Origin of the sequence: Pseudomonas tensinigenes (assembly GCF_014268445.2) — a bacterium.
GTDB lineage: Bacteria > Pseudomonadota > Gammaproteobacteria > Pseudomonadales > Pseudomonadaceae > Aquipseudomonas > Aquipseudomonas tensinigenes.
In genome coordinates, this window is the sequence record NZ_CP077089.1 from 55,992 (window position 1) to 113,662 (window position 57,671).

Sequence of the window (57,671 nt, forward strand, 5' to 3'; positions counted from 1 at the left end):
AAATCTTGGACGCCGTCGAAATTGAAATCGTCGAACTGCAGATAGAGTTCGTTTTCGGCTTCAAAATCGATTGTTCGCGACTCGCTGTGCGTTTCGCTTTTAACCGCGATGTTCAGCTTGGAGCCTTCGAGAACCAGCGTCGCGTCGACGCCTTTGGTTGGACTGAACGTGGTGGTTTGGGCTAACGCTGGGATCGTCCACATCAGGCCGAGCAGTGATACCGCAAGAGTTTTGAATTGCATGTACTGCCCTACTCCCACTTGCATCCGGACTCCGGAGAGGAGTCAACACTGGTGCTAATTCCGAAGCTGTAAGCCTTACCGTTGGACTGCTTTGTGTAAGACATCGAGACGATCTGCGAGCCTTGCGTCATCAACTCATAAGTCCCCGTGACCTTGCCGTTGACGACTTCGGACCAAGTTCTGGTGTGCTGCCAAGGCGCATCCGGATCGAGGATTTCATTCTGGGAATCCGTCAACACAATGGAAATGGGCTCATTGGATTTGGCGTACTTCACGAAACCACCGGACCATTTGCTGGCTTCGTCGTAGTAGGTCCGGAGTTCGAACTTTACCGGGCTCGATTGGGATATTTCGAAGCAAAGTGATTCGGTGGTGACTGCGCTTTGAGCGCCTAAAGGAAATAGCGCAAAGAAGAGAAAGAAAAGTTTGTTCATGCTCATCCAAGTCGGCGCTTTCGCGCGAATGCTCTGGTTTGTCCGTCTCAACGTCTGCTCTTGTCCGGTGCCAAAGCCAATTGGCGAGCACGCTCTATCGTCGCGCGAATCAGGCAGGCATCGGACCACTCACCGAAAACTGATTTATGCAATTTCGGGTCGGCCTGGCACTCCGCATCTCGAAATTTCATCCAAGCTCTTTGAGTTTCCCTCAGTGCTTTCTGACCGCTTTCGTCCAGCCGACTCATACGATCCCGATATACAGAATTCAGCAATGCATCCGCGTCAGGAACCATCAGATCAAGAACACCATTTCCCGAGGGAAACCACTCAACGTCCGCCAATGCCTGTTCGCTCTCATTGTTCCAATTGTAGAGGCCGTTTTCTTCGATCTTCAGTGTGGCGGATCGCTGATGGTGATTCGTCGGATCGCTCTCGCTGACCTCCGAGCGATAAACAATTTCCAAATAGATAGGGTCGGTTGTGCGCTGAGGATCATTCAATAGCGCTTGCCGAACAATGGCCCGTTGCTTTTTGCTCTCAGTGATCTCTATCGAAAAGCACGGATCCGGCCCAGGACGTTCTGCGGACGCCTTCCTCTCCAGGCATTGATTACGAACCGCCATGGAAGGGGTATCCGAACCACCACCCACATCAACCACTCTGACAAGCAACCGGACTTCCGGGTCTTTGGAAAAGTCGGCCTGAAGGATGGTGGCAATCATCGTGCCCTCAGCCATGACCACAGGCGACAGTATTGAAACTAAAAAAATGAGGCTGAATCGGAAAATCTGCATTCCTTGGCGTCCGTAAAAAAATTCAGTGATCCGTTCAATTCTGAACGGGCTCGCGACAGAAGACAGAGTCAGAACCGACAAACGGGCCAGATCTATTTAAGTTCTCAACCAAATTCAAAGCGGTCGAGCGCAACAAATAAATCCGTATCCTTTACCATTGACTAACCTCCCTCTGCATATCAGCATTCCTTAACAAATATATTCTCATGAATTGAAAAGCAATGAATTCACGAGGAGCGCTCAAAAAAACCGCTCCATGTTATCTCAACCTATCCGTGGATAAAGTTGCCACCATCGATATCAGAATAATTTTTCTACGGCGCCACGATCGTATCTGACAAACTTTTTCGCTAAGCCATCAATTGAAACATCTAGATAAACGGGAGCCGTCAGCGTACCTACATTATAAACAGAAAATACAAGACTTGAACCAAACGAGTATTTCCCAGTCCCACTTCTTAGAATCACCTTCGGAACTAAAGTACTCAAATCTTTTTTGTCTTTATAAATGCGAAACAACTCCGCACTGCCGATTTCCGCTTCTTTTACCTCTAGCGACATTGGGGGTATTTTCAAAACCGGCGCTATAGAAACACTGGCAGTCTCACTTTTCCACTGATCTGAAAATTCATACACTGTATCTTCATACCCCTCTACCAGAGGGCGACTCAATCCACACACAGCCTTATTAATCAGAATTCCGTTTTGCTCATTTCTAATACTTGCATAAATGCAATCTACTAAAATCTGATTTTCGTTCCTGCTCAAAGTGAAATATGCTTCAAAAGGCGAGCGCGATGCCAAATTTTCATAATGCAGCGCCTTACCACCGTTAAAATCTACAAGTTCTCTAACGTTTTCTCCCTCACTACCAACGACACCTTCAATTTTTTTGCTACCATTTGCCCAGGTTACATTTAAAAACTTATTCTTCGAATCAGCAAAGTAAACATCATCTTGATTTGCCAACACCATATCAGTCATTACTAAAGCAACGACAGCCATGACAGCCCGAATTTTAAGCGTCATATTTATTTCGTCTCCGGCGCATTGGAAGTGGCTCTTAATATAGCTTCAAATTTTACAGCATAACTTGCAATTAAAACTTTCTGGTCAGACCCATTTATTATCCTACGAGCACCCTCATAATCTTTTGTGGTATTATTGATATAATCACCAAGCTTCTTACCTGTAAATATACCTTCTTTCATCCCCCAAATCATAATTGGAATCGAGTTCTCAAAACCGGCGGCCTCATCGGGATTGCCAACAAAGTCAATACCAAAATAGTCCTTCGCTTTCTGGTAATTTTTCTTCCAAGTCAGATGGACAAGACCACGACCACGATACTTGAAACCATCACCCTGTACCGTATTGCCATTTTCTACCGCAGTTTGTCTGCGTACAGGTGTATCCGCAAGCACCGGATCATATTTATCAAAATATGAAGCATCGCCATATTCCGGAGCAGCACTGAAGTACTCAGGAATCATAAATTGATAAGCTTCGTGACGAGCAGTTGCAAACATATAAGACCATTCATATATCGTATAAACATCTTTCGTCTTATCTATATATTTATTAATATTTTCAACTATCAGACGAAGATTAGACTTAGATGCAGGAGAGAGATCTGGCGCCCCAGGTTGAAATGAAGCGTGCTGCTCGGCATACATAGCAACAAACCGATCGACATCAATAAGATTAGAACGACTCATGAAATTACTCAGCATCTCAATTGGATGAAAATGCCAAATCAAATCCGTACTCACACTAGCCTTGCCAATCAGATCATCCCAAAAAACATACTTTGTGATCCTTTCCTTTTCGTGCTTTAACGTTTTTGGAGCGTCTTCTAGCAGTTCATCAAGTCGGCTCCATTTAGCAGCATCTGCTTTGCTTTTCCATTCTGTAGGATGATGAGCAATGAGCTTCGCCCAACTTTCTCTTGTCTCTGCATTTTTCAATGCTTCAGCAAGCTCCCCCGGATCAACATCTCCATCATGGTTGGTATCCATTTTAGCGAAGAGATCTTTGAAAAATTGCGGCATGGCATCAGGATCGAGGAATCCATCCGCAGTGGAATTCAACTCTTCGACAACATGAAACCCTAACTTCCTCCAGTCATGCTGAGTGATTATTTCTGCCCCTATTTTTTTTATTAATCCTGCCACCAGCAGTCCATCTTCCACTACGCTAACTTGATAGTAATCCTCCCCACCTTCTTTTATCAGTGGTGCCTTTGTCAATTCGATCGCATGCTCTTTTTTTAGCTGCGTGGAACCTGTCGCCGGAGCTCTTTTCTTGAGCTCTGCCCCTGCCAATAGATGCAGATACTTTTTCCCGATTTTCAGGCCAGCGGTGTTTTCCAAAAACTCTATTACATTAGATTCTGCGGTGAATATCTCGACGTGAACCTGATATTTGCTTGAAACACCGCCATCCTCTCCGGTAAGATTTTGCGTCTGTCCAAGATATCCGATCGGATCACCAGCCTTAATTCCTATACTGGCGGGCACGACCGCTTCAAAATTAGTAGGGATTACATCCCAAGCAACATACTCATTTTCTACGATTGCCCAAAAACTAGGAGGAAGGTTTCCGTTCCCAGCAACGCTACCGCTGCTCGTGCATTTCGCCATTCGACGAATTGTCCCCGAGACGTTGAGATTCAAAACGTCCTTACTCTCAAACTCCAAGACACTTTGCGGGGTAAGTTGTAATGTCCCCATTTTGGCCCCTGAAGGTTGCCCATTTTGGGCTGAGACTGGATCTTGATAAATATCCAATCTCTTCAATGCAGTACCCTTAACTTTGCCTTGCCAATACTTTGGCTTTAGGCGCTCCGGGATCGGGTCTGCCAACCATATCCGGGCAGGTTTGGAGTTCTTGTAGGGCTCACCATCTTTCAAATAAGCGAACCAGACCTCTTTGCCAGCTTGGCGAACTTTGTGACCATTTTTTTTCACGCTACCGGACAGGATTTTCCCTTTCGCATAGGTAACGTTGACTACATCCTTCTGATCCAATATCTCAAGCTTAGTCCCAGCAACAAGCTTGCCAACATTCTGAATACTGTTGGTTTCGGGGAAATCATCGTAAGCGTTGAAGTCACTTACTTTCATGGTCACTTGCGGCTTCGGAGTTTCTTCTTCCGTTAGGGGATAACGCTTGAAGGGCAGAAGATGCATGTACAAGCTATAAAAATTCAGCTTGTTTTGCTTACCTTTATTCGTACCTTCTTCTGGGTTTGGCGCAGTGCAGTACTCATGTCGCACCAGACAGAAGGAATTGGAATACTTCAGTTTTTTCTCGTTTTCGCCGAACGTAGACTCTAGATAGTCTTCGTTAAGTCGATAGGCCACCACCTCGCCGTCGGCCATGCAGCGGATCGGTTCGTTCAAGATGCACTGGGGAGCGCTGGCATTGCTGATGTGTATACCACCGTGCCAGAACTTGTTGCTGCCCAGCAGGTAGTTGCCAGCAGTTTCGCCCTCGAGAGCTTTGTAAACCTCCTCCGCGTCGGTGAACTGCTTACCGTCACCTTTTCTGAACGGATATTGAAAGTTCATCAAGGGCGCAGGTCCTGCCGGGGCAGGGGCAGCCGCTGGGGCCGGGGCTGGCGCGGCACCTGTCCGATACTCCTCCTTAGCCCTTAAAAACTTTGTTGGAACAGGCCAGTAGTATGCAGGTGGGTTCCGCCCAAAGAACGCTTCCGAAGGTCCGTTAGTGGTCTGAGCACCAAAAATTTTTCCCTGGCCCGTCTCTGCGTTGTACTCCATGACAATGCCGGTATGAAACAGGCGACGATTGCCTCCCGTTAGAGGAAGGATGTCAATCCAAAGAGCAATGTCCCCTTTCTTGACCTCTGTCGGTGGCACCACGGTGTAAAAGCGAGAGGAGGCATTCATAGCTCTCGTCTCCTCATACTCAATCTCGTAGCCCGCGCCAGTGAGCAGAAGATTCACCATATGGGAGCAATCGATCAGTTTTTTCCCCGCAGCATTGGTTTGGGTGCCATTGCCCCCCATCAGGTAGACGTAATCACCGCCGGTGTACTGATTTCTTAAATCGAGTGGTTCGGACATTTGTGCATCCTGCAAATTAATAGCAATAGCTGGTCTTGATAGAAGCAGCGTTTTGCGCGTTTAAACGTTTCAAATTTCCGGCAGCGGTGTCGTTACCCTTGTCAGCGGCGAGGCGATAGCAGGCAAGCGCTCTGGAAATGTCTTTAGTAACGAGCTGCCCTTTTTCAAACGAGTAACCCAAGTAATTCATCGCATCGACCGAACCCATTGAGGCGGCGCGAATAAGCTCCTTTTCGGCTTGTTCTGGGTGTTGGCAACGTCCTTCAGGTACAGGGTTGTTCCCATAGCAATAAAAAGTCGAAAGCGAGGCTGCACCGTCGGCAAGCGTTGTCGCGGCAGCCTTGAAAAACGCCTCAACTTTTTCCGTTTCCAACTGTGGTGCCATGCCGGAAAGACTCAGGCCCGCAGCACTCAAACTTGCTTGTGGGTCTCCAGAAGCAGCAGCGCACACATAGTTTTCCAGCGCGGCCACAAACAGCTCGCCGGTCAGCCGATACTGCTCCAGCCCACCTAGCCCAGCGAAGGCTTGCGCGCGCTGATAACAAAAATTCTCGGCCGTGTTCATGGTCGGGGTACTTGCCACAACAAGATTTTTCTCACTAATCGACCAGTCCTCAACTCCCTCTAGAACCCAACACGCTTGGCGAGAAAAGTTAAAGATTTTGATGTTGCTGTTACCTGCACGCTTATCAACAACGTTGAAATGACTGTCGTCAACCGCTTCGACTTCGACACCTTCGGTCTTTTCTGTGGCTACGGGTGCCATCAGTGGAAATGCCAACGTCGAGCTCTTAACCCCGGTCGTTTGCGGATCAAAATTTCCGCTCTCCCCGGTAGGTTTCAAAACCAGCGACTTCACCGTCATCGCAGTCAACCGCTGCTGAGTTTCAGCATTCGCAGAAAACGCCGGCAGAAACTGGGAAAAGTCCTCGGACGGACATTCATCCGCATAAACGCTGCCATGAAACAGGCTCAACAGCGACGCGGTGAAAACCGCTATCGCGATGCCATTGCTCTTCTTCAAAACACGATTCATGTCGATCACTCGGAAAACACAAAAAAAGCCTTCGGTTTAACTTTCTCAGGCGGCGCATTCAACAACGCCTGATCCATCAAACTCCCCGCCTTATCCTTATCCGCCGCCCCCGGCAGCACCGGCGGTTTAATCCCGATCCCGGTGCCGGAACCAGCCGACCCACCCGCATTGATCTTGATCACCGGCCCAACCACCGTAACCCCACCGCCATCGAGCTTGATAAAGCTCCCACCCCCAAGAATGGTCAGCTCCGTCCCCGCCTCAATAACGATCTTGTCCCCAGCCTTGAGGTGAATCTCTTTCCCCACGCTGGTAAGCTGCGCAGTCCCCAGCTTCACATGCTGGTTCTGCCCAACCGTCAGGTGATCATCCAGCTTCGCTTCAACCTTGCGATCGGAAATCGTGGTGCGGTGTTCTTCAGCCTTCAGCTCGGTGTAGGTGTTCTTAACCACCGTGTCGTGACGTTCATTGCCGACCCGAATCTTCTGGTCATGCTCAACGTTCTCATCCCAATCGCGCTGGGCATGAATGTAGATCTGCTCGGCACCTTTCTTGTCTTCAATGCGCAGTTCGTTGTAGCCGCCACCACCCGGTGAGCTGAGCGTTTTAAACACGCTGCGAGTCTTGTTCGCCGGCAAGGCGTACGGCACCGGGTTTTCCTTGTGGTACAGGCAACCGGTCACCAGCGGTTGGTCGGGGTCGCCTTCGAGGAAGGTGACGAGGACTTCCATGCCGATGCGCGGGATGGAGATGGCGCCGTAGCGGTCGCCGGCCCAGGAGCTGGAGACGCGCAGCCAGCAGCTGGTTTTGTCGTCGGCGAGGCCTTCGCGGTCCCAGTGGAACTGCACTTTGATGCGGCCGTATTGGTCGCAGTGGATTTCTTCGCCTTTGGGGCCGGTGACCATCGCGGTCTGGCTGCCGAGGACGCGTGGTTTCGGGTGTTCGAGGGCCGGGCGATAGAACACGTCCCACGGGGTGGCGAGGAAGGTGTTGCGGTAGCCCTGGTGGAAGTCGTCCTTGTTGTCGGTGGTGTCGCTGGTCACGCCTTCTTCGAGGACTTGCGGCTGTTTGCCTTCGTGGAAGATTTCGGTGAGCAGCCACAGGTCGTTCCACTCGCTGCGCGGGTGGTCGGACATGGCCATGAAGTGGCCGCTGACCAGTTTGGTCTGGTCGCCGCGACCTTCGGCCTGGCGGTAGTCGGCGCGGTGGCGTTCGAGGGCGCGCTGGCTGAGGAACTTGCCACGGGCGCGATCGATGAAGCGGCCGGGGTAGTCGTAGTCTTCGAGATCTGGCTCGGTGCTCTCGCCTTCGGGTTTGTAGGCGGCTTCCATTTGCAGGCGCGATTTTTCGAAGTCGTAGTCGCGGCGCGTGGTGCGGCTGGTGCGGGTTTCCAGGCGCAGTTTGAAGCCTTTGATCACCGGTTCCTCGGCGACCATGCCGCTGCCCTGCACGTACGCAGTCGGCTGGCCGAGATCGGGGAACACGGTCTGGTCGTCGCCGAACACCAGCAGGTGGCCTTTGTCGCTGTGCTGGAAGTGGTAGTGAATGCCTTCCTCTTCGCACAGGCGCTGAACGAAATGCAGGTCGGTTTCGTCGTACTGCACGCAGTAGTCGCGATCCGGGCACGGCTGGCTGAGCTGGAAGCTGTAGGCGTTGCCCTTGATGCCGTGTTCTTCGAGGATCAGCGCGATGATTTTCGGCGCCGACATCTGCTGGTAGATGCGCTGGTTGGTGCGGTGATGCAGGTATTGCAGTTGCGGCACCATCGACACTTTGTAGCGGGTCAGGCGCTTGCCGGCATCGCCTTGGGCGACGCGGTAGATCTGCCCGTGAATGCCCGAGCCTTGTGGATCTAATGCGAGGAAGGCCTGCTTGTGCAGCAGTTGTTCGAGGTCCAGATCAGGGTTTTCGCTGACCAGTTCGAGGTCGAAACGAAACGGTTGGCTGATGCCTTCGGTGCCGGTGAACGACAGCACTTGCAGGTCGCCGACGTAGTCTTCGACCTTGAGGCTGAAGTGGGTTTCGTTAGCTGGGTTGAACATAAAGTGCTCCCTGTTCGAATGTCATCCGTTACGCCCGAAGTCGCAGACGTTGCAGCCAGGACGAAGTGGCGCCCAAGGCGTCACGCAATTGTTGGGCAGTGATGGTGCGTTCTGCCGGGTCGAAGCTCAGCGCGGTTCGCAGCGCTGGCCAGCCGTGTTTCGGTAAATTCGCCGGTGCTTGCAGTTCGCGCTCCAGGTGCTCGTCGCGGGCCTGGGTCGAGGGCAAGCGGCGGAACGGGTGTTTGCCGCCCGCCAGTTCATAGATCACGCAGGCCACGCCGTATACGTCCGCGCTGGCCGACAACGGTTGGCCCTCAAGCAGTTCGGGGGCGGCGTAGCCTGGGGTCCAGGCGTTGAAGCGTTCGCGGCTCAGGTGCGGCAGGCCGGGCATCACGCCCTCCTCTGCCTGACCGAGGCCGAAGTCGAAGAGGCGCAAGCCGTCTTCGCTGAGCATGACGTTGCTCGGTTTCATGTCACCGTGCAGCACGCCGCGACCGTGGGCGTAGGCCAGCGTGTCGAGCAGCGGCAGGACGATGTCGCGCAGTTCTTGCCACGGCAGGCCGAGGGGCCGCTCGCAGAGCAATTTGTCCAGGGTCAGGCCACGCATGTATTCCATGGTGATGAAGGCCCGCTGGCAGTCGGTGTCGACTTCAAAGGTGTGCGCACGCACGACGTTGTCGTGGCGCAGGCGTCGGGTCAGGGCAAACTCGCTGTAGAGCAAGGCACTGGCGTCCGGCGATTCGGCAAATTCTTCGCTGAGGATTTTCAGCGCAATGTAAGGATCGGGATCACCGAACTGTTCGTGCAGCAGATCCCGCGCCCGGTAAACGGCGCCCATGCCACCGGCCCCGAGCAGACGCTCGAGGTGGTAGCGACCGGCGAGTACGTCCGGCAGTGCACCGATGCTGGCCTTGGTCGGCGCCAGCAAAGGCTCTGCCTTGTTTTCCTTGGCGAAGGCGAAGTAGGTCAGGTTGCTGGCCTGTTCTTCGCTCATCAGCAAGTCATCGACTGAGGATTCGATTTCAGTCATTGGCGGATCACCACGGCTGTCAGGTTGTCGCGCGCGGCGCCACGCAGGGCGCCGTCGAACAAACGTTCCAGCGCCACGTGCGGCGCGCTGAGGCTGAGGGCGTTGCCGAGGGCATCGCTGCTCAGGCCCTGATACAAACCATCGCTGCAGAGCAAAAACGCGTCACCCGGATAGACCTCGAGTTCCAGCACATCCAGGGTCAGTGTTTCGGCCGCGCCAACAGCTCGGGTCAATGCCTGAGCCGCCGGATGCGCCGCCGCTTGTTCGACGCTCATTTGCTGCTCGTCGATCAATTGCTGTTGCAGCGAATGGTCCTTGGACAGCTGATACAGCCGCTGTCCGCGCCACATGTAACAACGGCTGTCGCCGGCCCAGATGCAGGCCGCGCGATTGCCTTCCACCAGCAGCGCGACGACGGTGCTGCCCATGATGCTGTCGTGGCGTCCGGCGGTGACCGTCAACTCCTGCCCCAAGCGCCGGTTCAGCCAGTGCAGGCACTGGCGGATGGCTTTGAGGCGTTCGTCGAAGTCCTCGTGTTGCGGCAGTTCAGCCAGGCTGGCGACGATCAACTGGCTGGCGATGTCGCCACCCTGATGACCGCCCATGCCGTCCGCGACCACCCACAGCCCCTGCTGCGGCGAGTCGAGGAAGGCATCTTCGTTGCGCGCCCGCACCTTGCCCGGGTCGGTACGCGCCGCGCTGCGCCAGGCACTGGCCACCAGCATCAGAGCTGCACCGGCATACGGAAGGTGCGCAGTACGCCCATGTCGAACGGGTTCGGCGTGCGCTGGCTGGTCAGCAGGTAGTTGGCGCGCAGGCCACCTACATCGGCTTTCAGCACCAGCACGTCGCGACCGGTCAGGTACTCGGTCTGCATCAGGTCGAACAGACGGAACAGCGACCATGGGCCGGAGTTCTTCTCGATGCCGATCGGGCGCCCGGCCATTTTGTCCATGACCAGACTGGTGCGACCGTCTTCAGCATCGGTCGGCCATTTGAACGACATTGGCAGGATCGGACCGTGGCGGTATTCCATGGTCTTGTCGCCGAACTTGAACTCGGAACGGCTGACCGCCGGATCGAGGGTGTACGGCTCCAGTTTGAACTGCACGGTCGGCTCGGCCGGGTTGATCGAGAAGAAGCTCTGACGAATCGTCAGTGCCGCCGCCATCTGGTCGAGATACATCTTCGATACCGGCAGGCTATGACCGTCGACGCTGCGCATGCGGTAGTTGCCCGGATCGCCGCTGACAAACGGACGCAAGTAGCTGTCGAAGAAGCGGTCGACGGTACCTTGAGCCCGGAAGAACTCACGGAAATCGCTGATCGCTACGTCGCTGGTGCTGCTGGCGCTGAACGGATAACGCTTGCTGATGGTTTTGCCATACACGCTGTACAGCTCGTTCTGATAACGGCCGTTCAGGTATTGGTAAGCATCGTTAAGCACCAGACGCCACGAGTCTTCGGCCAGCACGTTGAACCACACGCTGAGCGGACGCGGCAAACGACCGGAGGCATTGCGCAGGTTGGTCAGCGCATCACGCTGGCCGCTCATGCGGGTTTTTGCCATTTCGAACGCGGCTTGTTCCGGCGTGCTGGAACGGGCCAGACCGGCCAGTTGCAGTTGCAGGTCGTTGAGCGCGCTCAGTGCCGGAGTCAGGTCCGCCGCTGGGCCGTTGTTGTCATCGAGCAAACGATGCAGCGGTTCGAAGCGGCGTTGCAGCGACTTCTTCGCGGTGTCCGGCAGGGTCTTCGCCACGTTCAGGGCCGAAGCCTTGTCCGCTGCGGCGGCGGCAAGTTTGCCAACCTTACCCAGTTTGCCTTTCTGCCCGGCCAGCGCATCAGCAGCGTCGCCAGCTTCTTCGACAGGATCTGCAGCGGCTTGGAAGCGGGTGTTCTCACGCACTTCGGTGAGCAATGCCAGCACCGGCGAATTCGCCGAGGTCAGGCCCGCCAGTTGTTCGGCGCCTTCACCGGCGTCGCTGATCGGCGGCAGGGCTACCTGGCCAACCGCTTCGCTCCAGTAGTTGGCGTAGTCGCGGAAGTACAGTTGCTCCAGCTCGACCATCAGGCGACGCAAGTCCATGTCGCTGATGCCCGCGCCTTCGCCGAGTACCCAGTTGTCACGCAGGATGTCGGTGACCAGCGCCGAACCCTGTACCGAGAAATACTGCTGATAACCGGTTTGCGTGTAGAAACCCGGGATCACGTATTCGGTGCCGATAAACAGCGAGCCTTGTGGACCGAGGTGTTGGCTGAAGCGATAGTCCGGCAGATTGCGCGCCTGCTCGCGGAGCATGCGGTAAACCACCGTCGCCAGCGATTCGCTGCGCAAGACCTGACGCGCCTGAGTGACCAATTGGTCGTTCAGCGGGTAGATAAACGGCTGCTTCAGCAGACGCTCCAGATGCGTGCTCAGACCGTTCTGTACGGCGGTGTTGCCGGTGTAGCGCGTCGACCAGTCAGTGGCGACCCAGTCCTTGAGCCACGCGGCATCGCGACGGTCTTTCATGTTCAACATCAGGTACGCGCGCAGGCTGTTGAGCAGACGGTCGCGGTCCTTCATGTTGGCGCGGATCTGCCCTTCGAGCATGGTCGCAACCCGTGGCAGCAGCTGCTTTTCAAGCTCGCGCTCGTAAGCCTCTTTGACCACTGGATTGACGTCTTCACCCTGATACAGACCACCACGTTCGTGATACGAAACGTCGCCCTTCTTCGGGAACACCTGGGTCGCGGCGTAGCTGCTGTCGAGGGTTTTCAGCACGCCCATGGCGTCATCACGCGGCGACAATGCCGTGCGCTGCTGCGTCCAGTTCTGCGCCAGATTGCGCAGGTTTTCCAGACGCTCGTAGTTGGCCGAGAACCCGCCCGCCCAGAGCATGCCGAACAGTGCCAGTGCCGCCAGTGCGCCGACGTACAACGCACGCTGGCCCCAATGAATACGGCTGCGTTCGCGCTTGTCCAGACCGGCCAGATCGGACTCAGGGAAAATCACCTGGCTGAACAAGTGGTGGATGAACCGCGAACGACCGCTGCGCAGGGTCGGCAGCACACCGGCATTCAAGCCGAGGCTGGCACCGATGCCGGCGGTGGTCGAGTCCATCTCTTGAGTCAGGTGCGGTGCGCTAGTCAGGTAGAAACCACGCAGCTGCGTGGCACGCTGATAACGGTTGCCAGTGAACGCCATGTCGACGAACAGGCACAGACGCTCGCCGATCTGCCCGAGTTGATGCGGGAAGTCGAGGATGCGGCCACGGCGCTGAGTATCGCGCTCGGAGTGCATGCGCATGATCACTTGGCTGTTGAGGCGACGAAGCAGTTCTTCGAACTCGTTGCGCAGCACAGCGACGTCGGTGCCGACCTGATCCTTGCGGAAACTGGTGCCGAGCACCTGATCGCTTTCTTCGCGGGTCAGTTGATCGAAGAACTCGTCGAAGCCGAGCAGCTTGTCAGCCTTGCTCAGGACCAGATAGACCGGCACGTCGACGTGCAGTTTCTGATGCACGTCTTGCAGACGGCCGCGAATCTGGCGCGCGAGGGTGTCGATGTCCTGCTCACTGCCACCGAGCAGGGTTTCCACCGGAATGGTCACCAGCACGCCGTTCAAAGGACGCCCGCGACGACGCTTGCGCAGTAGCTCCAGCAACGTCGTCCAGGCACCGCCGTCGACTTCCACATCCGGTTGCGTGGTGTAACGCCCGGCGGTGTCGATCAACACACCGTGGTCGGCGAAGTACCAGTCGCAATGACGCGTGCCGAGGGTGTCGCGGGTCAGCTTGCGGTCGATCTTGTTGATCGGAAATTCCAGACCGGAAAAATCCAGCAGGCTGGTCTTGCCGGAAGCCTGCGGACCGATCAGCAGGTACCACGGCAAGTCACTGCGCCAGCGCTCGCTGCGGCCGCGATACAGGCTCGACGTCTTCAGGGTTTTCAGCGCGTCTTTGAAGCGCGCCTTCAACTCTTTCTGTTCTTCGTCGATCAGCTCTTCGCGGCGAATGCGGTCCTGGCCGTCCTCGCTTTCTTCCTCGGCTTTCTTGCGGATACCGCTGCGCCAGCTGACGAAGACCATGGTCAGGCCCCAGATCAGGAACAGCACAGCGATGGTCAGCAAGCGCGCGGTTGCGCTCTCCCAGAACTTGTAATCATCCACCGCCAACAACGGGCCGACGAACCACACCAGCAGCGCCACGAACAGCACCAGCAGCAAGGTCCAGACCCAGGTCTGGCGCAGGAAGGCGCCGACTTTCTTGAAAAACTTTTTCATCACACGTCCCTGTTTACGGCTGCGACTGCGGTTGCACCGCGGCCGGATCAAGCGGCTGATAAGGTTGCAGAACGGTGTCGCGCTGCTCGCCCAAGACCCAGGCGAAGCCCGAATACATCACCACCAGACAGACGAAAGTGAACAACACCACCATCCACGCCGGCACGATGCGCACGAGGTTGCGACGCTGATCGTTCAAGCCTTCCCAGTGCGGCGACAACTCGCGCGGCACGTCGCCACGCAACTGACGAATCTGCCGGTACAGAGCATCGCGGATGCCTTCAAGTTCGAGCATGCCGCGTGCCTGTACACGGTACTTGCCCTCGAAACCGAGGGACAGGCACAGGTACATCAACTCGAGCATCGGCAAGTGCTTGACCGGGTTTTTCGACAGTCGATCGAGCAACTGGAAGAACTTCTCGCCACCGAAGGTTTCGTTGTGGAAGCTGCTCAGCAGGCTCATCTGCGACCATTCGCTTTCGTTGCCCCACGGTGTGGTCACGACAGCTTCGTCGACCACGGTGCAGAGCACGTAACGCGCGGCCATCACCTGGCTGCTTTCGGCGCCGTTGTGCAGGGCACGTACTTCAAACAGCTTGAGCCCGGCAGTCAGACGCTCGTTGAGTGCGTACAAGTCTTCGCGGGTTTCGCTGTGCTTGAGGCGCACCACTTCCGAGAGCAGCTCGGACGAGGCCGCCACCAGCGAATTGAGGCTGATGTTGAACGCTTCTGCCGGGCGCAGGCGCGCGGCGTAGATCATGCGTTCTTCCAGTTGCTCGAAACGCGGCGGCGCGGCGAAGTCGGTCAGCGGACTCGATGCCGGTCCGTGGCCCTGACGATCGAGCAGGACGGTTTTGTCGTCCTGGTTGTAATCCGTTTCCTTGATCATGTCGGTCAGTTCCTGATGGCCCAGAATTTCAGTTCAAGCTCGGCGAATTCGCCGGACACGTGGAACGCGAAACCGCCGGAGCGCTCGAGTTGTGCCAGGTCTTCGGAACTGAGTTCGAGGATGAAATAGGTTTTGTTCGAGTGGAACGCGATCTGCCGCGGGGCCACCGGCAACGGTTTGACCTTGATCCCCGGCAAGTGCAGGTTGACCAGTTGGCGGATACGCTCCACCGGGCCGACCTTGAGGTGCGCCGGCAAGCGGTGGCGCAGTTCTTCGGAGTCGCAGTTGGCACTGGCTGCCAGCACGAACGACGCCGAGCCGAGCAGTTTGTGGTCGTGCAACGGCGAGACGATGATGCCGTACTGACGCGCTTGCAGGATCAGTTCGATGGCGTGCTGTTCGAGCACCATCGACAGCACCTGACGAATCGCTTCCATCAGCTTGCGGAAGCTCCCACCCTGATCGGCGTGGGAGTAGCGGCTGTCCAGACGCGGACGTTTGCTTTCGCCGGAGAAGGTCGCCAGATCGCCGAGCATGGTCAGCAGCGTGCGGTACAACTCTTCCGGGTGCACCTGCTCCAGGCCGAGGTAGTGGCGCAGCAGCAGTTCGGTGCGGTTGATCAGTTGCAGCATCATGAAGTCGCCGACCTCAGCACCGCCGACCTTGCCGTTGGAGCGAATCCGCTCGGCAATCGTGTCGCCACGGTGGTTGAGCATGCTGATGACTTCTTTCAGGCACGACAGCAAGTAGCTGGAAGCGTGGGCCTGAATGTAGGTCGGCACGAAGTCCGGATCGAGGCTGATCACGCCGTCCGGCGTGGTGTCGAGCACGTCGCAGATCTTCAGCTTCACGTAGGCCTGATCGCTCTGCTGCTCGCCGAGCAACAGTTTGAAGTCCGGGCGACCGCAGCTGACCTGGCTGGCGGAATCATCGCCGGCGTTGGAGTCGGCGACTTCGGCGTCATACGCGGTGTAACGCGCGAGCACGTCGGATTGCTCCGGACGGCGCGACTCGATGTGGTTGCCGGTGACCAGCGGCAGCGCCAGGTAGATCGGCGTGTTGCCAGTGTTCGGCGGTACGTCCAGCGCCAGCGGCTCGGTGTTGCCACCGAGTTCGAACAGGCTGCCGTCCGGCAGAATCCCCGAGGCTTCACTGATCACCAGTTTGCCCATGTTGAGGAACTGCAGGTCGATCTCCAGATTGAGGAAACCCCAGGTGTAACCACCCAACAATTGCGTGCGGGTTTTCATCTGGTGATCGTAATAACGATCGTTGTGCTGGAAGTGCTGCGGACGCAGCAGCATGCCTTCCTGCCAAATGACTTTATGGGTATTCATGATCAGTCATCCGCCTTGGCGAGCACTTGATTGGTGTTGCGGATGCCGGTCTGATCCAGAGTCAAATCGACTTCGGTAACTTCCAGCGGAGTGATCTGAACGGTGTGGCGCCATTGGGTGTCCGGCAAGTCGCGGTAAGCGGCGAGAACGCCGACATAAAGGCTGCCCTCTTCCACCTTGAGCTTCATCTCCACGGTTTCCCCCGGGCGCAGTTCGAGTTCTTCGCTGGCCACCAGATCCGGGTTGAGGGATTCCTTGGCGCGCTCGTAAAGGCTGAAGAAATCAGCGTTCTCGAAGGTCACCGGGTGCTTGAGTTCGAACAGGCGCACCACGATCGGCGACGGGCGGCCATTGAGGTCCGGGTTGAGCTGATCGCTGCCGGTCAGTTTCAGGTTGATCTTGGTCACTTTCGAGTACGGCGACAGCGACGAGCAACCGGCGAGCAGCACCAGCATGGTGAGCGCAGTCAGCGTCTTGAAAAAAGCGGTCGAGCGGCGAGACATGCGCATCATCCTTGGTGGTCGGTGTGGAGGGTGGAGATCAGGCGAATCTGTTCTTCGTAGGCCTGGGCGAAGTCGCGGGCCAGCAAACGCTCGCTCCAGTCATCGTCCTGACGCAGCGCCTGGTGGTAACGGCCGAACGCTCTCCAGCGCCCGCCGGATGTGGCGATCAGCGGCTTGTTGTCGCGTTCGAAACGCAGGGTCAATTGCTCTGGCGAGAAGTGCTCCAGCGTGCCGCGTACGGCGGCGCGGCTGGCGGTCAGCAAGGCCACCTGATGCGCCTGCAAATCGCGGAATGCACGGGAGATGGCTTGTTCGGCCGGCAGATGCCCGGGCTTGCTCGGCTGCAACAGAATCTGCAGTGCTTCGCTCGGATCAACGGCGAATTTCAGCGGGTTCTTGTTGGTGCCTTGCACGGTGGTCTGGGCCAGACGCAGTTCGTTTTTAAGCTCCGAACGGGTGCGCAGGCTCTGCTGCAAACCGCCGACGCTCTGCCGCAACAGACGCGCGGCGTTCAGCGCCAGCGCTTCACGTTCGTCATGGCTGAGGCCTTTGACATCGACACCCAGCGCAGCACCGAAGTGATCCCAGAAACCTTCGCTCTGACGCTCGACGGCTTTAGGCGCCGGAGCAGGCTCAGGTTCGACGGGCGCGGCGATCAGTTCCGGCACCATCAGGCTTTCCATGTCGATGCGCGCGTAGTCGGCACGCTGACGGGAGTCTTCAGGTTTGGTGTTCGGCGCCAGCAGTTCGTCGATTTCCGAGTAGACGCGCTCTTGCTGTTCGAGGGCGTTGAGCGGGTCGAGATCGAGAAACGCGTCGTCAGGGATGATGCTGCCAGCGGCGCGCGGACGGCCGACTTCACCATCGAAGGTCGCCGGGTCACGCACCAGTCGCGCGCGAATCTCGAAGTCGCCGAGCACGTAAGTGCTGCCGTGTTCGATGCGCACCGGTTCGCCTTTGTGCAGACGTGCGCCGCTTTCGCCGTCCTGCACACCGTTGCTGCTGGTGTCGGTCAGGAAAAACGTGCCTTCGCGGTAGCTGACAATCGCGTGGTGATTGGACAGATGACGCTTGCGGTCAGGGATGATCCAGTCGCAGTCCTCGCCCCGCCCGATGACGCCGCCGGCCTGTTTGAAGGTCTTCTGGCACAACTCGGTGGGCACGAACTGCTTGGTGTTCAGCATTTCGAAAACCAATTCCATGTTTGATGCTCCTTGCGGTCACTTGCCGCGATTGACCGCTTGCGGATCACCCAACGGGCGATAGTCGTTGTCGTTGAATTTGTAATTGCCGCTACAGCCGCCAAGGCCGCATAGAACGACGAGGGTCAGCAGGACAGCGTGCCAGTGACGAACAGACATCAGAGGGTCTCCAGGGGTAGACAAAGCACAAAGCGCCGACCCTTGCGGGCGGCGCTGAAATTGGTTTTTGCGAGGATTTCGATGACGTTTTGCCTACCCATCGAAATCTCCCAGATTGATGTTCAGACGGCCAAGCCGATACAGCAGCGTGCGTCGCGGCAGGCCCAGTTCGCGGGCGGCGAGGGTCTGGTTGCCGTCGTTCTTGCGCAAGCAGTCGAGCAATAAAGTGCGTTCGACCTGCTCCAGACGTTCGCGCAGATTCAGGTGGCTGTTGTCTTCCAGCATCGGCTCCATGCGCAGGGAGAAATGCTCGGCGAGCAACTCACCGCCCTCGCACAGCAGCACCGCACGCTCGACCAAGGCCTTGAGTTCACGCACGTTGCCGGGGAAGTTGTAGCCGGACAGGTGTTCCAGCGCAGCACTCGACCAACGCACCGGATCGCGCTGCAAATACGTGCAGGTCTTCTCGGCGAAGTGCTGGGCCAGTTCAAGGATGTCGCCGTCGCGCTGACGCAGCGCCGGCAACTCGATCGGGAATTGCGCGAGGCGGTAGTACAAGTCCTCGCGGAATTTGCCCTCACTGACCAGCGTCGACAGATCGCGGTGGGTCGCGGCGATGATGCGTACGTCGATCTTGTGCGTGTCGTTGGAACCCAGCGGACGAATCTCGCCTTCCTGCAACACGCGCAGAATCTTCGCCTGCAACGACAGCGGCATGTCGCCGATCTCGTCGAGCAGCAGCGTGCCGCCATTGGCCGCATCGAACAGACCGGCACGATCACGATCGGCACCGGTGAAGGCGCCTTTGCGATAGCCGAACAGTTCACTTTCCAGCAGATTCTCCGGAACCGCCGCGCAGTTCTGCACGATGAACGCCTGCGACCGACGCGGGCCGCAATCGTGAATCGCCCGCGCCACGACTTCCTTGCCGGTGCCGGTTTCGCCACGCAACAGAACCGTGTACGGACTGTGCAGGACTTTGCTGATCAGCGAATGGGTCTGGCGCATCGCCGCGCTTTTACCGATCAAGCCATAGCCACTGATGCTCGGCACGCTGCGCGCCACCGTGGTCGATTCCGCCAACGGCTGACGCAGGCGTTGCAACAAATGCAATTGGCCAAGCACGAACGAGCCGAGCTGGCCAAGGGAATCAGCGAAGCCTTGCAGGTTCGTACGTCGGCGGCTGGCGCACAGCAGCAGGCCTTCAACAGCTTTGTGCTGATTGACCAGTGGTACGCACAGCAGCGACTGCCACGGCGAGGTTGCCGCCGGCAGAAAACTGGTTTCGTGCAGGCTGCCGCTCAAGTCGTCGAGGCACACCACGCGGTTCTGGCACAGGGCAAATTGCAGCAGTTGCTCACCGTTGTAATCCGCCGGCAGGCTCGCCGCTTCACGCGGTTGCAGGGCGCCGTCGAGGCATTCGGCGTTCATCCCCAGGCACGTGTGGGTGGCGTCGAGCAGATACAGCTGCGTCAACTCGCAACCGCTCAGCTCGGCCAGACCACGCACGAAGTCACCCAGCAACGCAGCACCGTCCGCCGCCCGCGACAGACTGGCGAACTGCGCCAGCAACGCTTCGGCATAGACCAGTGGCTGCGGCACCTGAGTGAACATCACGCCCACCTCAGGCGAACTCGCACGTCACGCTGGCTTCACCGTCGAGCGTGGCATGCACACGCTTGAGGCTTTCACCGGTGGCCATGGCGTCGAGCAGACGATCCGCAACCAGCGGCAAAACGTGCTGGTCGAGCAGATGGTCGATCAGGCGCGCGCCGCTGTCGCTTTGCGTGCAACGCTCGGACAGGTGATCGACGAGGTTCTGGCACCAGCTGAAATCCAGCTGACGACGATTCAGGCGCTCGCCGAGACGACCGAGTTTGATCTCGATCAGCTCGCGCAACACCGGGCCGCCGACCGGGTAGTACGGCACGACTTTCATCCGCGCCAGCAGCGCCGGTTTGAAGTGTTTGCTCAGCACCGGGCGAATGGTTTCTTCGAGGACTTCGGCGGTCGGGCGTGCGCCGTTCTCGCAAAGGTCGCTGATCTTGTCGCTGCCGAGGTTCGAGGTCATCAGGATCAACGTGTTGCGGAAGTCGATCTCGCGACCTTCGCCATCGTTGGCCACGCCTTTGTCGAAGATTTGGTAGAACAGGTTGAGCACGTCCGGGTCAGCCTTTTCGACTTCATCGAGCAATACCACCGAGTACGGTTTCTGCCGCACGGCTTCGGTGAGCATGCCGCCCTCGCCGTAACCGACGTAACCCGGTGGCGCGCCGATCAGGCGGGAAACGGTGTGCTTCTCCTGGAATTCGGACATGTTGATGGTGGTGATGAAACGATCACCGCCGTACAGCAAGTCAGCGAGGGCCAGTGCGGTTTCGGTTTTACCGACGCCGCTCGGGCCGACCAGCAGGAACACACCGACCGGTGCGTCCGGTTTGTTCAGGCCGGCAGCGGTGGCGCGCATCGAGCGATCCAGTGCGTGCACGGCTTGTTCCTGACCACGAATGCGCGTGCGCAGGTCGGTGGCGAAACTGGCGACTTTGGCGTTGTGCTCGCGGGCCAGTTGCGCCAACGGCACGCCGGTCCAGGCGCTGATCACTTCGGCGACCAGACGCGGGCACACTTCGAAGCTGACCAGACGTTCTTTGACTTGGGCGGCAGTCAGTGCACTGTGGGTTTCGTTGAGCTGGGCTTCCAGCGCTTCGACGCTCTGGCCTTCTTCGACTTCGGCAGCGACGGTTTCGATCACGGTGCCTTCGGCGTCTTCTTCAACGGTCACCACTGGCTCGACCGCAGCAGCTTCGCGGGCCTTGGCCAGTTGCTGACGCAGTTCCAGCAGGCGCTCGGCCAGTTGTTTCTGTTCAGTCCACAGGGTTTCCAACGCGACCATTTCGTCTTCGGCTTCGTCCAGACGCGCTTCCAGCGCATCCAGCGCTTCGTGGTCGATCAGCAGACCGGCTTCGGCATCGCGGCGCAGGGCCTGACGCTGACGGCCACCTTCGGCCAGTTCGCCACGTAGACGCTCAAGGCTTTCCGGGGCGGCGGCGAGGCTGATGCGTACGCGGGCGCAAGCGGTGTCAAGAACGTCGACGGCTTTGTCCGGCAGTTGTCGACCGGCCAGATAACGTGCGGACAATTCCGCCGCCGAGACCACCGCGTCATCACGCAGATAGATGCCGTGGCTCTTCTCGTAAACCTGGGCCAGACCACGGAGGATGGTCACCGCTTCGCTGACGGTCGGTTCGTGCAGTTGTACTGGCTGGAAACGACGGGCCAGCGCCGGGTCTTTCTCGAAGTATTTCTTGTACTCAGCCCAGGTGGTTGCAGCGATGGTACGCAGTTCGCCACGGGCCAGTGCCGGCTTCAGCAGGTTGGCCGCGTCGGAACCGCCCGCGTTGCCGCCCGCGCCGATCAGGGTGTGGGCTTCGTCGATGAACAGAATGATCGGTTTCGGCGAGGCTTTCACTTCGTCGATCACGCCTTTGAGACGACGTTCGAATTCACCTTTGACGCTGGCGCCGGCCTGCAAAAGGCCCATGTCCAGCGACAGCAGTTCAACGCCTTTGAGCACTTGCGGTACTTCACCGGCAGCAATGCGCGAAGCCAGGCCTTCGACGATGGCGGTCTTGCCGACACCGGCCTCACCGACGACGATCGGGTTGTTCTTGCGACGACGGGCGAGGATGTCGACCATCTGCCGGATCGCGCCATCACGGCACAGCACCGGGTCGAGTTTGCCGTCGCGGGCCTGTTGAGTCAGGTTGTGAGTGAAGCGCTGCAACAGCGATTCGCCCTGCGCGGCAGGTTTACCGTTGGCCGCCGGTTGTTCCTGTTGCGACAGGGCAAATTCTTTCAGGCGATCGATATTCAGCTTGGCGAGCAGCGGCTGATAACGGCTGCCGGCATAACGCATCGGGTTGCGCAGCAAAGCGAGGATCAGCGCCGCATCTTCAACCTGGGTCTGGCCCAGTTCGAGGTTGGCCACCAGCAGCGCATCTTGCAGCCACTGCACCAGCTCCGGGGCGAACACCGGGTTACGCGAAGCGCTGTGTTCGACGCGCGATTGCAGCGCGGCGCTCAGTTCACCGGCGTCGACGTCTGCATCCTGCAGTGCGCGCGACAGCAAACCGTTCGGTCGCTCGAGCAGGCCGAGCATCAAATCTTCGACGAGGATCTTGCTGCCGCCACGGGCCACGCAACGCTCGGCCGAACGCTCAAGATCACGACGGGTTTCGGCGTCCAGCGCCTGGATGAGTTGTTGCAGGTCTACGTTGATCATGGCTCACGTCCTTAATGAATTTTGCTGCCCAGGGTCACCACGCCGTCCGCTTTTTCGCGGCCCAGCCAACTGGTCCAACCGAGGCGACAGGCGTTCTGCTCACCGATGCGCAGTTCGCGGATTTCTTCCTGGCGCAGGACCAGGCGAATGTCGTAATCGAGCGGGTCACGCAAGGTGAACCGCACCAGCGCGCAGAGCGGCTGGTAACCGAAACCGATCGGCAGGAATTCATGGAATCGCTGCCAGTCGAGTTCGGTGATGTGAATGCGGAATTTGCCGCTGCGGTCGCGCACGTGTTCGCCGAGCACAAGGTCTTCACCGAGCAGGCTGTTGGCGCGGCCCAAACGATTGCGCTGCTCTTCGAGAATTTCTACGCGGCGCTCGATGCACTGCTCGATGACCAGGTCTTCGTGCTTGAAGTAGTAACGCAGCACGGCTTCGATCAGCGCCGCCGAGTGCGCGCGCAAGCTGAGTAGGCCGAGGTACGGCAGCAAGCGCTTCCAGTTGAGTTCCTTGGCCTTGCGGATCTCTTCGCCACCGAGGCCGATCAGGGCGAACAGCTGCGACGAGAACGGGTCAATCGCGCCGCTCTGGAAGCTTGCGCGGTAGCGATACTTGCGCCAGATCGGCAGCATCAGCCGTTGCAGGCGATGGTGGAACAGGTCGAGGAAATTGCGCGTCGGGTTGCCGTCCTCGCTGTCGCCCAGGGCTTGTTCGCCGTAGAACGCCGGCAACGGCGAACCCGAGCCGACCAGGCCAATCAGGTTGAAACGCATGCGCGCGCGCATCTGCCCGTGCTCTTCGAAAAACTCGACGCGATCGACGTCGCTGCGCGGAAAGCCCAGGCTCGGGTTGGCCTGAAACTCCACGTGGTCGTACAGATCGTCTTCGCTCAGGTACGGGTGTGCTTCGCGCAGCCGGTCGATCACCAGCAGCACGGCCTGAAACAGCGAGTACTCGCGTATTACCTTGGTCAGCCCGCTTAAAGCAGGGGCTGCAGGCCCATACGTGGTGTCCATTGGTACACCTCTCCCTGTGTGCTTTTTACGCGCAGCTCATGGAATGAATTGAGACTGGCGTAAAGCGCGAAAAACTCGTTAAGAACCGAAGCGAAAACGAACAGGTCGCCTTCGCCGATATACCCTTCCGGGTCGATAGTCAGTTCGGTGCGCAGACCGCGCACCGGCAACCCACGGTGCAAGCGGTCGACGTGATGATGCTTGATGTGCTTGAGGCCGCCGAGCAGGCGTTTGCTGACCTTCTCCGCGTGCTGGTCGTAGTAGCGCGGCAGGTCGTAGGTTTCGAGAATCACCTTCAATGCATTGACGTCGGCCAGCGACAGATAGTTAAGCGACATGTTGCTGATCAGCTTCCACAGGAAGTCACGGTTCAGCGGTGGCGCGAAGCTCGACGTGGCCGGGGTGATGTTGCGGAAACTCAAGAACTCGGGCGTCTCTTCGCAGGCCATGCAGATGTCGCCAAGCTTGAGCTTGCGCGGCAGGTTCTGGTTGGTGCAGATCAGCTCGATCGACAGGGTTTCGTGGGCTTCGGTGTGACGGATGCCGAAGCTCAGGTAGGTGTCGAGGCCGTCGTGCAGCAAGGACGAGCGCTGGCGGATGCTGTAATGCGGACGGCTATTGGGCACGTCGAAACTCGGGTCGTGCTCGAAGGATTCGAACGGCACGTATTCCTGATAACCGAGGCCGCCGGGCTTCCAGCCGGTGACGGTTTCCACCGAGAACACGCCGCAGTTTTCCAGATCGTATTCCGCTGGCAGCAGCAGGTATTCATCTTGCTTGCCGTCGAGGCGGATCGGCAGCGCGTCGTGGGCGAACAGGTTGGCAATCGGCGTGCAGAACAGCTTCACGTTATCCAGCGTCGGGCGCATGCGCATGATGCCGCTCTTGCGAATATCGAAGCGCAATTCCAGGCCGCGCATCTGCTTGAGCGTGTCTTCCGGCAGCGCGTTGATGATGTCCAGACCGTTGACGTCGACGAACAGGAACTTGTCCTGGAAGGCGAAATATTCCTGCAGGTAGCGATAGCCACGGAAGGTGTTCAGCGGATACGGGATCAACGCCTCTTCTTCGGCAAAGCCCACCGGTTTGACCCGATCACCGGGAATCTTGAATGCCATCGGCTTGCCGCTGACGCCATCGATGGGTTTGCCGGCACCGTCGAGCGGGATCAACTCGATGCCTTCGAGGTTGCGCAGCAGGCTCAGGTAGAGCATCTGGCTGATGTAGCGCTCACCGGCAAAGTGCAAACGCAGCTTGCTCAGTTCCAGCTCACCGAGGTGGCCATCGGCGCTCATTTCCAGACGCAGGCTGAGCAGCGAGCCGTCGCCCTTCACCGAGTAGTTCAGCGCAGCCAGATCCAGCGGCAACACGTCAGTCGGGTAGCAGGTGCGGAAGCGGCAACGCACGTCTTCGATCGGTTTGCTTTCAATCGGCGTATCGCGCTCGACGCGCAACGCCGGCCCGGATCGCTTGAGCGGGTCGAACTGCAAAATGCTGAACGCCGGCAGCGGGCGCATGTAGTTCGGCCACAGCAGCTGCATCAGCGAATGGCTGAGCTCCGGCAGCTCGTCATCGAGCTTCTGGCGCAGACGCCCAGTCAGAAACGCAAAGCCTTCGAGCAACCGCTCCACATCCGGATCCCGCCCTGCCTGGCCCAGATACGGCGCCAACGCCGGACTACGCTCGGCGAAACGGCGACCGAGTTGGCGCAGTGCGGTGAGTTCGCTTTGGTAGTAGTGGTTAAAGGACACGGGGTACCTGCCTGGTAGTGGAACTCATCAAAAAAATATCCTGTAGAGCGCGACCGTCACGCCGGCACAGACATAACCGCCAATCAGCAGGAACGGCACAATCGAGATCCAGCCGTACGCCATGTAGGCATCACTGAGCTGACCGACGACCAGACTGAGCAAGCCATACAGCATCCATGGCACGGCGTAGAACGGGATGAACTTCACCGGCGCCCACCAAACCATCCGCAATGCCTGTTGCTCGTTGCGGCTCTGCGCCGATCGGGACATCCACAGCGAAAAGCCCAGAAGCCCGGGAATTCCCCACCACAACAGGTACTGCCAATAAATTCCGGACGACTCGGGTGTTGAATACTCGCCATTCCACAGGTCATAGGAACTGATCGCCAACACCGCCAGCAATGGCCACCACAATGCAGCCATGAAGAAACTCAGCTGCGCGCGACTAAGCATGGCTGGCCCCCGAGGCGAGCTTCGCGGCTTTTGTGCCTGCACATTTTCGCTTGTACCAGGCGTCCAGCCCGTGGCTGAGGAGGATCGCCGCCAATGTGAACGCGCCCTGACCAATGCCATACAACAGCGCCCGCAGCGGGTGATCCGGCAGCATCCAGAACAGCACCAGCGCCACCCAGATCGCCCACAGCACCAACTTCACGCGCAGGACCAGAATCATCGCCAGCAGCCAATTGAAAACCAGAAAAAACTCGTAGAGGAATTTGCTGGTCAGGCGAATGTTCACGCCACGGGAGGTAAGGCTGCCGTAGGTCGAGATGTACCAGTCGGCCGCAAAGTTATTCAGCAACGTGTAGCCGACACAGAAAAAACTGTGGATCAACAGGCAGCAGACGATGCGGGCCGGCAGGTTCATGCGCATCTCATTCGGGCCGGCAGTCATGGGCAAAACACTCCATCCTTGAGCGTCCAGCTGCGTTGCAATCCATCGCGCTCGCGTTTGACGCCGAGCAAGGCGTTGCGCATGTCATCGGCACTGACCAAGCGCGTGCGTTCAGGCCCCTTCACGGTGAGCGCATAGCGACAGCTGACTTGCTCGTCGACGTCTTCGCCGTAGGATCTGTAGCTGGCCACACTGATCCGTTCGCCCGGTGCAACAACACGCGGCTCGATCACTGGCAACCAGTTGGTCGAGTGCTGCGTCTGCACTTCAAGCGGCACGCCACAGGTGTTGACCAGGTAAATGTCGTTCATATAAACCAGCTGCGTCGTGCAGCCCGCCAACAGCAGGCCGGTCAGCGCCGACAGCGATGTCATGCAGGCGCAAAATCTCACTGAACACGCCCTCCCTTGCTCGCCGTAATCGGCACGTACGAGTCAATGAAGAGGTATTCACCGTCGGAAGCGCTGACACGGTTCATCGTCAACGGCTTGCCATCGTGGGTGGCAAAGCGCACCCAGCCTTCCTTGACGAGACTGCCGCCCTCCGAGCGCACCTCAATGAAGTAGTCCGGCGGCATCGACCGGGTAATTTCGATGAAGTCGCCACCATCCTCGGCACCACGCCATACCGCGTCGGGGTAGCTGGGCAATACCGGCTTTTTCGAGTGACTCCAGCTCAATTTGATCGCGACCATCACGACCGCAATGATGGCCAATGCTCCGATCAGGCTCAGCAGATGATTGAGCCATTTCCAAACACGCACCCATTGCGTCATGGCCTACACCCTGTCTCGCTCTGGCGGTTGAACGCGGCGCTGATGTCGTGAGTCACCAGCATCGCCAACAGCGTCAGACCACCTGCCAATGCGCAATACGCCATGGCGCGAACGGGATACTGCGGCAGCAGGTAAATCAGGATCGCCAACATCATGAAGATCGCCACACCAAACTTGATGGCGAGGCGATTGATGAACACCAGCACAAGATTCAGCGAAGCGAAAAAGTAAAAAACGAGGTACATGCCCATGCCGATGGCCACGCCACGGGAGGTCAGCCCGCCCATGAGCTGTTTGTAGACAGGCACGGCAAAGTTGTTGAGCACGATGTAGAGCACGCAGGCCAACGAATGCACGGCCAATCCAATGAGTCGGCTACCCATCAGTTTTCCATCACTTTATAGGGGGTGCTCCAGGTCCTGGAGTACTCGTGAGCCAGCCGTGCCGCCGTCGTTTTCACGTAACAGGCAGCCGAGAGCAGTGCAGCAACAGCCAGGGCAACAAATAGCAAAGCGCTACGCCCCAACGTTACCAACATGCTCCGGTGAACGGCGCTCTCTCCCATGGTTCTAGTTCACCTTCACTTGTCCGCTGCCATCCAGGCGCGCGGAAAAACTGACCTGACGCTTGAACCCTTCAACTTCCAGCAGGCCTTCGATGCTGAAGGCCAGGCGAAGTTGATCGTGGTCACGCGGCAGGGAAATGACACGCACATTGCTCAGGCGCGGCTCGTAGGCTTCGATGAAGTTTTCGATGGCCAGACGGGCCTGACTCAGGGAGTCGTGCAGGCTCAGGCGCATGTCATTGAGATCGGGCAACCCGTAGTCGGCCAGCGTTTGCACGCTGCCGGCCCGGGTGCTGAGCATTTTGGCCAGATGGGCAGCCACTGACGCCATGGCACAAGCCTCAAGGCTGTTGCCCTTGCGTAGTTGCGCGTCGCCGTTGAGGCGTTCGAACAGGCTGCCGTATCCGTCCATGAGTCGCTCTTACTCTTTGTCCAGCTTGCCAACCAGCGACAGGGTGAAATCGGCACCCATGTACTTGAAGTGCGGACGCACGTTCAAGCTCACGCGGTACCAGCCCGGCTCGCCTTCAACGTCGCTGACGATCACTTGCGCAGCGCGCAGCGGACGACGGCCACGGACTTCGGCGCTCGGGTTTTCCTGGTCGGCAACGTACTGACGAATCCACTTGTTCAGTTCCAGCTCGAGGTCGGTACGTTCTTTCCACGAACCGAGTTGCTCGCGCTGCAGCACTTTCAAGTAGTGAGCCAGGCGGTTGACGATCATCATGTACGGCAGTTGGGTGCCGAGCTTGTAGTTCAGCTCTGCGGCCTTGCCTTCTGCGCTGATGCCGAAGAACTTCGGCTTCTGCACCGAACTCGCGGAGAAGAACGCCGCGTTATCGGAGCCTTTACGCATGGTCAGGGAGATGAAGCCTTCCTCGGCCAGTTCGTATTCACGACGGTCGGAAACCAGAACTTCAGTAGGAATCTTGGTTTCGATTTCGCCCATGCTTTCGAAATGGTGCAACGGCAGGTCTTCAACCGCGCCACCGCTCTGCGGGCCGATGATGTTCGGGCACCAGCGGAATTTGGCGAAGCTGTCGGTCAGCTTGGTGCCGAACGCGTAAGCGGTGTTGCCCCACAGGTAGTGCTCGTGGCTGTTGGCAACGGTTTCCTTGTACACGAACGATTTGACCGGGTTTTCTTCCGGATCGTACGGGTTACGCAGCAGGAAACGCGGCACAGTCAGGCCAACGTAGCGGGAGTCTTCCGAAGTACGGAAGCTCTGCCATTTGGCGAATTGCGGGCCTTCGAAGTGGTCTTTCAGATCTTTCAGATCCGGCAGGCCGGTGAAGCTTTCCAGACCGAAGAATTTCGGGCCGGCAGCAGCGATGAACGGCGCGTGGGACATGCACGAAACGCTGGCCACGTACTGCATCAGCTTGACGTCTGGCGAGCTTGGCGACATGTAGTAGTTAGCGATGATCGCGCCCACAGGCTGACCACCGAACTGGCCGTATTCAGCGGTGTAGATGTGCTTGTACAGGCCCGACTGCATGACTTCCGGCGAATCTTCGAAATCGTCCAGCAGGTCTTCTTTCGAAACGTTGAGGATTTCGATCTTGATGTTTTCGCGGAAGTTGGTGCGGTCGACCAGCAACTGCAGACCACGCCACGACGATTCCAGAGCCTGGAAGTCCGGGTGGTGCAGGATTTCGTCCATCTGACGGCTGAGCTTGGCATCGATCTCGGCGATCATGCGGTCAACCATGGCCTTTTTGACCGGCTCACCGTTGTTCTGCGGCTTGAGCAGTTCTTCGATGAACGCCGACACACCGCGCTTGGCGATGTCGTAGGCTTCGTCGTCCGGAGTCAGACGGGTTTCGGCGATGATGCTGTCGAGAATGCTGTACTCGCCGTTGCCGGCGCTCTTCTCTTGTGCTGCGCTAGTGCTCATTGTGTTGGCTTCCTTGGCTGGAGTCTCAGGCGTCCGGGGCTGCGGCGTTCAGGCCCAGCTCACCGAGTACGCGACCGCGGGATTCGTCGTCGGCGAGCACGCCTTCGATCGCTTTACGGAACGCAGGTGCGTTACCCAGCGGGCCTTTGAGGGCCACCAGCGCATCGCGCAGTTCCATCAGTTTTTTCAGCTCAGGCACTTGCTCGACCAGGCTGGCCGGGTTGAAGTCCTTCATCGAATTGACGCGCAGTTGCACAGCCAGCTCGTCGGCCTCGCCATCTTCCTGCAGACGGTTCGGCACGCTCAGCGTCAGACCCAGTTCTTGCTTGGCCAACACTTCGTCGAAGGTCATCTTGTCGATGCTGATCGGCTTGCGATCTTCGATTTTGCGATCGTCCTTGCGGTGGGTGTAGTCACCGATTGCCAGCAGCTTCAGCGGCAGTTCAATCTCTTCCTGAGCACCGCCGGTGGCGGGTTTGAAGGTGACGTTGATGCGTTCCTTGGGGGCTACCGAGCCTTCTTTGGCCATGGCTTTTCTCCTTGCGGTTGTGGCCCTGGGGCCTATTCGAGTACCACTTCGAGGTCGAGGTGGCACAGCCTGCGATAAATCTCTTCCTTGCGTTCACGTACGGCATGGTTCTGCGGCAACAACTCGCAGCAGCTATGCAGTAAATGCAGCACTTCCAATGCAAGATCGGGCTCCCAGGCGTGCAGGCCTGAGTCCTGTAATGTCTGATCGAGGGTTTCCAGCTGGTTCTTGGCCAGTTCGTATTTCTTGGCCATGAAGCACAGGCGCGCGAGGGCGAACTGCCAGAAGAAACGTTCGCGTCCGCCGTGGGCCGACTGCAAACCTTGCTTGAGCGTCTGCACGGCCGGCTTCAGGCCTTCCTTGCGCAGCAGCGGCAGGACTTCTTCGAGGGCCTTTTCCCAGGCCGGCTGGGTTTCGACGTTTTCGCTTTCGACCTTGCGCGGCGCACTGGCGCTTTGCAGGTGCGGCATGACGTTGGCGGCGATCCACGCCCGGGTGGACGGATCGGCAAACGGCGCGCCGTCATGGAAGCGCAACTCGACAATGCCGGGCAGCCGTTGAACCAAAAGCGCGAAGTGGATTTCCACTTCGCGCATTGCCAACTCGGCGTTGAGGTTCTGGAGACATTCCCAGACCATCCTCTGGCCATCGAACCAGAACGGCGCCTTCGCCAGGCTTGCCTCCAGTTCCACCAGCAGGTCAGCGTATTTACCCTGATCGAAACGGTCCTGATAGAGCTTGAGCTTTTCCAGCGGCAAACCGCGCAGCACGGTGATCTGCTCGGCGTTGCGCTCGGGCACCGCGTCAATGGTCATCCACAGCAGCGTGCGATTGAGGCGCAGGGCGCGCAGGTCGGTGGCTTTCTGCTTGAGCCACCAGGCGCACAACGGGCGGGCACTTTCCTGCTGGGCGCGCAGGGCTTTGTGCGCCTCGCGCTCGTTGTCGATCGGTGCGCCGGGGGTGAGCAACTGGCTGGCAGCCTGCTTGACCTGCGCCACCGCCGCACCGACCACACCGGGGGCTGGCTGATTGTCGGCCGCGCGCTGGATCATGGTTTTCAGGCGACGGGAAATCGGCAGTAGCAGCGGCGAATCATCGCCCAGGTGCTCAGCACACGCCGCTTCGAGACCGGACAGGTGCTCGGAGAGCTGCCGGAACATCGGCAACTGCTCTTTGATCGCAATGTTTTCGGTGATGACCTGCTCGAGACGCGGCACCAGCCAGCCGATCGCGGCGGCACGGGTGCGGGGTTTGAGCGGGTGAACGTCGGCCCAGTTGTTTTCCGACAAATGGTGCAGCAAGCCGAGACCGGCAAGGAGGCCGGGGAAGGATTCGCGCTGGTACAGCGACCAGGTCAGCCAGGCGCCGACACGCAAATCCTTGGATTGGGTACGCAGCAGATTTTCGCTGTTTTCGCGGATTTTCAGCCAGTCGATCTGCCCGCTTTCGTGCATCGACGACGCTTTGGCCAGCTCGCTTTCCAGCGCCTCGAATTCGCTCGAAAAACGAACGTCTTCGCCCGCGAAATTCTCTTTGGAAACAGAGACTTTAGCGAGTTCGAGGTAATGGGCGGAAAGTTTGCTTGAGTAGGACATCCATGGCCTTTATTAAGGATTACAGTCAGGCGCCTGTTGGAGTAACCGTGGCGCGGGACAGTATCGAAGAGCGGTGGTGCGACTCATCCAATTGAGATGTGCTCTTTCAAGTGGGCGCATCGTAATCACTATGATGGCCACTAGCAAGCATCTGATTAAACAACAAGACGAAGTGTTCATTGGGGCCTGTAGGAGATTGCCCTATATGTCGCAAGGGAATCCCTGATAGTCATTTATATTCGCCACATTTTCCTGCCTCCTGCCAAAACCCTGAGCTAGAGCGCTCCGACCCTCTGAGTGGGCATCCTGCCTTGCGCCCGTCCCAATACACGGCGGCAAGCATGACAACTCTTGAAAAAAATAGAAGTAGGACTCTTCCTAAAATGTAGCGGCCTCTTTGAACAATTTAGCGCGGACAATGACGAACAGAAAAAGTGCCATCAATTTGATGGCAAAGTATTTTTGTGAAACTTTCACAGCCCCGAAACACTGCACATTCGTGCTAACTCAATAAATACCGAAGTAGTCTCCTACAGCCCTTTCCTTCAATTCATACAACGTTTTACAACCCGGAAGTCTCTGACAAATGACAGAGACACTTCTTACATCAATTTATTTCCCGCGCAGCTAGCGTGCCTTGGCAAATTTTTTATGCGTGGCGATCACGGAGGATCGGACACCGCGCAATGACTCACTTTGCTTAAGGACAAGCCTATGTTCGGTACGGGCAATTGCGCGCTGTTTACCCTGCAAATTCCTGCTTTTCGTCACGACTTCAAGGTGCTTTCGTTCAACGGCGCTGAAGCCGTCAGTCAGCTGTATGTCATCCGTGTCGCACTGGTGAGCGAGCGGACTGATGTCGATCTGGAAGCGTTGCTAAGCCGACCTGCGTTCCTGCAATTCGGCGCCAATCAGGAAGGCATTCACGGGCGCATCGAAAACGTAATGCTGGCGGAGTTCGGCAAACGCCTGACTCGCTATGAGCTCACACTGGTGCCCGCGCTGCACTATCTGCAATTCAGTCGCGACCAACGGATTTTTCAGAACCTGACGGTGCCACAAATTGTTGCGCAGGTTCTGCAACGCCAGGGCATTCAGCCCGATGACTTCACCTTCAATGTCACCACCAGTGCGGTGCGTGAGTACTGTACGCAATACGGCGAGGACGACTTCCGTTTTATCCAGCGCCTGTGCGCCGAGGACGGCATCGCGTGGCATCACCAGCACTCGGTCGACAGGCATTTGCTGGTGTTCAGCGACAGTCAGGTGTTTTTCCCAAAATTGGGAGCGACCGCTTTTCAGCCTGACAGCGGCATGGTTGCAGAACATCCGGTGGTCAATCACCTCACCATGGGCTTCAACACTCGCACCAGCACGGTCACCCGTCGCGACTATGACCTGAAACGCCCGAGCCTGTTGCTGGAGAGTCGCTTCACCGCCGAGTTCACGCCCGAACTTGAAGACTATCGCTATCCGCTGCTCATGACGTCCGAGAAACACGGCAAACGGCAGGTGCGCCATGCACTGGAGCGGCACCGCAGCGACTATCAATGGATTGAGGGCAAAAGCAATCAGTCGACACTGCGCAGCGGTCATCTTTTCGACCTGACCGAACATCCGCGACCGGACTGCAACGAGATGTGGTTGCTGCTGAACATCACTCATGAAGGTAAGCAGCCCCAAGTGCTGGAAGAGGCTTTCAGCAGCGATGACAAAACGGCTGATGGTTTCACTCAAGGTTATCGCAACACCTTCAAGGCAATCCCGGCCGATGTGCTCTATCGCCCGCCGCTGCCAGCGCCAAGACCTGTGCTGGTTTGCCAGACCGCGCGAGTCACCGGGCCGCCCGGAAGAGAGACGTTCTGCGACGAATACGGCAGGGTTCGCGTCGAGTTTCCATGGGACCGGGCAGAACTCGATAACGAGAAGAGCAGTTGCTGGATACGCGTTGCCTCTAGCTGGGCCGGGGAAGGTTTCGGGGCGATGACCATTCCGCGCATCGGCATGGAAGTGGTCGTGACCTTTCAGGAGGGTGACCCGGATCAACCGCTGATCACCGGGTGCGTGCCCAACAAGGTCAAATCCCCCGCCCACCCACTGCCGGCCAACGAGACCCGAACGGTGTTGCGCAGCCAGAGCTCTCCGCGCAATGGCGGATACAACGAACTGTCGATCGAAGACCGTGCAGGCCAGGAGAAAATCTACCTGCGGGCTCAGCGCGATCTGGAACAACTGATCCTTAACGACAGCCACAGCCTGATTACCCGCGACCGCTTCGAGCAAATTGGCAATGACAGCACCAGCCTGATCGAGGGCAAGACACTGCGCACCCACCACGGAGTGCGAAGTACGCAGATCAACGCCGATGATCTGCTGACCGTCAGTGGCATCAGCAGTCACTCGGTTGGAGCGCTGGTGATTCAGGCCGGCCAGCAGGCGCATGTCACCGCGAGCAGCGTGGTGATCGACGCCGGCATGAGCCTGACGCTGTCGGCGGGTGGGCACCACATCGTCATCAACGCCGGCGGGATTTTCAGCAGCGTGCCCATCGTCGAGGGCGGTGCGCCGTTGGCGGGCATCGCGCCACTCCAGCCGCTGCAGGCAGTGGGCGGCATCGCCCCTCCTGTCAGTGCCACACCGCTGTCGATCGTCAACAGTGCTCGCCAGCAAGCGGCGGATTATTGCCCGCTGTGCGAAGCCTGTGCGGCTGGGCAGTGCGGCCTGGGAGAAGTCGCATGAACCGGGTCGAACTATGGCTGCACGAGCAGTCCCGCGCCGGACGTGATCTGTTTCTGATGCTCGACTCCGACGGTCAGAGTGAAGCACGCACGGCGCTGGCCGCCGACCTCGGCACTGAGCGATTTCGTCATTTGTACGCGGGCACGGCGGCTGAGTCATTGGCGCAAACCGGCCCGCTGCTTTTGCAGATCGACACGGCGCGCCACCCCGTCATCCTGTCATTGCTCGACATACCCGATCGCCATTGGGGTTGGCTGGCCAGCGCCGAGCATGTCGCTCTGGATGATCTGGCAAGCCATTGGCGCGAGCGCGTGGTGACCGGTGAACGCCCCAACCTGGCGGTGTATCGCGTGCATGACAACCGCGTGCTCGAACGCGCGCTGGCGCATCTGCAACCCGAGCAATACGCAGCGTTGCTCGGGCCGGTCAGCAGCATCTGTTACTGGCATGCCGGGCAATGGAACGTCGCCGACAACCCGGAACCCGGCGAACACCCGCTGCCCATCGACCCACCATGGCTGCAGACGCCCATACCGGAGCTGATTTACGCCAACGTGCTGTTCGACAACGCCCGACGCTATCTGGTGGGTGAGCACACTGAAGCGATGGCCAAGCTAGCGGAGCAACTCGACATGGATGACTGGCTGTGGGGACAGATTCAGCTGACGCGCCTGTGGGGCTGGCAGCAACCGGAGCAAGTGCACTTTTTGCTGACCCAAAGTCTTCAGCTAACGGGGTATGTGCCGCCCAGGTCATGGTCGCCGAAACCTGAAGAAGACCCGACGGCGCATTTTGAGCGGGTGTATCAGCAGGTGCTGTATTGGCAGGAGAGCGGCCCCCTATGAGACGTGCATTTCAATATCTGGCACTTGGCAGTTGCACTGCATTGATCCTGGGCTGCTCTGCGGTTGGTACGCCGAACACGTTTACCTTTGTTCCTGACTTTCCACCCAACTTCAAGTACGACCTGACGGCCACCTATGTGCCCGCCAAAGATCAAACATGCTCGGTACCCGGTGGAAAAGGTACTCAGCTTGGGTTCAACAAAACCAACATGAAACACGCAGGCACTTCCGTAGTCCCGCTTTACAGAACCGTAAGCGACTGCCCGCTGGCGCTGAACCATGTGGAGATCAAGGTCATCGGTGTTTTTGGCCCCGGACGAAGTAACAGCAGCTATGACTACGCCTCATTTGCAGTGCGTCCAGAGTTGCTGGAGCGACAAATGGGTAGTTTCAGAGATGACGAGACAGCTGAGTTCATCGGTGAGTGTATGTGGTTTTTTCGCACCGTCAGTCCCAAGCGTTACCTCATAAAAATGTTGAGATGCAAAAAAATGGATGAGCAGGGCAATGTTGGACAAAGCCGCCCCTCCACGGCGTACACGCTGACTCAGCTAGCGGGAATAACCGTAAGGCTGAAGATCAAGTTGGCTGATGAAGAAAGGCCCGGCTGGGGTGACACCTGGGTTGAAGTTCCCGGTGGCTGGAAGCGCTGTTTGGGTGAAGGTATGGAGGATCAGCGTGGTTACTGCAATGGGAATTACAAGGACTTCAGCACCTTCAGGATGGTGGATGAGCGCATTTGCACAATTTATCCGGGGTGTACTGAGAATAAGGAAGAAACTCCATGAGCATGGAATCTTTAGAGACGAATGTTGCGATTTTTATGCAGGGCAACATCCACGCCTGCCCCAAGCGCGGGCATTCGACCAGTTTTCAATTGGTGGATGAGCTTGGTAACGGCAAACCCTATGCGGGCTTGACATACGAAATCATCGATTATGAAGATACCGTCTACGCCGGAAAACTGGATGTCAAAGGTTGCGGCAAGGTAGATAACCATTACTGCGGCCCATTAATACTCAAGCTCAGTCAGCCTTTCACAGGAACAGAAGCGCTCTATAAAGATTTGAGGGCAAGGGAGCACTACCCCCTGCCCATCACCGAACTCCAGGTGCGCGCCGAAAAAACCCGGTTCTTCAACAAATCAGGTGTACGCACCCAAGCCAATCCTGCAAAAGACCTTGCGGCAAACGCTGCCTATTACCAGGTTGAAGTGAGCGAACTGGTCAAGCATATAGCGCACTTGCCGCCCTTGGCCCAGCGTAGTGATCCGCCGAATATGGTGGTTCACAAACTCATGCGATCCGCACACAAAACCAGATCCTTTGCGCAGGTTGATGCAAGTGTCCCGGATAAAGGGGCAAGCGCGATCTTCAGTCAGGAAGACCGGGGCATGGTGGAGTTGGGTTTTTCTCCACCCCCGCCCAAACTTACAGGCATTGCCTTGCTGCCTAACAAACATCATGTGCTGGAGGTGCGCCCCATGAGGGCATTGCGCCCGATGCTGTCGACGAGCAACGAATTCTGCGCACTCAACCTTTATCAACTGTCATTGATGGCCACCCTTAGTTACACCGATTTTGGCCAGGAGCCGAACACCCAACCGGTGAAGACCGACAGCGTGAGCTTCCCCTTGCAGCCCAGCAGCGGCAATTGGTTTGGCCATGCTCTGCCGCAGTTTGATGAGTTGTGGAAAGTCGATGCGTCGCAAACGAAGAAGTACTACCCGTTGTATGAAGAAGTCCCTTACTCGAAACGGCTGGAAGTGGTGCCGTTCGATCCACAGCACTACTCCGAGGTGAATGATCCAGCATTGGGGGATGAACAGGAACATCCGGCCAAGCTGCACTTTTTCGATGATCGCAAACAAGCCGACAGTACGGACACCCAGGCCTTTATTACGCATCACGACGAGTTGATATTGATCAGTGTCCGGGGAACCAGTGAAGTGTTACCCGATGGCCTGCGTGATGGAGACGCCTACCAGGTTCCTTTTCAAGAAGGAGAAGGCAAGGTGCACCGTGGCTTCTACGGCGGTGCCCAAGCGGTTTACCCGTTTGTGGTGAGTTATCTGGAGCGATTCTACAGCGGGCAAAAACTGCTGATTACTGGACACAGCCTGGGCGGGGCAATCGCACTGATATTGTCGGAGATGCTGCGACGCGATCCACAGTACTTAACGCAGATCGTTCTCTACACCTACGGCGCCCCTCGCGCCGGCGACACCACTTTCATCGAAAGCGCCCAGCCACTGATCCACCATCGCATCGTCAACCAGAACGACCCTGTACCCAGCGTACCCGCCACATGGATGAATACCTTCGCCAATCCAAAGCCAATGTATATCGCCAACGGTGCAGTGCTGGTTATTACACCGGCCGCCGGTTTTGCCTTGCTTGTCTGGGGAATGACCAACTTCTTCGGTGACGATTACGGCCATCACGGCGCGCTGCACCACTTCATGCCAGTGGTGTTTGGCAAGGAACACCAGTCATCCATTCTCTGGCAGCCGGGCTGCAGCATCATCAACGATCACGGCTGCGCCGAAGCCTTGCGAAATATCAATGGCTTGCCCAAACGCGGCGCTTTTCTGAAGCAGCTCTTCGCGGCAGGCGATCACTCGATGGTCGGCAGCTACATCCCCGGCTGCTGGGCAAGCCTGCGCCGCTGGCAAGAGGCGCAGCAGCTCAATCGCTCGTTGGTCACACCACGGGAGTTCGAATGGGTCAGCGGCGCATTGGAAAATATCAGAAAGCAACTGCGTGCCGTTGAGCGCGAGATCCAGGCTCACCCCAGCGCCTATGTCCGTCACCAGGAAAGAAATCACAAAACCACGGTTCTCAACAATGAAATAGACAAAATCAAAATGACCCAGGCGCGCCTGGTCGACCTGCGCGGCCAGCGGGTCACCGAAGCCGACGTTTACGGCAGCTACGCCGACCAGCCCGAGTGGGTGCAGGAAAACCTGCTGCGCTGGAACGCTCACCCGGAAAACCTCGTTCAGGAACAACTGGCGATGATTCCGACAGCCGCCGAAGACCACGATGCCGCTATTGCCGCAATGACCGGTGGGCATGCCGTTGGCGCGCCGTTTCAGCTGGATATTGATTCGATTGTGTAGTGGCTAAACAACGCGCGGGCAAACCTTGGCTATGCCAGAATCCAATGCCAAAGAATTCGGCACCCTATACAAAGGCTGGTAAGGAGCTTCACCTCATGGAATTGAAAGCCGTTTTTTTCGCAGCACTTATGTGGCTGCCAACCACCCAAGCATCAGCGGACACCCCGTCACTGGACGGCCATTATTACCTGATTGGCGCGATGGAAATGGGCGCTGAATTGCTGCTGCGCAAGGACGGCACCTTTGACGCGGGTGTGTCGTACGGCAGTGCCGACGGTTTTGCCAAAGGCAACTGGCAGGTGGACAAGGACATACTGACGCTGAAAAGTGCAACCAAGCCTGCTTCCGATAACGATTTGTCTGCCCTGTTCGAGGATCTGCAATTGACTATTGAGCCAAATTGCCTGGCCGTGGACTTCGGCAATGGCAAGGCCTGCTTCCGGCGTCAATAAGCCGATTTGCAGCCACAAAAAATGGGCACCCGACCGCAATCGGTGTGCCCATTTTTTATTACAGTGTTCCCCCGCTATTCAGGGGATCCGCCGCACTTATGGATTAACGCTGTCTTTCAACGACTTGCCTGGCTTGAACGCAACGGTGTTGCTGGCCTTGATTTTGACCGGTTCGCCGGTCTGCGGGTTTTTGCCGGTGCGGGCGCCGCGGTGGCGTTGCAGGAAGGTGCCGAAGCCGACCAGCGTCACGCTGTCCTTGCGGTGCAGAGCGCCGGTGATTTCTTCGAGAACGGCGTTGAGTACGCGGTTGGCCTGTTCTTTGGTCAGATCTGCTTTTTCAGCGATTGCAGCGGCGAGTTCTGGTTTACGCATTAGTGAAGCCCCTTTGACGGTTTTTTGTTGTTATGTCCGTGCTGTTCTCGTTGGAACAGCGCCCAAGGCGCCGCAGGCTCTACTCTGCGGCAGACGGGAGTGAGAATGGCACGCGGATACCGGCGGCGCCAGTCTCCCCGCGACCTTTGTAGGGGCAAAAGCGGGGTGATTCCGACAGAACGACCGGTATTTACGCCAGCAGGGCCGGAAGCTGTTTGTTCAGGGCCAGTTTTTCCATGACCGCCGCACCGGTCAGCGCATAACCGAGCAACTGACCGTCGGCACCGTGGCACAGCGCCTTGATGTCGGCGCCCTGCCCTTCAACGGTCCAAACGCCTTCGCTACCGCGTGGCGGCGGCGAAACCACCAACGGGCAAACCGGGGTTTTCACGGTGATCGGCATCGGGCCGTAGCTGACCGCCGTAGGGTTTCCTGCCAGTGTTTGTGCCAGTGCTCGCGCACAGCTCATGAGGGGCATTACGTACAGCAGATTCAGCCCGTCGACCTCGGCGCAGTCGCCCAAGGCGTAGATATTGGCGTGAGAGGTTTTCAGGTGCCGATCGACCACGACGCCGCGATTGACCTGTACGCCAGCGGCCGCCGCCAGATCGATGCGCGGACGCAGGCCGATGGCCGAGACCACCACGTCGCAAGGAATGACCTGGCCGTCGGACAGATGCGCTTCCAGTCCGTCGGCGACTTTCTGCAATCGGGTCAGCACGGGGCCGAGGTGGAATTTCGCACCGAGGCTTTCCAGTCCGGCCTGCACGGCAGCCGCAGCGGCCGGGTGTAGCAGCATCGGCATGACTTGTTCACAGGGTGCAACCAGTTGCACTTCGTAGCCGCCGAGGATCAAGTCGTTGGCGAATTCGCAGCCGATCAGGCCGGCGCCGAGCAACAGCACCCGGCGCTTGCCGGCCGCCGCTGCGCGAAAGCGCGCGTAATCTTCGAGATCGTTGATCGGGAACACCAGATCCGCGCCATCGCCTTCGATGGGCACACGCACGGTTTCTGCACCCCAAGCGAGGATCAGGTCGCGGTAGTAAACCGCTTCTTCGCCGATCCACAAGCGCTTGTGGCCGGCATCGATGCCGCTGATGCGCGTGTGGGTGCGCACCTCGGCTTTCAACTGCTCGGCCATGGCGCCCGGTTCGGCCATGCTCAGGCCATCGGCGTCTTTGTTCTTGCCGAAACCGGTGGAGAGCATCGGCTTGGAGTAAGAGCGGCCGTCATCAGCCGTGATCAGCAGCAGCGGGGTTTCGCTGTCGAGTTTGCGAAACTCGCGGGCCAGGTTGTAGCCCGCAAGGCCAGTGCCAATGATGACGACAGGTGCGCTCATGCCTTATTCCTTTCGATTTGCTTAGTTGATTTCGATCATTTCGAAGTCCATCTTGCCGACGCCGCAGTCCGGGCACAGCCAGTCTTCCGGTACGTCTTGCCACAGGGTGCCCGGCGCGATGCCGTCATCCGGCCAGCCATCGGCTTCGTTGTAGATCAGGCCACAGACGATGCATTGCCACTTTTTCATTCAGGTACTTCCTCAGGGTTCAGGCTGGGTGCCGGCGCGGACGGTCGATGGGTGTTGCGCTGCCATCCGGCTCAGGGCGTTTTGTACTGATGGTGCCGGGCAGATGCAAGCCTGTTCGGCGCAATGGCGACCCGGATCAATCAATAGCGCAGCTCGCCATGGTAAGCTCGCCGCCTCATTTGCGGCCAATAATGACTCATTGTGCAACATTCAAATGCCTGCCCGACCCCGCTCTGGCTGACCCAAAGCCGACTGACGCCCCTCCCCGATTCGTTGACCCTCGACTGGTTGTTCGACGAAGGCTCCCTCACCCGCCGACTGACCCGGTTGTCCAATGACAGCTTCAGCGTCACGCCACTGTTTGAAGGCTGGGACACCCTGCGCGCTGACGAATGTGCCGCACTGGATCTGGCCGAGGGCAGCGAAGGCTGGGTGCGCGAGGTGTATTTGCGCGGTCACGGCGAAGCCTGGGTGTTTGCCCGCAGCGTCGCTTCGCGCGCCGCTTTGCAGGGCGACGGTTTGCACATGGACGAACTGGGCAGCCGCTCGCTGGGCGAATTGCTGTTTTGCGATCAGGCGTTCCAGCGCCGCGCCCTCGAAGTTTGCCACTACCCTGAACAATGGCTGCCGCCAGCCGCGAAAGCGCCAGAATTGTGGGGCCGGCGGTCGCGCTTCGACCGTGGCGCGTTAAGCGTACTGGTCGCGGAAATCTTCCTGCCGAGCCTGTGGCGCGCCGCCCGCGCCCATCCGGAGAACTGCTGATGTATCAGAGCCTGCTCAAGTCCCTGAATCGCTTGAACCCGCGCGCCTGGGATTTCATTCAGTTGACCCGAATGGACAAGCCGATCGGCATTTACCTGCTGCTCTGGCCAACCCTGTGGGCGCTGTGGATTGCCGGCAAAGGCTCGCCGTCGCTGGCCAACGTGGTGATTTTCGTCCTCGGCGTGGTGCTGACCCGCGCCGGCGGTTGCGTGATCAACGACTGGGCCGATCGCAAGGTCGACGGCCACGTCAAACGCACCGCGCAACGGCCATTGGCTGCGGGCAGAATCAGTTCGAAAGAAGCGCTGGTGTTCTTTGCGCTGTTGATGGGTGTGAGTTTTCTGCTGGTGCTGTGCACCAACGCACCGACCATTTGGTTGTCGCTGGGCGGTTTGGCGCTGGCGTTCACTTATCCGTTCATGAAGCGCTACACCTATTACCCACAAGTGGTGCTGGGTGCGGCGTTCTCGTGGGGCATGCCGATGGCGTTCACTGCCGAGACCGGCGAGTTGCCGGCGGCGGCGTGGCTGCTGTGGATCGCCAATCTGCTGTGGACGGTGGGTTACGACACCTATTACGCGATGACTGATCGCGATGACGATTTGAAGATCGGCGTGAAGTCGACGGCGATTCTCTTCGGCGAAGCGGATCGAGTGATCATCCTAGGCTTGCAGGCGTTGTCGCTGGGTTGCCTGTTGCTGGCCGGTTCGAAGTTCGAGTTGGGGATGTGGTTCCATCTCGGCTTGCTGGTGGCTGCCGGGTGCTACGCGTGGGAATTCTGGTACACGCGAGATCGCGACCGCATGCGCTGCTTCAAGGCGTTTTTGCACAACCACTGGGCGGGGTTGGCGATTTTCGTCGGGATCGTGCTGGATTACGCATTGCGCTGAGGATTCACAACTGTGGGAGCGAGCCTGCTCGCGAAGGCGTCGTGTCAGTCAGCCATTGCGTTAACTGACACACCGCTTTCGCGAGCAGGCTCGCTCCCACAGGGGGCATTGCGTTTATTTGGCCTTTGCGACTTTCCACGCGCCGTCCATTTTGCCGTCACCGGTCATGTCACCGGCTTTCTTGTCCATCACGAAGGTGTACAGCGGCATGCCTTGATAGGCCCATTGCATCGTGCCGTCGTCGCGTTTGATCACCGTCCAGTCACCCATCGATTTGTCACCCGCCGCCGCCATCAACGGCGGCCAGTTCGTTGCGCATTTGTCGTTGCACATCGACTTGCCGCCCGAGTCCTTGGCGAAGGTATACAGGGTCATGCCCTTGTGGTCGGTGTACATGCCGTCCTTCTCCATCGCCGGATCCGCAGCCAGCGCAAATCCAGGCAGAGTCAGGGCCGCAGCCATCAGCAGGGCTTTGAAAGAAACAGTCATTTGAGTCATGGAAACCTTCTTTTGTGGTTGTCAGGATTCGGACTTAGAGCTTAGTTCAGGATTTGCACAATCGCCGCCGGACTAAAATACTGTCACACGACTGCAATAATTCCGTTATCTAATGCGGCGCAAGACAGTTAAATGACAAGAGGATTAAGGCATGGTTGGCAGGAGCATTCTGATCGTCGACGACGAAGCGCCCATTCGCGAAATGATCGCCGTTGCGTTGGAAATGGCCGGCTATGACTGCCTCGAGGCAGAGAACTCGCAGCAGGCCCACGCCATCATCGTCGACCGTAAGCCGGACCTGATCCTGCTCGACTGGATGCTGCCCGGCACCTCCGGCATCGAGCTGGCCCGTCGCCTGAAGCGCGATGAGCTGACCGGGGACATCCCGATCATCATGCTCACCGCCAAGGGCGAAGAGGACAACAAGATCCAGGGTCTTGAAGTCGGTGCCGACGACTACATCACCAAACCGTTTTCCCCGCGCGAACTGGTCGCCCGTCTCAAAGCCGTGCTGCGCCGCGCCGGTCCGACCGACGGCGAAGCGCCGATCGAAGTTGGCGGCCTGCTGCTCGACCCGATCAGCCACCGCGTGACCATCGACGGCAAACCGGCCGAGATGGGCCCGACCGAATACCGTCTGCTGCAATTCTTCATGACCCATCAGGAACGCGCCTACACCCGTGGCCAGTTGCTGGATCAGGTCTGGGGCGGCAACGTCTATGTGGAAGAGCGCACCGTCGACGTGCACATCCGCCGCCTGCGCAAGGCCCTCGGCGACGCTTACGAAAATCTGGTACAAACCGTGCGCGGCACCGGCTACCGGTTTTCCACCAAAGCATAAAAAAGCAGCTGCAAGCTTTTAGCTACAAGCGGCAAGTTGAAGCCGATCCGCTTTAGCTTGAAGCTTGTGGCTTGAAACTCGAAGCTGCGTTAAGGACGCTCCGTGAATCAAAACTGGCATGGCACCCTGATTCGCCACATGCTGTTGCTGGTCACCGCCTGCCTGGTGATCGGCCTGATCACCGGCTATTACGGCTGGAGCCTCGCGGCGGGTCTGGGGATTTATCTGGGCTGGACGCTCAAGCAATTGCTGCGGCTGCACGAATGGCTGCGCCAGCATCAACCCGACGAAGCACCGCCCGACGGCTATGGCCTGTGGGGCGAGGTGTTCGACAGCATCTACCACCTGCAACGCCGCGACCAACGCGTACGCGGGCGTCTGCAAGCGGTGATCGACCGGGTTCAGGAATCCACCGCCGCGCTGAAAGACGCGGTGATCATGCTCGACAGCGACGGCAACCTGGAATGGTGGAACCGCGCCGCCGAAACCCTGCTCGGCCTCAAGACTCCGCAAGACAGCGGCCAACCGGTGACCAACCTGGTACGGCATCCGCGCTTCAAGGAATACTTCGAGCAGGACAGCTACGCCGAGCCGCTGGAAATCCCCTCGCCGACCAATGATCGCGTGCGCATTCAGCTGTACCTGACCCGCTACGGCAACAATGAACACTTGATGCTGGTGCGCGACGTCACGCGTATCCATCAGTTGGAACAGATGCGCAAAGACTTCATCGCCAACGTCTCCCACGAGTTGCGCACACCGCTGACGGTGATCTGCGGCTATCTGGAAACCCTGCTCGACAACGTCGAGGAAGTGAATCCGCGCTGGAGCCGCGCCCTGCAGCAGATGCAACAACAGGGCGGACGCATGCAGACACTGCTCAACGATTTGTTGCTGCTGGCGAAACTCGAAGCTACCGATTACCCGTCGGACAACCAACCGGTGCAGGTCGACTCGCTGCTGCAATCGATCAAGAGCGATGCTCAGCAATTGTCCGGCGCAAAGAACCAGCGCATCACCCTCGACGCTGACGCCGGCCTGTTGCTCAAGGGCAGCGAAGCGGAATTGCGCAGCGCGTTTTCCAATCTGGTGTTCAACGCAGTGAAATACACCCCGGCCGAGGGCAACATCCGCATTCGCTGGTGGGGTGACGATCAAGGCGCACACCTGAGCGTGCAGGATTCCGGGATCGGCATCGACAGCAAACACCTGCCGCGCCTGACTGAACGCTTCTATCGCGTCGACTCCAGCCGCAACTCCAACACTGGCGGCACAGGCCTGGGCCTGGCCATCGTCAAGCACGTGTTGCTGCGCCACCGCGCACGCATGGAGATCAGCAGCGTGCCCGGCCATGGCAGCACATTCACCTGCCATTTCGCCCCGGCTCAGGTGGCCCAGGCGCGGGCGATCAGCGCCGCTGAGTAATGTCGCACTAGGCAATCGCCAGGTCAGCCGCTACATTGGCTGACTTGTGCCTGCCTTTCAGGCGCGACTTTTACCTCTCTTGAATCACACGGAACCCGCAAAACTCCATCATGGACCCTTCCCCTGGCTTGTCCCTCGCAACAATATTCGCCGATTTCGGCATGATCCTTTTTGCTCTGATCCTGGTTTTGCTCAACGGCTTTTTCGTTGCGGCGGAATTCGCCATGGTCAAACTGCGCTCTACCCGGGTCGAGGCCATCGCCGATCAGAACGGCTGGCGCGGGCACATCCTGCGCACCGTACACAGCCAGCTCGATGCGTACCTCTCGGCCTGTCAGCTGGGTATCACCCTCGCCTCGCTTGGCCTTGGCTGGGTCGGTGAACCGGCGTTCGCACACATCCTCGAGCCGCTGCTGAGTGCGGTCGGCGTGCAGTCGCCGGAAATCGTCAAAGGCGTGTCGTTCTTCACCGCGTTCTTCATCATTTCGTACCTGCACATCGTGGTCGGTGAACTGGCCCCGAAATCCTGGGCGATCCGTAAACCCGAGCTGCTGTCGCTGTGGACGGCCGTGCCGCTGTACCTGTTCTACTGGGCGATGTACCCGGCGATCTACCTGCTCAACGCCAGCGCCAACGCGATTCTGCGTATCGCCGGCCAGGGCGAACCCGGCCCGCACCACGAGCACCATTACAGCCGCGAAGAACTGAAACTGATCCTGCACTCCAGCCGTGGCCAGGATCCGAGCGATCAGGGCATGCGTGTATTGGCATCGGCGGTGGAAATGGGCGAGCTGGAAGTGGTCGACTGGGCCAACTCCCGCGAAGACCTGATCACGCTCGAATTCAACGCGCCGCTGAAAGAAATTCTGGCGATGTTCCGTCGCCACAAGTTCAGCCGTTATCCGGTGTACGACAGCGAACGCCAGGAGTTCGTCGGCCTGCTGCACATCAAGGATCTGCTGCTGGAACTGGCGGCGCTGGACCACATTCCCGAGTCGTTCAACCTGGCTGAACTGACCCGCCCGCTGGAGCGCGTGTCACGGCACATGCCGCTGTCGCAATTGCTGGAGCAGTTCCGCAAGGGTGGCTCGCACTTTGCCGTGGTCGAGGAGGCTGACGGCAACATCATCGGCTACCTGACCATGGAAGACGTGCTGGAAGTGCTGGTTGGCGATATTCAGGACGAACACCGCAAGGCTGAGCGCGGGATTCTCGCCTATCAGCCGGGCAAGTTGCTGGTGCGTGGCGACACGCCGCTGTTCAAGGTGGAACGCCTGCTGGGCATCGACCTTGATCACATCGAAGCGGAAACCCTCGCCGGGCTGGTCTACGAAACCCTGAAACGGGTGCCGGAAGAGGAAGAAGTGCTGGAAGTCGAAGGTCTGCGCATCATCATCAAGAAGATGAAAGGGCCGAAGATTGTGCTGGCGAAGGTGTTGATGCTGGATTGATGGGCTGATCCAGCACCGCGCCACCCCTTTCGCGAGCAGGCTCGCTCCCACTCTGGAATGCATTTCAACTGTGGGAGCGAGCCTGCTCCGGGCGGCGTTCCGACGAAGGCGTCAGATCAGATACTTCATCACTGCTTGCCCAACGCAAAGTTGGGCAAAGCCCCCAGCGGCTGATTGAACTGATACGGAATCGACACCAACCCGTCTCCGGTATTGCGCTGCACCACAAAGTGCAGGTGCGGGCCGCTGCTGTTGCCGGTGTTGCCTGACAGCGCCAACGGACTGCCCACCGTCACCCTTTGCCCCTCGCGCACGCTCACCGAACCTTGTTTGAGGTGCAGGTACACGCCCATCGTGCCGTCGTCGTGCAGCACCCGCACGAAATTGCCGGACGCATCATTACCGCGCCCGCTCTGGGAGTTCTCGGTCTTCACCACCACCCCGGCCCGCGCGGCAATGATCGGCGTGCCGACCGGCATGGCGATGTCCATCGCGTACTTGTTCTTCGGCCCGTAGTGGCTGTATTGGCCGTTGGCACCCTGACTCAGGCGGAACGGCCCACCGCGCCATGGCAGCGGATAACGATAGCCCTGCGCGGTTCCAGCGGGGTCGCCGAGGGAATAATGAAATTGCGGCGTATACACCAGCGGCTGCTTGCCGGACACCGCCGTCAGCAGCGCCAGCCGCGTATTACTGCGCGCTGGCAGCACGCGGCGGATGGTTTGCGCCGGTGCGCCACGCACATTGCTCAACCCGGTAAACGCCAGCGCCACCTCAACCGGGGCATACAGATCGTTGCGTACGAACACTACGTCGGTGCCCTTCTGCTTCTTGATATCGAGGTAGACCTGGCGCTCGAGGCGTTCGACCATCCGATCCTGAAAGACGAACACCTGCGCGCCTTTGCTCGGGCGGTCGCTGTACGAGACCACGCCGTTGGCATCGGTGGATTTGTAAATGGTCATGGCCACAGCCGAGGAGGAGGCCATGAAGAGACCATAGAAAAACAGCAGGCGCGCGAGCATGGGCAAGAGTCTGTCGAAAGGAAGGCCTGGAAATGAGCCTAGCAGGTGAAGCAGACCAGGCTAGTCGACAGATGTTTCAAATTGGCCAGTCTGGGAGATTGGTGGTGCAAGTGATGGCCCCTTCGCGAGCAGGCTCGCTCCCACATTTGGAATGCATTCCAGGGTGGGAGCGAGCCTGCAAGCAAAGGCGGACTGTCAGGCGACGAAGATCACGCGCCCGGAACGAAGTGCTTCTGCGCCGTGCCGCGGGCGATCAGGCGAGAGATGTAGTCGAGCTTCTGCGCGTCCTGGTCGACGAAACGGAAGGTCAGTTGCAGCCATTCGCTGTCCGGTTTCGGCTCAAACGCGACGACCGCGTGCAGATAGCCGTTGAGGCGGGCAATCTCAGCGTTGTCGCCCTGCTCCAGATCGAGCACGGCGCTGTCGAGGATCTGCGGCAGGGTGTCGGTGCGTTTCACCACCAACAACGCTTCCTTGATGCTCAGGGCCTTGATCACGCATTGCTGAGTACCGCTTGGCAGGCGCAATTGGCCCTGACCGCGCCCACTGGCCGGAGCCGACGCAGCGGCTGGTGCCTTGACCGGTGGGCTGTTGAGCAGGCCACGGGATGGCACAGCAGCGGGCGCTGGCGCGGCAGCAACAGGCTTGGCAAACGGATTGACCGCAGCAGCTGCCGGCGCGCCGCCGACCACGGCAGGCTTGCCGCCGGTCAAGGCGCTCAGGGAATCGTTACCGAACGCCGAGTTCATCTTGGTTGGCGCGCTGTTCATCAGGGTGTCGAGCTTGCCGACCTTGTTCAGCGCCTGTTTGACCTTGGTCAGCAGTTGCTCGTTGGTGAACGGCTTGCTGACGTAGCCGGAAACACCAGCCTGAATCGCCTGCACGACGTTTTCCTTGTCACCACGGCTGGTGACCATGACGAACGGCATGGTCTTGAGGTTGTCTTGCTCGCGGCACCAGGTCAGCAGCTCGAGACCGGACATTTCCGGCATTTCCCAGTCGCACAGGACCAGGTCGAAGGCTTCTCTGGCCAGCATGGCCTGCGCCTTTTTACCGTTGACGGCGTCCTCGGTGCGGATCCCCGGGAAGTAATTACGCAGGCACTTTTTCACCAGGTCACGAATGAACGAAGCATCGTCCACGACCAACACACTGATCTTGCTCATCCAACACCCCTATTAAAATCCCGGCAAGCATAACGCTGGCTGATGGCACATTGCCAAAACTCTTCAGTCACGCCGGGACTTTTCGTTCGCGGGTGCTGCTTTTTAATCGAATCTGCCCATGAAAAGCACAAACAAAAACGCCCGGCCAAAGGGCCGGGCGCTTTTCTCAGGCAATCTTACTTATCGTCAGCATCGCCCGGAACATTAGCGGTTTCGCCGCTTGTCCCTTCAACTTCTTCCTTCATGCGCTTGAGGCCCATGTGGCGCACGTCGGTGCCGCGCACCAGATAGATGACCAGTTCGGAGATGTTGCGCGCGTGATCGCCGATGCGTTCCAGCGAACGCAGCACCCAAATGATGCTCAAGACCCGCGAGATAGAGCGCGGGTCTTCCATCATGTAGGTGGCCAGCTCGCGCAGCGCAGTCTTGTATTCGCGGTCGATGATCTTGTCGTACTGCGCCACCGACAACGCCAGATCGGCATCGAAACGGGCAAACGCGTCCAGCGCATCACGAACCATGTTGCGCACCTGGTCGCCAATGTGGCGAACCTCGACGTAACCGCGCGGCGCTTCGCCTTCTTCACACAACTGAATCGCGCGACGGGCGATCTTGGTCGCTTCGTCGCCGATGCGCTCAAGGTCGATCACCGACTTGGAAATGCTGATGATCAAACGCAGGTCGGACGCCGCCGGTTGACGACGGGCGAGAATACGCAGGCATTCTTCGTCGATGTTGCGTTCCATCTGGTTGATCTGGTCGTCGATCTCGCGCACCTGCTGAGCCAGACCGGAGTCGGCCTCGATCAGCGCGGTCACCGCGTCGTTGACCTGCTTCTCGACCAGCCCGCCCATGGCCAGGAGGTGGCTGCGCACTTCCTCAAGCTCAGCGTTGAACTGCGCAGAGATGTGATGGGTAAGGCCTTCCTTAGAAATCATTGTGTTCGCTCCGCAAAAGCTTTAACCAAGAGCTGCAAGCTACGAGCTGCAAGCTGAAATTTGTCGTTACGCTGAACCGCTTTGACTTGCCGCTCGCAGCTTGAAGCTCGCGGCTGTACGGTCAACCGTATCGACCGGTGATGTAGTCTTCGGTCTGCTTCTTCGCCGGATTGGTAAACAGGGTATCGGTGTCGCCGAATTCCACCAGTTTGCCCATGTACATGAACGCCGTGTAGTCGGACACACGCGCCGCCTGCTGCATGTTGTGGGTCACGATGACGATGGTGAACTTGGATTTCAGCTCGTAGATCAGCTCTTCGACTTTCAGGGTCGAGATCGGGTCGAGGGCCGAGCACGGTTCGTCGAGCAGCAGCACTTCCGGCTCAACCGCGATGGTACGGGCGATCACCAGACGTTGTTGCTGACCACCGGACAGGCCGAGTGCCGATTCGTGCAGACGGTCTTTGACTTCGTCCCACAGTGCCGCGCCTTTCAACGCCCACTCGACCGCTTCGTCGAGGACGCGCTTCTTGTTGATGCCCTGGATGCGCAAGCCGTAGACCACGTTTTCGTAGATGGTCTTCGGGAACGGGTTGGGCTTCTGGAACACCATGCCGACGCGGCGACGCAGCTCGGCAACGTCTTCGCCTTTGCGATAGATATTGTTGCCGTACAGGTTGATCGCGCCTTCTACGCGGCAGCCGTCAACCAGGTCGTTCATGCGGTTGAAGGTACGCAGCAGCGTCGACTTACCGCAGCCGGACGGGCCGATGAACGCGGTCACGCGCTGCTTCGGGATGTTCATGCTGACATCGAACAGCGCTTGTTTCTCGCCGTAGTACAGGCTCAGGCCCGGTACTTCGATGGCCACGGTTTCCTGCTCGAGACTGAGGCTCTGCTTGTCGCGGCCCAGGGCAGACATATTGATGCCGTGGGTATGTGTTTCGTGCTGCATGGTTCTCACTCCGTTCGTAGCTGCGAGCTTCTAGCTGCAAGCTGCAAGTTTGAGCAAAAGCGGCTTGTAGCTTGCCGCTTGTGGCTAATGGCTTTAGCTATCCAGTGCTTTGTATTTTTCGCGCAGGTGGTTACGGATATACACCGCCGACAGGTTCAACGTCGCGATTACCAACACCAGCAACAGCGCCGTGGCGTACACCAGCGGGCGGGCCGCTTCGACGTTCGGGCTCTGGAAGCCGACGTCGTAAATGTGGAAGCCCAGGTGCATGATCTTCTGATCCAGGTGCAGGTACGGGTAGTTGCCGTCCACCGGCAGCGACGGCGCCAGTTTCACCACACCGACCAGCATCAGCGGCGCCACTTCACCGGCGGCACGGGCCACGGCGAGAATCATGCCGGTCATCATTGCCGGGCTGGCCATCGGAATCACAATCTTCCACAAGGTTTCAGCCTTGGTCGCGCCGAGGGCCAACGAGCCTTCACGCACGGTGCGCGGAATACGCGCCAGACCTTCCTCGGTCGCGACGATCACCACCGGCACCGCCAGCAGTGCCAGCGTCAGCGAGGCCCACAGCAGGCCCGGTGTACCGAAGGTCGGTGCCGGCAATGCTTCCGGGAAGAACAAGCGGTCAACCGAACCACCCAGCACGTAAACGAAGAAGCCCAGACCGAATACGCCGTAAACGATCGCAGGTACACCCGCCAGGTTGTTCACCGCGATACGGATGATCCGTGTCAGGGTGTTCTGTTTGGCGTATTCACGCAGGTACACCGCCGCCAGCACGCCGAACGGGGTGACGATCATCGCCATGATCAACGTCATCATCACGGTGCCGAAGATCGCCGGGAAAATCCCGCCTTCGGTGTTCGCTTCACGCGGGTCGTCCGAAAGGAATTCCCAGATCTTGCTGAAGTAGAAGCCGACCTTGGTGAAGGTGCTCATCGCGTTCGGCTGGTAGGCGTGAACCACTTTGCCCAGACCGATTTCAATCTCTTTGCCGTTGGCATCACGAGCGGTCAGGGCATCGCGGTTGAACTGCGCATGCAGATCGGCCAGACGCGCTTCGATGTCCTGATAACGCGCATTCAACTCGGCACGCTCGGACTCCATGTCCGCTTGCGCGGTGGCGTCGAGTTTGCCTTCCAGTTCCAGTTTGCGACCGTGCAGACGGATACGCTCCAGCCCTGCGTTGATCGCACCGATATCGGTTTTTTCCAGCGACTTCAGTTGTGCCGCCAGACCGTTTACACGGTTGATCCGCGCCTGCAGCTCAGGCCAGGCAGCCTCGCCCTCGGCGATGACTTTGCCGTCCTGTTTGACGTTGACCAGGTAGCCGTAGAAGTTGCCCCACTCGCGACGCTCGATCGCCATCAGTTCTGGCGGCGTGGTCTGGTTGGTCAGCCACTCGCCGACGATCCAGGTGAAGTCGTTGCCGTTCAGGTCACGGTTGCCGACCTTGATCAGCTCGCGGGTCATGAATTCCGGGCCTTCATCGGGCACCGGCAAACCGGCGCTCTTCAGACGGGCGCGAGGCACTTCTTCTTTCTGTACCACTTCGCCGATGACCAGGTGATTGGCCTGGCCCGGTACGTCGTAGTTGGCGTGGACCAGGTCCGCCGGCCAGAAGTGACCCAGACCGCGCACGGCAATCACCGCCAGCAGGCCAATGGTCATGATGACCGCGATGGACACCGCGCCACCGCTGATCCAGACGCCCGGGGCGCCGCTCTTGAACCATCCTTTCAGGGAGTTCTGTTTCACAGACTTCTACCTTTGCTTAAAGCGACGAGTATTTCTTGCGCAGACGCTGACGAATCAGTTCTGCCAGGGTGTTCATGACGAAGGTGAACAACAGCAGCACCAGCGCCGAGAGGAACAGCACGCGGTAGTGGCTGCCGCCGACTTCCGACTCGGGCATTTCCACCGCGACGTTGGCGGCCAGGGTGCGCAGGCCTTCGAACAGGTTCATTTCCATGACCGGGGTGTTACCGGTGGCCATCAGCACGATCATGGTTTCGCCGACCGCGCGACCCATGCCGATCATCAGCGCCGAGAAGATCCCCGGGCTGGCGGTCAGGATCACCACGCGAGTCATGGTCTGCCACGGCGTGGCACCGAGGGCCAGCGAGCCAAGCGTCAGGCCGCGCGGCACACTGAACACGGCGTCTTCAGCGATCGAGTAGATGTTCGGGATCACCGCGAAGCCCATGGCCAGACCGACCACCAGAGCGTTGCGCTGGTCGTAGGTGATGCCCAGATCGTGGGAGATCCACATGCGCATGTCACCGCCGAAGAACCAGTTCTCCATGAACGGGCTCATGTACAGCGACAGCCAGCCCACAAACAGAATCACCGGAATCAGCAGCGCACTTTCCCAGCCATCCGGGACTTTCAGGCGGATCGATTCAGGCAGGCGGCTGAAGGTGAAACCGGCGACCAGAATGCCGATCGGCAGCAACATCAGCAGGCTGAAGATGCCCGGCAGATGCCCTTCGACATATGGCGCGAGGAACAGGCCGGCGAAGAAACCGAGGATCACCGTCGGCATCGCTTCCATCAGCTCGATCACCGGTTTGACCTTGCGGCGCATGCCCGGGGCCATGAAGTACGCGGTGTAGATCGCCGCGGCAACGGCCAGTGGAGCAGCGAGCAGCATGGCGTAGAACGCAGCTTTCAGAGTGCCGAAGGTCAGTGGCGACAGGCTCAGTTTCGGTTCGAAATCGGTGTTGGCGGCGGTCGATTGCCAGACGTATTTTGGCTCGTCGTAGTTCTCGTACCAGACCTTGCTCCACAGCGCGCTCCACGACACTTCCGGGTGCGGGTTGTCGAGCAGCAATGGCTGCAGTTTGCCACCGGCTTCGACGATCACACGGTTGGCGCGCGGCGACAGCCCGAACAGGCCTTGGCCTTCGACCACCTGATCGACCAGCAAGGTGCGGTGCGCGGTGCTGTGGAACACGCCAAGCTTGCCGCTGGCATCCAGGGCGAGGAAGCCTTTGCGACGCTCTTCAGCGCTGATTTCAACGATTGGCGTGGTGCCCATCTGGAAAGTGCGGATCTGCTTCAGGCGCAGCTCGCCATCGGTGTCGCGGGCCATGAACCATTGGGCCAGACCACCCTTGGAGTCGCCGACGATCAGCGAGATACCACCGACCAGTTGCGTGGTCGCGGTGACTTCAGCGTCAGCGTTTTCCAGCAGTTTGTAGCGCCCGTTGAGGCTCTTGTCGCGCAGGCTGAACACATCGGCCTGAGCGCGACCGTTGACCACGTACAGCCACTGCTGGCGCGGGTCGACGAAGATGTTTTTCACCGGCTCAGTCATTTGCGGCAGATCGATACGCTTCTGCTCGTTGGTGACTTCACCAGTCATCATGTTTTCTTCGCTGGTCAGCGACAGAACGTTGAGTTGCGAACCGGTCGAACCGACCAGCATCAGCGTCGTGTCGGTGGCATTCAGGCTGACATGCTCCAGCGCACCGCCGGCCTCGTTCAGCGCGATCGGCGTCTCGCCATACGGATACTCGATGGCCGGGCTGATGGTTTTCTTGCCATCGGGGTAGCTGACTTTATAGGTGTGACGGAACACCAGCGCCTGACCGTTGGACAGGCCCACGGCCACCAGCGGATGGCCCGGCTGGTCTTCACCAATCGAGGTCACGGTGGCGCCGGCAGGCACCGGCAGATCGACGCGCTTCAGTTCAGCGCCACTGTCGATATCAAAGAACAATGCCTGGCCCTTGTCGGAAACGCGCATGGCCACCTGATTCTGCTCTTCGAGCGAAATCATCAGCGGCTTGCCGGCGTCCTGCATCCAGGCTGGGGTGATCGAGTCTTTCGCGGTCAGGTCGGCACCCTGGAACAGCGGCGCAACCACGTAGGCGAGGAAGAAGAAGATCAGGGTGATGGCTGCCAGCACCGCGAGACCGCCAACGAGGACGTACCAGCGGGTGAAGCGATCCTTGAGCGCGCGAATGCGGCGCTTGCGTTGCAGCTCAGGCGTATTGAAATCAATGCGCTTGGGAGGATTAGTAGTCATTTGGGAATTGGCCAGATCATTCATGCGCTCACCCTAGCGATCCTGTATGACAGAAAGATGACAATGCAGTGACGCAGCTAATCCACCGCCAGCGGGACTGGCAGAGGATCAAAAATTTGAGGTGTGGAAAAGGCCGGCCTGCGAGCAGATCCGGCCTTTTACCTGAGTCCGGTGGGGTTCACCCTGAACTCAATTTGTTACTTCTTTGCGACAGCGCCGCCTTCTTGCAGACCCAGATCAGCCAGTGCTTTTGCAGCAACCTTGGCTGGCAGCGGGATGTAGCCGTCTTTCACCACAACTTCCTGGCCCTGCTTCGACAGCACCAGTTTCACGAACTCAGCTTCCAGCGGAGCCAGAGGCTTGTTCGGGGCTTTGTTGACGTAAACGTAGAGGAAACGCGACAGCGGGTATTTGCCGTTCAGGGCGTTTTCTTCGGTGTCTTCGATGAAGTCAGTGCTGCCTTTCTTGGCCAATGGCACGGTTTTCACGCTGGCAGTCTTGTAACCGATGCCCGAGTAACCGATGCCGTTCAGCGAGGAGCTGATCGACTGCACCACCGACGCCGAACCTGGTTGTTCGTTGACGTTTGGCTTGTAGTCGCCTTTGCACAGGGCTTCTTCTTTGAAGTAGCCGTAGGTGCCGGATACCGAGTTACGGCCGAACAGTTGTACTGGCTTGTTGGCCAGGTCGCCGGTCACACCCAGTTCGCCCCAGGTTTTCACGTCGGCTTTGGCGCCGCACAGACGGGTCGACGAGAAGATCGCGTCAACCTGTTCCATGGTCAGGTGCTGGATCGGGTTGTCCTTGTGCACGAATACGGCCAGGGCATCCACAGCCACCGGGATAGCGGTCGGCTTGTAACCGTACTTCTGCTCGAAGGCCGCCAGTTCGGTGTCCTTCATCTTGCGGCTCATCGGGCCCAGGTTGGAGGTGCCTTCAGTCAGCGCAGGTGGCGCAGTGGCGGAGCCAGCGGCCTGAATCTGGATGTTGACGTTCGGGTATTCTTTTTTGTAGTTCTCAGCCCACAGGGTCATGAGGTTGGCCAGGGTATCGGAGCCGACGCTGGACAGGTTGCCCGACACACCAGTGGTCTTGGTGTAGCTCGGGATAGCAGGGTCAACAGCGGCAACCGCGTTGGCAGTCGCAACGCCAGCAGCGACAAAAGTCATTGCCGCCATCAAACGCTTCAGTTTCATGCCTTACTCCTAGCAGATAGGGTGTGTTAAGTCGGGGCCAAGTATCAGCAGGCCGTGTGAACACTCTATGGCTGAAATATGACAATTGGATGAAAGGCCAGCATTCGGGTTTTTACTGGATGATTCGTAGTGCCCCCATTCGCGAGCAGGCTCGCTCCCACAGTTGAAATGCATTCCAAATGTGGGAGCGAGCCTGCTCGCGAAAGGGCCGGTACTGCTGGAGGAGATTCCGGATCAGCGCCCCTTCTTCCAGAGCCACGCCCCCACCAGAATCCCCATCGCGCACAGCACCGCCACATAGTAGGCAGGCCCCATCGCGCTTTCTTTCAGCAGGAGACTGACCACCATCGGCGTCAACCCACCAAAAATCGCATAAGCCACGTTGTACGAGAACGACAGCCCGCTAAACCGCACCACCGGCGGGAACGCTTTGACCATCACATACGGCACCGCACCAATGGTGCCGACCAGAAAACCGGTCAGCGCGTACAGCGGGAACAGCCAGTTCGGGTGATCAGCGAGGCTGTGATAGAAGGTCCAGGAGCTGATCAGCAAGCCCAGGCAACCGAACACGAATACGCGACCGGCGCCAAAGCGATCTGCCAATGCGCCGGAGATGACGCAGCCAATGCTCAGGAACACGATCGCCAGACTGTTCGATTGCAGCGACTCGGTCGGCGAGAAGTGATAGACCGTTTGCAGCACAGTCGGGGTCATCAGAATGACTACGACGATGCCAGCGGAGAGCAACCAGGTCAGCAGCATCGAGATCGCAATCGCGCCGCGATGGTCACGCAGCACCGCACGCAGCGGCACTTCTTCAGCCAGCGCCTTGCGCAATTGCAGCTCGGCGAATACCGGGGTTTCGTGCAGCCAGCGACGCAGATACACCGAGAACAGGCCGAACACGCCACCGAGCAGGAACGGGATCCGCCAGGCGTAATCGGACACCTCGGCAGGCGTATAGATGCTGTTGATCGCGGTGGCGACCAGCGAACCGAGCAGAATACCGGCGGTCAGGCCGCTGGTAAGGGTGCCGCAGGCGTAACCCATGTGCTTTTGCGGTACGTGTTCGGAAACGAAGACCCAGGCGCCCGGCACTTCACCGCCGATGGCCGCGCCTTGAATGACCCGCATTAATAGAAGAAGGATCGGCGCCCACATGCCGATCTGTGCATACGTTGGCAGCAGACCCATGATCAGGGTCGGCACGGCCATCATGAAAATGCTCAGGGTGAACATCTTCTTGCGCCCCAGCAGGTCGCCGAAGTGCGCCATGACAATGCCGCCCAGCGGCCGTGCGAGGTAACCGGCGGCGAAGATGCCGAAGGTCTGCATCAGGCGCAGCCACTCGGGCATGTCGGCCGGGAAGAACAGCTTGCCGACCACAGTGGCGAAGAAGACGAAGATGATGAAATCGTAAAATTCCAGCGCACCACCGAGGGCGGACAGCGACAGAGTCTTGTAGTCATTGCGGGTCAACGGTCGTGCGGGTTGCTCGGGCTGCGCGAGGCTCGAAGGCGCTGTGGTCATGGCAAGGGCTTCTCTTATAGTCGGATCTGCCGCCACAACAACGCTGGCGGTGGCTTGGGCAGGTTCGGCACCATAGCAAATTGTTCGAAAAAGCACATAGAGGCGCGTAATTGACGGTCGAAATGAGAACCGGATGGTCGTCGTGGAGTCTACCGACCGATATACTCGCAACCTGCTCCGGTTTGTAAGGGGTTGCTGTGCGAAAACGTCGTTGGCCCGGCCTTTGCTCGGGATTAGCCGGTTTCGCAGAGTTTCTCCTTAGGCGCCTGATGGAAAACGTGACGAACGTAGTAGGTTCGGTGCTGAATCGTTTTTCCCGAAGACGGCTACCACCAGCAATACCAACGAAGAGTCACGGGTCAGAGGCACCCCCGGCATGATAGAGCTCGAACAAGAAGATCCAATCCCGCAAGGCGACCTGGCCCTGCAAATCACCGCACTTCCACGTGAAACCAACGGCTTTGGCGATATTTTCGGCGGCTGGCTGGTAGCGCAGATGGATTTGGCCGGCACCGCAATGGCCAGCCGTGTCGCTGGCGGGCGCGTCGCTACCGTGGCCATTGA

51 protein-coding genes (2 of these 51 cut by a window edge) are annotated in these 57,671 nt (G+C 58.6%); 11 read left to right on the plus strand and 40 right to left on the minus strand.

Annotation, left to right across the window (positions count from 1 at the left end):
- From HU718_RS00290 to tssA, 28 genes are all read right to left on the minus strand, one after another.
- On the minus strand, positions 1 to 242 hold the 5' portion of the coding sequence (locus HU718_RS00290; protein WP_186613310.1) for an XAC2610-related protein. Its footprint begins 223 nt before the window's first position; 242 of the gene's 465 nt are visible here — the first part of the coding sequence; the start codon lies at positions 240 to 242; its stop codon lies beyond the left edge, outside the window.
- An 8-nt stretch (positions 243 to 250) separates the two neighbouring features.
- Complete coding sequence (locus tag HU718_RS00295) at positions 251 to 676, minus strand: hypothetical protein (protein WP_186613308.1); 426 nt, start codon at positions 674 to 676, stop codon at positions 251 to 253.
- Positions 677 to 723: 47 nt separating this feature from the next.
- On the minus strand, positions 724 to 1,554 hold the full coding sequence (locus tag HU718_RS00300) for a lysozyme inhibitor LprI family protein (protein WP_225936831.1): 831 nt from the start codon (positions 1,552 to 1,554) through the stop codon (positions 724 to 726).
- Between the two features lie 219 nt (positions 1,555 to 1,773).
- Positions 1,774 to 2,502: a hypothetical protein gene (locus HU718_RS00305; protein ID WP_186613306.1), complete on the minus strand. Its 729-nt coding sequence runs from the start codon at positions 2,500 to 2,502 to the stop codon at positions 1,774 to 1,776.
- Between the two features lie 2 nt (positions 2,503 to 2,504).
- Positions 2,505 to 5,561: a hypothetical protein gene (locus HU718_RS00310; RefSeq protein WP_186613304.1), complete on the minus strand. Its 3,057-nt coding sequence runs from the start codon at positions 5,559 to 5,561 to the stop codon at positions 2,505 to 2,507.
- 16 nt (positions 5,562 to 5,577) lie between these two features.
- The gene (locus HU718_RS00315; RefSeq protein ID WP_186613302.1) at positions 5,578 to 6,597 is read right to left on the minus strand and encodes a tetratricopeptide repeat protein; all 1,020 of its coding nucleotides are present in this window, start codon (positions 6,595 to 6,597) and stop codon (positions 5,578 to 5,580) included.
- Positions 6,598 to 6,602: 5 nt separating this feature from the next.
- Positions 6,603 to 8,639 carry a type VI secretion system Vgr family protein gene (locus tag HU718_RS00320; RefSeq protein WP_186613300.1) on the minus strand — a complete coding sequence of 679 codons (2,037 nt, stop codon included), beginning with the start codon at positions 8,637 to 8,639 and terminating at the stop codon, positions 6,603 to 6,605.
- 28 nt (positions 8,640 to 8,667) lie between these two features.
- Positions 8,668 to 9,669, minus strand: a complete 1,002-nt coding sequence (locus tag HU718_RS00325; RefSeq protein WP_186613298.1) for a serine/threonine-protein kinase — start codon at positions 9,667 to 9,669, stop codon at positions 8,668 to 8,670.
- Entirely contained in the window at positions 9,666 to 10,394 is a 729-nt protein-coding gene (locus tag HU718_RS00330; protein ID WP_007920303.1) for a PP2C family protein-serine/threonine phosphatase, read from the minus strand. The genes HU718_RS00325 and HU718_RS00330 overlap by 4 nt, the downstream gene beginning before the upstream one ends.
- The gene (gene tssM / locus HU718_RS00335; protein WP_186613296.1) at positions 10,394 to 13,933 is read right to left on the minus strand and encodes a type VI secretion system membrane subunit TssM; all 3,540 of its coding nucleotides are present in this window, start codon (positions 13,931 to 13,933) and stop codon (positions 10,394 to 10,396) included. The genes HU718_RS00330 and tssM overlap by 1 nt, the downstream gene beginning before the upstream one ends.
- Before the next feature lie 13 nt (positions 13,934 to 13,946).
- Positions 13,947 to 14,822: a type IVB secretion system protein IcmH/DotU gene (icmH, locus tag HU718_RS00340; protein ID WP_016985783.1), complete on the minus strand. Its 876-nt coding sequence runs from the start codon at positions 14,820 to 14,822 to the stop codon at positions 13,947 to 13,949.
- A gap of 5 nt (positions 14,823 to 14,827) precedes the next feature.
- The gene (gene tssK / locus HU718_RS00345; protein ID WP_007920300.1) at positions 14,828 to 16,159 is read right to left on the minus strand and encodes a type VI secretion system baseplate subunit TssK; all 1,332 of its coding nucleotides are present in this window, start codon (positions 16,157 to 16,159) and stop codon (positions 14,828 to 14,830) included.
- A gap of 2 nt (positions 16,160 to 16,161) precedes the next feature.
- Positions 16,162 to 16,662 carry a type VI secretion system lipoprotein TssJ gene (tssJ, locus tag HU718_RS00350; RefSeq protein ID WP_186613293.1) on the minus strand — a complete coding sequence of 167 codons (501 nt, stop codon included), beginning with the start codon at positions 16,660 to 16,662 and terminating at the stop codon, positions 16,162 to 16,164.
- Between the two features lie 5 nt (positions 16,663 to 16,667).
- Positions 16,668 to 17,864: a type VI secretion system-associated FHA domain protein TagH gene (gene tagH / locus HU718_RS00355; RefSeq protein ID WP_186613291.1), complete on the minus strand. Its 1,197-nt coding sequence runs from the start codon at positions 17,862 to 17,864 to the stop codon at positions 16,668 to 16,670.
- A gap of 18 nt (positions 17,865 to 17,882) precedes the next feature.
- A complete protein-coding gene (locus tag HU718_RS00360) occupies positions 17,883 to 18,023 on the minus strand; it encodes a hypothetical protein (RefSeq protein WP_003229566.1) in 141 nt (46 codons plus the stop codon).
- A 93-nt stretch (positions 18,024 to 18,116) separates the two neighbouring features.
- Positions 18,117 to 19,637 carry a sigma-54 interaction domain-containing protein gene (locus tag HU718_RS00365; RefSeq protein WP_186613289.1) on the minus strand — a complete coding sequence of 507 codons (1,521 nt, stop codon included), beginning with the start codon at positions 19,635 to 19,637 and terminating at the stop codon, positions 18,117 to 18,119.
- 10 nt (positions 19,638 to 19,647) lie between these two features.
- Positions 19,648 to 22,305 carry a type VI secretion system ATPase TssH gene (tssH, locus tag HU718_RS00370; RefSeq protein WP_186613287.1) on the minus strand — a complete coding sequence of 886 codons (2,658 nt, stop codon included), beginning with the start codon at positions 22,303 to 22,305 and terminating at the stop codon, positions 19,648 to 19,650.
- Positions 22,306 to 22,316: 11 nt separating this feature from the next.
- Positions 22,317 to 23,324 (minus strand): type VI secretion system baseplate subunit TssG, encoded by a 1,008-nt coding sequence (gene tssG / locus HU718_RS00375; protein WP_034152087.1) that lies wholly within the window; start codon positions 23,322 to 23,324, stop codon positions 22,317 to 22,319.
- Positions 23,288 to 25,075 carry a type VI secretion system baseplate subunit TssF gene (gene tssF, locus HU718_RS00380; RefSeq protein ID WP_007920286.1) on the minus strand — a complete coding sequence of 596 codons (1,788 nt, stop codon included), beginning with the start codon at positions 25,073 to 25,075 and terminating at the stop codon, positions 23,288 to 23,290. The genes tssG and tssF overlap by 37 nt, the downstream gene beginning before the upstream one ends.
- Before the next feature lie 27 nt (positions 25,076 to 25,102).
- Positions 25,103 to 25,498, minus strand: coding sequence for a hypothetical protein (locus HU718_RS00385; RefSeq protein ID WP_224795027.1), 396 nt, complete (start codon positions 25,496 to 25,498; stop codon positions 25,103 to 25,105).
- Between the two features lie 22 nt (positions 25,499 to 25,520).
- Positions 25,521 to 25,970, minus strand: a complete 450-nt coding sequence (locus tag HU718_RS00390; protein WP_150728987.1) for a hypothetical protein — start codon at positions 25,968 to 25,970, stop codon at positions 25,521 to 25,523.
- Complete coding sequence (locus HU718_RS00395) at positions 25,967 to 26,344, minus strand: hypothetical protein (protein WP_150706246.1); 378 nt, start codon at positions 26,342 to 26,344, stop codon at positions 25,967 to 25,969. Before HU718_RS00395 ends, HU718_RS00390 begins: the two co-directional genes overlap by 4 nt.
- Before the next feature lie 14 nt (positions 26,345 to 26,358).
- Positions 26,359 to 26,745, minus strand: coding sequence for a hypothetical protein (locus HU718_RS00400; protein WP_150706245.1), 387 nt, complete (start codon positions 26,743 to 26,745; stop codon positions 26,359 to 26,361).
- The gene (locus HU718_RS00405) at positions 26,742 to 27,128 is read right to left on the minus strand and encodes a hypothetical protein (RefSeq protein WP_150706244.1); all 387 of its coding nucleotides are present in this window, start codon (positions 27,126 to 27,128) and stop codon (positions 26,742 to 26,744) included. Before HU718_RS00405 ends, HU718_RS00400 begins: the two co-directional genes overlap by 4 nt.
- A gap of 186 nt (positions 27,129 to 27,314) precedes the next feature.
- Entirely contained in the window at positions 27,315 to 27,722 is a 408-nt protein-coding gene (tssE, locus tag HU718_RS00410; RefSeq protein WP_041476611.1) for a type VI secretion system baseplate subunit TssE, read from the minus strand.
- A gap of 9 nt (positions 27,723 to 27,731) precedes the next feature.
- A complete protein-coding gene (gene tssC, locus HU718_RS00415; protein ID WP_007920272.1) occupies positions 27,732 to 29,207 on the minus strand; it encodes a type VI secretion system contractile sheath large subunit in 1,476 nt (491 codons plus the stop codon).
- A gap of 25 nt (positions 29,208 to 29,232) precedes the next feature.
- Positions 29,233 to 29,736 (minus strand): type VI secretion system contractile sheath small subunit, encoded by a 504-nt coding sequence (tssB, locus tag HU718_RS00420; RefSeq protein WP_003229587.1) that lies wholly within the window; start codon positions 29,734 to 29,736, stop codon positions 29,233 to 29,235.
- A 32-nt stretch (positions 29,737 to 29,768) separates the two neighbouring features.
- Positions 29,769 to 31,331 carry a type VI secretion system protein TssA gene (gene tssA, locus HU718_RS00425; RefSeq protein WP_038359349.1) on the minus strand — a complete coding sequence of 521 codons (1,563 nt, stop codon included), beginning with the start codon at positions 31,329 to 31,331 and terminating at the stop codon, positions 29,769 to 29,771.
- Between the two features lie 714 nt (positions 31,332 to 32,045).
- Here tssA and tssI point away from each other — a divergent pair.
- The 5 genes from tssI (at position 32,046) to HU718_RS00450 (ending at position 38,488) form a co-directional block, all read left to right on the plus strand.
- Positions 32,046 to 34,070: a type VI secretion system tip protein TssI/VgrG gene (gene tssI, locus HU718_RS00430; RefSeq protein ID WP_186613286.1), complete on the plus strand. Its 2,025-nt coding sequence runs from the start codon at positions 32,046 to 32,048 to the stop codon at positions 34,068 to 34,070.
- On the plus strand, positions 34,067 to 34,915 hold the full coding sequence (locus HU718_RS00435; protein ID WP_186613283.1) for a DUF4123 domain-containing protein: 849 nt from the start codon (positions 34,067 to 34,069) through the stop codon (positions 34,913 to 34,915). The genes tssI and HU718_RS00435 overlap by 4 nt, the downstream gene beginning before the upstream one ends.
- Positions 34,912 to 35,703, plus strand: a complete 792-nt coding sequence (locus HU718_RS00440; RefSeq protein WP_150706240.1) for a hypothetical protein — start codon at positions 34,912 to 34,914, stop codon at positions 35,701 to 35,703. Before HU718_RS00435 ends, HU718_RS00440 begins: the two co-directional genes overlap by 4 nt.
- A complete protein-coding gene (locus HU718_RS00445; protein ID WP_186613281.1) occupies positions 35,700 to 38,036 on the plus strand; it encodes a lipase family protein in 2,337 nt (778 codons plus the stop codon). Before HU718_RS00440 ends, HU718_RS00445 begins: the two co-directional genes overlap by 4 nt.
- Before the next feature lie 95 nt (positions 38,037 to 38,131).
- Entirely contained in the window at positions 38,132 to 38,488 is a 357-nt protein-coding gene (locus tag HU718_RS00450; protein WP_186613279.1) for a hypothetical protein, read from the plus strand.
- Between the two features lie 96 nt (positions 38,489 to 38,584).
- Here HU718_RS00450 and HU718_RS00455 read toward each other — a convergent pair whose 3' ends face one another.
- From HU718_RS00455 to HU718_RS00465, 3 genes are all read right to left on the minus strand, one after another.
- The gene (locus tag HU718_RS00455; protein ID WP_003213368.1) at positions 38,585 to 38,860 is read right to left on the minus strand and encodes an HU family DNA-binding protein; all 276 of its coding nucleotides are present in this window, start codon (positions 38,858 to 38,860) and stop codon (positions 38,585 to 38,587) included.
- Between the two features lie 190 nt (positions 38,861 to 39,050).
- Positions 39,051 to 40,199, minus strand: a complete 1,149-nt coding sequence (locus HU718_RS00460; RefSeq protein ID WP_186613277.1) for an NAD(P)/FAD-dependent oxidoreductase — start codon at positions 40,197 to 40,199, stop codon at positions 39,051 to 39,053.
- 21 nt (positions 40,200 to 40,220) lie between these two features.
- Positions 40,221 to 40,388 (minus strand): rubredoxin, encoded by a 168-nt coding sequence (locus HU718_RS00465; RefSeq protein ID WP_003437744.1) that lies wholly within the window; start codon positions 40,386 to 40,388, stop codon positions 40,221 to 40,223.
- Between the two features lie 201 nt (positions 40,389 to 40,589).
- On the opposite strand from HU718_RS00465, the gene HU718_RS00470 reads away from it, so the two are divergent.
- Both HU718_RS00470 and ubiA read left to right on the plus strand, forming a co-directional pair.
- Positions 40,590 to 41,150 carry a chorismate--pyruvate lyase family protein gene (locus HU718_RS00470; protein WP_150728983.1) on the plus strand — a complete coding sequence of 187 codons (561 nt, stop codon included), beginning with the start codon at positions 40,590 to 40,592 and terminating at the stop codon, positions 41,148 to 41,150.
- Entirely contained in the window at positions 41,150 to 42,040 is an 891-nt protein-coding gene (gene ubiA / locus HU718_RS00475) for a 4-hydroxybenzoate octaprenyltransferase (RefSeq protein ID WP_186613275.1), read from the plus strand. Before HU718_RS00470 ends, ubiA begins: the two co-directional genes overlap by 1 nt.
- Before the next feature lie 114 nt (positions 42,041 to 42,154).
- Here the strand turns inward: ubiA and HU718_RS00480 are convergent, their stop codons facing one another.
- Positions 42,155 to 42,538 (minus strand): COG4315 family predicted lipoprotein, encoded by a 384-nt coding sequence (locus HU718_RS00480; RefSeq protein WP_150707775.1) that lies wholly within the window; start codon positions 42,536 to 42,538, stop codon positions 42,155 to 42,157.
- 151 nt (positions 42,539 to 42,689) lie between these two features.
- Between HU718_RS00480 and phoB the strand changes: the two genes are divergently transcribed.
- The 3 genes from phoB (at position 42,690) to HU718_RS00495 (ending at position 46,255) form a co-directional block, all read left to right on the plus strand.
- Positions 42,690 to 43,379, plus strand: a complete 690-nt coding sequence (gene phoB, locus HU718_RS00485; RefSeq protein ID WP_007896474.1) for a phosphate regulon transcriptional regulator PhoB — start codon at positions 42,690 to 42,692, stop codon at positions 43,377 to 43,379.
- A 138-nt stretch (positions 43,380 to 43,517) separates the two neighbouring features.
- Complete coding sequence (gene phoR, locus HU718_RS00490) at positions 43,518 to 44,804, plus strand: phosphate regulon sensor histidine kinase PhoR (RefSeq protein ID WP_189683892.1); 1,287 nt, start codon at positions 43,518 to 43,520, stop codon at positions 44,802 to 44,804.
- A 110-nt stretch (positions 44,805 to 44,914) separates the two neighbouring features.
- Positions 44,915 to 46,255, plus strand: a complete 1,341-nt coding sequence (locus HU718_RS00495) for a hemolysin family protein (protein WP_007920256.1) — start codon at positions 44,915 to 44,917, stop codon at positions 46,253 to 46,255.
- Between the two features lie 128 nt (positions 46,256 to 46,383).
- Here HU718_RS00495 and HU718_RS00500 read toward each other — a convergent pair whose 3' ends face one another.
- The 8 genes from HU718_RS00500 to HU718_RS00535 form a co-directional block, all read right to left on the minus strand.
- On the minus strand, positions 46,384 to 47,280 hold the full coding sequence (locus tag HU718_RS00500) for a peptidoglycan DD-metalloendopeptidase family protein (protein WP_102902466.1): 897 nt from the start codon (positions 47,278 to 47,280) through the stop codon (positions 46,384 to 46,386).
- A 209-nt stretch (positions 47,281 to 47,489) separates the two neighbouring features.
- Positions 47,490 to 48,446: a response regulator gene (locus HU718_RS00505; protein WP_150707773.1), complete on the minus strand. Its 957-nt coding sequence runs from the start codon at positions 48,444 to 48,446 to the stop codon at positions 47,490 to 47,492.
- Between the two features lie 176 nt (positions 48,447 to 48,622).
- Positions 48,623 to 49,384: a phosphate signaling complex protein PhoU gene (gene phoU / locus HU718_RS00510; protein ID WP_007954334.1), complete on the minus strand. Its 762-nt coding sequence runs from the start codon at positions 49,382 to 49,384 to the stop codon at positions 48,623 to 48,625.
- Between the two features lie 121 nt (positions 49,385 to 49,505).
- A complete protein-coding gene (gene pstB / locus HU718_RS00515) occupies positions 49,506 to 50,339 on the minus strand; it encodes a phosphate ABC transporter ATP-binding protein PstB (protein WP_034152104.1) in 834 nt (277 codons plus the stop codon).
- Positions 50,340 to 50,432: 93 nt separating this feature from the next.
- A complete protein-coding gene (gene pstA / locus HU718_RS00520; protein WP_038359375.1) occupies positions 50,433 to 52,103 on the minus strand; it encodes a phosphate ABC transporter permease PstA in 1,671 nt (556 codons plus the stop codon).
- Between the two features lie 16 nt (positions 52,104 to 52,119).
- Positions 52,120 to 54,153 (minus strand): ABC transporter permease subunit, encoded by a 2,034-nt coding sequence (locus HU718_RS00525; RefSeq protein WP_176470059.1) that lies wholly within the window; start codon positions 54,151 to 54,153, stop codon positions 52,120 to 52,122.
- 422 nt (positions 54,154 to 54,575) lie between these two features.
- On the minus strand, positions 54,576 to 55,574 hold the full coding sequence (locus HU718_RS00530; protein ID WP_007920246.1) for a phosphate ABC transporter substrate-binding protein PstS: 999 nt from the start codon (positions 55,572 to 55,574) through the stop codon (positions 54,576 to 54,578).
- Between the two features lie 234 nt (positions 55,575 to 55,808).
- Complete coding sequence (locus tag HU718_RS00535; protein ID WP_186613271.1) at positions 55,809 to 57,107, minus strand: MFS transporter; 1,299 nt, start codon at positions 57,105 to 57,107, stop codon at positions 55,809 to 55,811.
- Between the two features lie 376 nt (positions 57,108 to 57,483).
- Here HU718_RS00535 and HU718_RS00540 point away from each other — a divergent pair, with 376 nt between their 5' ends.
- On the plus strand, positions 57,484 to 57,671 hold the beginning of the coding sequence (locus HU718_RS00540) for an acyl-CoA thioesterase (protein WP_003229628.1). 217 nt of this gene lie beyond the right edge of the window; 188 of the gene's 405 nt are visible here — the first part of the coding sequence; its start codon is at positions 57,484 to 57,486; its stop codon lies off the right edge, out of view.

Bases quoted from the DNA above. Each gene is read 5' to 3' on its own strand.
- HU718_RS00315 (WP_186613302.1), bottom strand. From the start codon at position 6,597: ATGAATCGTGTTTTGAAGAAGAGCAATGGCATCGCGATAGCGGTTTTC.
- HU718_RS00310 (WP_186613304.1), bottom strand. From the start codon at position 5,561: ATGTCCGAACCACTCGATTTAAGAAATCAGTACACCGGCGGTGATTAC.
- HU718_RS00365 (WP_186613289.1), bottom strand. From the start codon at position 19,637: ATGTTCACTCAGGTGCCGCAGCCACTGGTCTATGCCGAAGCGTTGCTG.
- HU718_RS00530 (WP_007920246.1), bottom strand. From the start codon at position 55,574: ATGAAACTGAAGCGTTTGATGGCGGCAATGACTTTTGTCGCTGCTGGC.
- tssG (WP_034152087.1), bottom strand. From the start codon at position 23,324: ATGGACACCACGTATGGGCCTGCAGCCCCTGCTTTAAGCGGGCTGACC.
- HU718_RS00465 (WP_003437744.1), bottom strand. From the start codon at position 40,388: ATGAAAAAGTGGCAATGCATCGTCTGTGGCCTGATCTACAACGAAGCC.
- tssK (WP_007920300.1), bottom strand. From the start codon at position 16,159: ATGAATACCCATAAAGTCATTTGGCAGGAAGGCATGCTGCTGCGTCCG.
- HU718_RS00460 (WP_186613277.1), bottom strand. From the start codon at position 40,199: ATGAGCGCACCTGTCGTCATCATTGGCACTGGCCTTGCGGGCTACAAC.
- HU718_RS00360 (WP_003229566.1), bottom strand. From the start codon at position 18,023: ATGTCTGTTCGTCACTGGCACGCTGTCCTGCTGACCCTCGTCGTTCTA.
- HU718_RS00480 (WP_150707775.1), bottom strand. From the start codon at position 42,538: ATGACTCAAATGACTGTTTCTTTCAAAGCCCTGCTGATGGCTGCGGCC.
- tagH (WP_186613291.1), bottom strand. From the start codon at position 17,864: ATGGAATTGGTTTTCGAAATGCTGAACACCAAGCAGTTCGTGCCCACC.
- HU718_RS00450 (WP_186613279.1), top strand. From the start codon at position 38,132: ATGGAATTGAAAGCCGTTTTTTTCGCAGCACTTATGTGGCTGCCAACC.
- HU718_RS00330 (WP_007920303.1), bottom strand. From the start codon at position 10,394: ATGCTGGTGGCCAGTGCCTGGCGCAGCGCGGCGCGTACCGACCCGGGC.
- tssM (WP_186613296.1), bottom strand. From the start codon at position 13,933: ATGAAAAAGTTTTTCAAGAAAGTCGGCGCCTTCCTGCGCCAGACCTGG.
- tssE (WP_041476611.1), bottom strand. From the start codon at position 27,722: ATGGACGGATACGGCAGCCTGTTCGAACGCCTCAACGGCGACGCGCAA.
- HU718_RS00405 (WP_150706244.1), bottom strand. From the start codon at position 27,128: ATGGGTAGCCGACTCATTGGATTGGCCGTGCATTCGTTGGCCTGCGTG.
- HU718_RS00400 (WP_150706245.1), bottom strand. From the start codon at position 26,745: ATGACGCAATGGGTGCGTGTTTGGAAATGGCTCAATCATCTGCTGAGC.
- HU718_RS00385 (WP_224795027.1), bottom strand. From the start codon at position 25,498: ATGGCTGCATTGTGGTGGCCATTGCTGGCGGTGTTGGCGATCAGTTCC.
- HU718_RS00320 (WP_186613300.1), bottom strand. From the start codon at position 8,639: ATGTTCAACCCAGCTAACGAAACCCACTTCAGCCTCAAGGTCGAAGAC.
- HU718_RS00455 (WP_003213368.1), bottom strand. From the start codon at position 38,860: ATGCGTAAACCAGAACTCGCCGCTGCAATCGCTGAAAAAGCAGATCTG.
- HU718_RS00390 (WP_150728987.1), bottom strand. From the start codon at position 25,970: ATGACTGCCGGCCCGAATGAGATGCGCATGAACCTGCCGGCCCGCATC.
- HU718_RS00505 (WP_150707773.1), bottom strand. From the start codon at position 48,446: ATGAGCAAGATCAGTGTGTTGGTCGTGGACGATGCTTCGTTCATTCGT.
- phoU (WP_007954334.1), bottom strand. From the start codon at position 49,384: ATGATTTCTAAGGAAGGCCTTACCCATCACATCTCTGCGCAGTTCAAC.
- pstB (WP_034152104.1), bottom strand. From the start codon at position 50,339: ATGCAGCACGAAACACATACCCACGGCATCAATATGTCTGCCCTGGGC.
- tssJ (WP_186613293.1), bottom strand. From the start codon at position 16,662: ATGTCTCGCCGCTCGACCGCTTTTTTCAAGACGCTGACTGCGCTCACC.
- phoB (WP_007896474.1), top strand. From the start codon at position 42,690: ATGGTTGGCAGGAGCATTCTGATCGTCGACGACGAAGCGCCCATTCGC.
- HU718_RS00395 (WP_150706246.1), bottom strand. From the start codon at position 26,344: ATGACATCGCTGTCGGCGCTGACCGGCCTGCTGTTGGCGGGCTGCACG.
- HU718_RS00305 (WP_186613306.1), bottom strand. From the start codon at position 2,502: ATGACGCTTAAAATTCGGGCTGTCATGGCTGTCGTTGCTTTAGTAATG.
- HU718_RS00435 (WP_186613283.1), top strand. From the start codon at position 34,067: ATGAACCGGGTCGAACTATGGCTGCACGAGCAGTCCCGCGCCGGACGT.
- tssA (WP_038359349.1), bottom strand. From the start codon at position 31,331: ATGTCCTACTCAAGCAAACTTTCCGCCCATTACCTCGAACTCGCTAAA.
- HU718_RS00295 (WP_186613308.1), bottom strand. From the start codon at position 676: ATGAACAAACTTTTCTTTCTCTTCTTTGCGCTATTTCCTTTAGGCGCT.
- tssH (WP_186613287.1), bottom strand. From the start codon at position 22,305: ATGATCAACGTAGACCTGCAACAACTCATCCAGGCGCTGGACGCCGAA.
- HU718_RS00445 (WP_186613281.1), top strand. From the start codon at position 35,700: ATGAGCATGGAATCTTTAGAGACGAATGTTGCGATTTTTATGCAGGGC.
- HU718_RS00500 (WP_102902466.1), bottom strand. From the start codon at position 47,280: ATGCTCGCGCGCCTGCTGTTTTTCTATGGTCTCTTCATGGCCTCCTCC.
- HU718_RS00440 (WP_150706240.1), top strand. From the start codon at position 34,912: ATGAGACGTGCATTTCAATATCTGGCACTTGGCAGTTGCACTGCATTG.
- HU718_RS00495 (WP_007920256.1), top strand. From the start codon at position 44,915: ATGGACCCTTCCCCTGGCTTGTCCCTCGCAACAATATTCGCCGATTTC.
- tssB (WP_003229587.1), bottom strand. From the start codon at position 29,736: ATGGCCAAAGAAGGCTCGGTAGCCCCCAAGGAACGCATCAACGTCACC.
- HU718_RS00325 (WP_186613298.1), bottom strand. From the start codon at position 9,669: ATGACTGAAATCGAATCCTCAGTCGATGACTTGCTGATGAGCGAAGAA.
- HU718_RS00535 (WP_186613271.1), bottom strand. From the start codon at position 57,107: ATGACCACAGCGCCTTCGAGCCTCGCGCAGCCCGAGCAACCCGCACGA.
- ubiA (WP_186613275.1), top strand. From the start codon at position 41,150: ATGTATCAGAGCCTGCTCAAGTCCCTGAATCGCTTGAACCCGCGCGCC.
- tssI (WP_186613286.1), top strand. From the start codon at position 32,046: ATGTTCGGTACGGGCAATTGCGCGCTGTTTACCCTGCAAATTCCTGCT.
- tssC (WP_007920272.1), bottom strand. From the start codon at position 29,207: ATGAGCACTAGCGCAGCACAAGAGAAGAGCGCCGGCAACGGCGAGTAC.
- HU718_RS00525 (WP_176470059.1), bottom strand. From the start codon at position 54,153: ATGCAGGACGCCGGCAAGCCGCTGATGATTTCGCTCGAAGAGCAGAAT.
- icmH (WP_016985783.1), bottom strand. From the start codon at position 14,822: ATGATCAAGGAAACGGATTACAACCAGGACGACAAAACCGTCCTGCTC.
- phoR (WP_189683892.1), top strand. From the start codon at position 43,518: ATGCTGTTGCTGGTCACCGCCTGCCTGGTGATCGGCCTGATCACCGGC.